Annotated in this window: 51 protein-coding genes, 5 tRNA genes and 1 pseudogene (2 of these 57 cut by a window edge); 17 read left to right on the top strand and 40 right to left on the bottom strand. The window is 68.3% G+C overall.

The genetic code is table 11. The features are described 5' to 3' along the window. The 9 genes from AC1PME_RS10250 to AC1PME_RS10210 form a co-directional block, all read right to left on the bottom strand. A protein-coding gene (locus AC1PME_RS10250; RefSeq protein WP_481098036.1) for a zonular occludens toxin domain-containing protein crosses the window boundary here: on the bottom strand, nt 1–241 show its 5' portion. Its footprint begins 944 nt before the window's first position; the window shows 241 of its 1,185 coding nt (coding positions 1–241); the start codon lies at nt 239–241; the stop codon falls past the left edge of the window. Beyond that, nucleotides 241–567 (bottom strand): DUF2523 family protein, encoded by a 327-nt coding sequence (locus AC1PME_RS10245; protein WP_481098035.1) that lies wholly within the window; start codon nt 565–567, stop codon nt 241–243. The genes AC1PME_RS10250 and AC1PME_RS10245 overlap by 1 nt, the downstream gene beginning before the upstream one ends. Then, nucleotides 567–1,757 (bottom strand): hypothetical protein, encoded by a 1,191-nt coding sequence (locus AC1PME_RS10240; RefSeq protein ID WP_481098034.1) that lies wholly within the window; start codon nt 1,755–1,757, stop codon nt 567–569. Before AC1PME_RS10240 ends, AC1PME_RS10245 begins: the two co-directional genes overlap by 1 nt. A gap of 352 nt (nt 1,758–2,109) precedes the next feature. After that, a complete protein-coding gene (locus AC1PME_RS10235) occupies nt 2,110–2,337 on the bottom strand; it encodes a major capsid protein (RefSeq protein WP_481098033.1) in 228 nt (75 codons plus the stop codon). A 218-nt stretch (nt 2,338–2,555) separates the two neighbouring features. Then, entirely contained in the window at nt 2,556–2,852 is a 297-nt protein-coding gene (locus AC1PME_RS10230) for a hypothetical protein (RefSeq protein ID WP_481098032.1), read from the bottom strand. A gap of 180 nt (nt 2,853–3,032) precedes the next feature. After that, on the bottom strand, nt 3,033–3,653 hold the full coding sequence (locus tag AC1PME_RS10225) for a rolling circle replication-associated protein (RefSeq protein WP_481098031.1): 621 nt from the start codon (nt 3,651–3,653) through the stop codon (nt 3,033–3,035). A 270-nt stretch (nt 3,654–3,923) separates the two neighbouring features. Next, nucleotides 3,924–4,091 (bottom strand): hypothetical protein, encoded by a 168-nt coding sequence (locus AC1PME_RS10220; protein ID WP_481098030.1) that lies wholly within the window; start codon nt 4,089–4,091, stop codon nt 3,924–3,926. Further along, the gene (locus AC1PME_RS10215) at nt 4,091–4,279 is read right to left on the bottom strand and encodes a hypothetical protein (protein WP_481098029.1); all 189 of its coding nucleotides are present in this window, start codon (nt 4,277–4,279) and stop codon (nt 4,091–4,093) included. The genes AC1PME_RS10220 and AC1PME_RS10215 overlap by 1 nt, the downstream gene beginning before the upstream one ends. A 26-nt stretch (nt 4,280–4,305) precedes the next feature. Beyond that, nucleotides 4,306–4,521, bottom strand: coding sequence for a hypothetical protein (locus tag AC1PME_RS10210; RefSeq protein ID WP_481098028.1), 216 nt, complete (start codon nt 4,519–4,521; stop codon nt 4,306–4,308). Nucleotides 4,522–4,652: 131 nt separating this feature from the next. Here AC1PME_RS10210 and AC1PME_RS10205 point away from each other — a divergent pair, with 131 nt between their 5' ends. Further along, the gene (locus AC1PME_RS10205) at nt 4,653–5,012 is read left to right on the top strand and encodes a DUF3693 domain-containing protein (protein ID WP_481098027.1); all 360 of its coding nucleotides are present in this window, start codon (nt 4,653–4,655) and stop codon (nt 5,010–5,012) included. Between the two features lie 41 nt (nt 5,013–5,053). Here the strand turns inward: AC1PME_RS10205 and AC1PME_RS10200 are convergent, their stop codons facing one another. Genes AC1PME_RS10200 through AC1PME_RS10190 form a run of 3 tightly spaced genes read right to left on the bottom strand, consistent with a single transcriptional unit; the run spans nt 5,054 to nt 7,256 of the window. Further along, the gene (locus AC1PME_RS10200; protein WP_481098026.1) at nt 5,054–5,269 is read right to left on the bottom strand and encodes a hypothetical protein; all 216 of its coding nucleotides are present in this window, start codon (nt 5,267–5,269) and stop codon (nt 5,054–5,056) included. Nucleotides 5,270–5,319: 50 nt separating this feature from the next. After that, nucleotides 5,320–6,570 (bottom strand): sensor histidine kinase, encoded by a 1,251-nt coding sequence (locus AC1PME_RS10195; RefSeq protein ID WP_481098025.1) that lies wholly within the window; start codon nt 6,568–6,570, stop codon nt 5,320–5,322. Then, entirely contained in the window at nt 6,567–7,256 is a 690-nt protein-coding gene (locus tag AC1PME_RS10190) for a response regulator (protein WP_481098024.1), read from the bottom strand. Before AC1PME_RS10190 ends, AC1PME_RS10195 begins: the two co-directional genes overlap by 4 nt. A gap of 109 nt (nt 7,257–7,365) precedes the next feature. On the opposite strand from AC1PME_RS10190, the gene AC1PME_RS10185 reads away from it, so the two are divergent. Genes AC1PME_RS10185 through AC1PME_RS10165 form a run of 5 tightly spaced genes read left to right on the top strand, consistent with a single transcriptional unit; the run spans nt 7,366 to nt 15,941 of the window. Then, on the top strand, nt 7,366–8,826 hold the full coding sequence (locus AC1PME_RS10185; protein WP_481098023.1) for an efflux transporter outer membrane subunit: 1,461 nt from the start codon (nt 7,366–7,368) through the stop codon (nt 8,824–8,826). 26 nt (nt 8,827–8,852) lie between these two features. Further along, entirely contained in the window at nt 8,853–9,671 is an 819-nt protein-coding gene (locus tag AC1PME_RS10180) for a MipA/OmpV family protein (protein WP_481098022.1), read from the top strand. Nucleotides 9,672–9,694: 23 nt separating this feature from the next. Next, nucleotides 9,695–10,813 carry an efflux RND transporter periplasmic adaptor subunit gene (locus AC1PME_RS10175; RefSeq protein WP_481098021.1) on the top strand — a complete coding sequence of 373 codons (1,119 nt, stop codon included), beginning with the start codon at nt 9,695–9,697 and terminating at the stop codon, nt 10,811–10,813. Next, entirely contained in the window at nt 10,810–13,881 is a 3,072-nt protein-coding gene (locus AC1PME_RS10170) for an efflux RND transporter permease subunit (protein ID WP_481098020.1), read from the top strand. The genes AC1PME_RS10175 and AC1PME_RS10170 overlap by 4 nt, the downstream gene beginning before the upstream one ends. After that, nucleotides 13,878–15,941 (top strand): esterase/lipase family protein, encoded by a 2,064-nt coding sequence (locus AC1PME_RS10165; protein ID WP_481098019.1) that lies wholly within the window; start codon nt 13,878–13,880, stop codon nt 15,939–15,941. The genes AC1PME_RS10170 and AC1PME_RS10165 overlap by 4 nt, the downstream gene beginning before the upstream one ends. A gap of 181 nt (nt 15,942–16,122) precedes the next feature. Here AC1PME_RS10165 and AC1PME_RS10160 read toward each other — a convergent pair. From AC1PME_RS10160 to AC1PME_RS10145, 4 genes are all read right to left on the bottom strand, one after another. Beyond that, nucleotides 16,123–16,198 (bottom strand) — tRNA-Glu (locus AC1PME_RS10160). 44 nt (nt 16,199–16,242) lie between these two features. After that, nucleotides 16,243–16,318, bottom strand: a tRNA-Ala gene (locus AC1PME_RS10155). 111 nt (nt 16,319–16,429) lie between these two features. Continuing rightward, nucleotides 16,430–16,505, bottom strand: a tRNA-Glu gene (locus AC1PME_RS10150). A 45-nt stretch (nt 16,506–16,550) separates the two neighbouring features. Then, nucleotides 16,551–16,626 (bottom strand) — tRNA-Ala (locus AC1PME_RS10145). Nucleotides 16,627–17,036: 410 nt separating this feature from the next. On the opposite strand from AC1PME_RS10145, the gene AC1PME_RS10140 reads away from it, so the two are divergent. From AC1PME_RS10140 to AC1PME_RS10130, 3 genes are all read left to right on the top strand, one after another. Then, a tRNA-Leu gene (locus AC1PME_RS10140) sits at nt 17,037–17,123 on the top strand. A 165-nt stretch (nt 17,124–17,288) separates the two neighbouring features. Beyond that, a complete protein-coding gene (locus tag AC1PME_RS10135) occupies nt 17,289–17,669 on the top strand; it encodes a response regulator (RefSeq protein WP_481098018.1) in 381 nt (126 codons plus the stop codon). A gap of 157 nt (nt 17,670–17,826) precedes the next feature. Continuing rightward, nucleotides 17,827–21,630: a PAS domain-containing protein gene (locus tag AC1PME_RS10130; RefSeq protein ID WP_481098017.1), complete on the top strand. Its 3,804-nt coding sequence runs from the start codon at nt 17,827–17,829 to the stop codon at nt 21,628–21,630. 81 nt (nt 21,631–21,711) lie between these two features. Here AC1PME_RS10130 and AC1PME_RS10125 read toward each other — a convergent pair whose 3' ends face one another. From AC1PME_RS10125 to AC1PME_RS10115, 3 genes are all read right to left on the bottom strand, one after another. Further along, nucleotides 21,712–24,078 carry a Tex family protein gene (locus tag AC1PME_RS10125; RefSeq protein WP_481098016.1) on the bottom strand — a complete coding sequence of 789 codons (2,367 nt, stop codon included), beginning with the start codon at nt 24,076–24,078 and terminating at the stop codon, nt 21,712–21,714. A 96-nt stretch (nt 24,079–24,174) separates the two neighbouring features. Beyond that, the gene (locus AC1PME_RS10120; protein WP_481098015.1) at nt 24,175–25,809 is read right to left on the bottom strand and encodes a hybrid sensor histidine kinase/response regulator; all 1,635 of its coding nucleotides are present in this window, start codon (nt 25,807–25,809) and stop codon (nt 24,175–24,177) included. Nucleotides 25,810–25,884: 75 nt separating this feature from the next. Then, the gene (locus tag AC1PME_RS10115; RefSeq protein WP_254457928.1) at nt 25,885–26,100 is read right to left on the bottom strand and encodes a hypothetical protein; all 216 of its coding nucleotides are present in this window, start codon (nt 26,098–26,100) and stop codon (nt 25,885–25,887) included. A 179-nt stretch (nt 26,101–26,279) separates the two neighbouring features. Between AC1PME_RS10115 and AC1PME_RS10110 the strand changes: the two genes are divergently transcribed. Then, nucleotides 26,280–27,491: an NAD(P)/FAD-dependent oxidoreductase gene (locus tag AC1PME_RS10110; protein WP_481098014.1), complete on the top strand. Its 1,212-nt coding sequence runs from the start codon at nt 26,280–26,282 to the stop codon at nt 27,489–27,491. 135 nt (nt 27,492–27,626) lie between these two features. Here AC1PME_RS10110 and AC1PME_RS10105 read toward each other — a convergent pair whose 3' ends face one another. The 5 genes from AC1PME_RS10105 to AC1PME_RS10085 form a co-directional block, all read right to left on the bottom strand. Next, entirely contained in the window at nt 27,627–28,082 is a 456-nt protein-coding gene (locus tag AC1PME_RS10105; RefSeq protein ID WP_481098096.1) for a hypothetical protein, read from the bottom strand. Next, nucleotides 28,079–28,279 (bottom strand): PspC domain-containing protein, encoded by a 201-nt coding sequence (locus AC1PME_RS10100; RefSeq protein ID WP_254457927.1) that lies wholly within the window; start codon nt 28,277–28,279, stop codon nt 28,079–28,081. The genes AC1PME_RS10105 and AC1PME_RS10100 overlap by 4 nt, the downstream gene beginning before the upstream one ends. Before the next feature lie 81 nt (nt 28,280–28,360). Then, complete coding sequence (locus AC1PME_RS10095; RefSeq protein WP_481098013.1) at nt 28,361–29,437, bottom strand: class III poly(R)-hydroxyalkanoic acid synthase subunit PhaC; 1,077 nt, start codon at nt 29,435–29,437, stop codon at nt 28,361–28,363. Continuing rightward, nucleotides 29,434–30,561, bottom strand: a complete 1,128-nt coding sequence (gene phaE, locus AC1PME_RS10090) for a class III poly(R)-hydroxyalkanoic acid synthase subunit PhaE (protein WP_481098012.1) — start codon at nt 30,559–30,561, stop codon at nt 29,434–29,436. The genes AC1PME_RS10095 and phaE overlap by 4 nt, the downstream gene beginning before the upstream one ends. A 45-nt stretch (nt 30,562–30,606) precedes the next feature. Next, nucleotides 30,607–31,221 (bottom strand): CDP-alcohol phosphatidyltransferase family protein, encoded by a 615-nt coding sequence (locus AC1PME_RS10085; protein WP_010342962.1) that lies wholly within the window; start codon nt 31,219–31,221, stop codon nt 30,607–30,609. Nucleotides 31,222–31,368: 147 nt separating this feature from the next. Here AC1PME_RS10085 and AC1PME_RS10080 point away from each other — a divergent pair, with 147 nt between their 5' ends. Further along, nucleotides 31,369–32,127 carry a 3-hydroxybutyrate dehydrogenase gene (locus AC1PME_RS10080; protein WP_481098011.1) on the top strand — a complete coding sequence of 253 codons (759 nt, stop codon included), beginning with the start codon at nt 31,369–31,371 and terminating at the stop codon, nt 32,125–32,127. Nucleotides 32,128–32,400: 273 nt separating this feature from the next. On the opposite strand, the gene AC1PME_RS10075 is transcribed toward AC1PME_RS10080, so the two are convergent. The 3 genes from AC1PME_RS10075 to ppsR form a co-directional block, all read right to left on the bottom strand. Then, nucleotides 32,401–32,889, bottom strand: coding sequence for an NUDIX hydrolase (locus AC1PME_RS10075; RefSeq protein ID WP_254457923.1), 489 nt, complete (start codon nt 32,887–32,889; stop codon nt 32,401–32,403). Nucleotides 32,890–32,969: 80 nt separating this feature from the next. Then, entirely contained in the window at nt 32,970–33,476 is a 507-nt protein-coding gene (locus AC1PME_RS10070) for a DUF1249 domain-containing protein (protein ID WP_254457922.1), read from the bottom strand. A gap of 137 nt (nt 33,477–33,613) precedes the next feature. Next, entirely contained in the window at nt 33,614–34,435 is an 822-nt protein-coding gene (ppsR, locus tag AC1PME_RS10065) for a posphoenolpyruvate synthetase regulatory kinase/phosphorylase PpsR (protein WP_160947275.1), read from the bottom strand. Between the two features lie 145 nt (nt 34,436–34,580). On the opposite strand from ppsR, the gene ppsA reads away from it, so the two are divergent. Further along, nucleotides 34,581–36,956: a phosphoenolpyruvate synthase gene (gene ppsA / locus AC1PME_RS10060; protein ID WP_307550334.1), complete on the top strand. Its 2,376-nt coding sequence runs from the start codon at nt 34,581–34,583 to the stop codon at nt 36,954–36,956. Then, complete coding sequence (locus AC1PME_RS10055; protein ID WP_307550332.1) at nt 36,956–37,909, top strand: mechanosensitive ion channel family protein; 954 nt, start codon at nt 36,956–36,958, stop codon at nt 37,907–37,909. The genes ppsA and AC1PME_RS10055 overlap by 1 nt, the downstream gene beginning before the upstream one ends. 91 nt (nt 37,910–38,000) lie before the next feature. Here the strand turns inward: AC1PME_RS10055 and orn are convergent, their stop codons facing one another. From orn to mntR, 3 genes are all read right to left on the bottom strand, one after another. Continuing rightward, entirely contained in the window at nt 38,001–38,573 is a 573-nt protein-coding gene (gene orn, locus AC1PME_RS10050; protein WP_307550330.1) for an oligoribonuclease, read from the bottom strand. A gap of 101 nt (nt 38,574–38,674) precedes the next feature. Then, on the bottom strand, nt 38,675–39,175 hold the full coding sequence (gene tadA / locus AC1PME_RS10045; RefSeq protein WP_481098010.1) for a tRNA adenosine(34) deaminase TadA: 501 nt from the start codon (nt 39,173–39,175) through the stop codon (nt 38,675–38,677). Beyond that, entirely contained in the window at nt 39,172–39,636 is a 465-nt protein-coding gene (mntR, locus tag AC1PME_RS10040) for a manganese-binding transcriptional regulator MntR (RefSeq protein ID WP_254457917.1), read from the bottom strand. Before mntR ends, tadA begins: the two co-directional genes overlap by 4 nt. 149 nt (nt 39,637–39,785) lie before the next feature. Here mntR and AC1PME_RS10035 point away from each other — a divergent pair, with 149 nt between their 5' ends. After that, nucleotides 39,786–41,135, top strand: coding sequence for an Nramp family divalent metal transporter (locus tag AC1PME_RS10035; protein WP_481098009.1), 1,350 nt, complete (start codon nt 39,786–39,788; stop codon nt 41,133–41,135). Between the two features lie 148 nt (nt 41,136–41,283). Here AC1PME_RS10035 and AC1PME_RS10030 read toward each other — a convergent pair whose 3' ends face one another. Together AC1PME_RS10030 and AC1PME_RS10025 are read right to left on the bottom strand one after the other, a co-directional pair. Further along, nucleotides 41,284–41,736 carry a VOC family protein gene (locus AC1PME_RS10030; protein ID WP_481098008.1) on the bottom strand — a complete coding sequence of 151 codons (453 nt, stop codon included), beginning with the start codon at nt 41,734–41,736 and terminating at the stop codon, nt 41,284–41,286. Between the two features lie 81 nt (nt 41,737–41,817). After that, nucleotides 41,818–42,648, bottom strand: a complete 831-nt coding sequence (locus AC1PME_RS10025) for a helix-turn-helix domain-containing protein (RefSeq protein ID WP_481098007.1) — start codon at nt 42,646–42,648, stop codon at nt 41,818–41,820. 561 nt (nt 42,649–43,209) lie between these two features. On the opposite strand from AC1PME_RS10025, the gene AC1PME_RS10020 reads away from it, so the two are divergent. Then, nucleotides 43,210–44,724: an MASE1 domain-containing protein gene (locus tag AC1PME_RS10020; RefSeq protein ID WP_481098006.1), complete on the top strand. Its 1,515-nt coding sequence runs from the start codon at nt 43,210–43,212 to the stop codon at nt 44,722–44,724. On the opposite strand, the gene AC1PME_RS10015 is transcribed toward AC1PME_RS10020, so the two are convergent. The 3 genes and pseudogenes from AC1PME_RS10015 to AC1PME_RS10005 form a co-directional block, all read right to left on the bottom strand. After that, nucleotides 44,708–45,127 (bottom strand): hypothetical protein, encoded by a 420-nt coding sequence (locus tag AC1PME_RS10015; RefSeq protein WP_254457912.1) that lies wholly within the window; start codon nt 45,125–45,127, stop codon nt 44,708–44,710. The genes AC1PME_RS10020 and AC1PME_RS10015 overlap by 17 nt on opposite strands. A 175-nt stretch (nt 45,128–45,302) precedes the next feature. Next, a pseudogene (locus tag AC1PME_RS10010) lies at nt 45,303–46,122 on the bottom strand (alpha/beta hydrolase). A gap of 53 nt (nt 46,123–46,175) precedes the next feature. Further along, nucleotides 46,176–47,093 carry an NAD(P)-dependent oxidoreductase gene (locus AC1PME_RS10005; protein WP_481098005.1) on the bottom strand — a complete coding sequence of 306 codons (918 nt, stop codon included), beginning with the start codon at nt 47,091–47,093 and terminating at the stop codon, nt 46,176–46,178. A 148-nt stretch (nt 47,094–47,241) separates the two neighbouring features. Between AC1PME_RS10005 and AC1PME_RS10000 the strand changes: the two genes are divergently transcribed. Beyond that, entirely contained in the window at nt 47,242–47,697 is a 456-nt protein-coding gene (locus AC1PME_RS10000) for an acetyltransferase (protein ID WP_481098004.1), read from the top strand. Nucleotides 47,698–47,793: 96 nt separating this feature from the next. Here AC1PME_RS10000 and AC1PME_RS09995 read toward each other — a convergent pair whose 3' ends face one another. Continuing rightward, a complete protein-coding gene (locus tag AC1PME_RS09995; RefSeq protein ID WP_307550311.1) occupies nt 47,794–48,342 on the bottom strand; it encodes a GNAT family N-acetyltransferase in 549 nt (182 codons plus the stop codon). 711 nt (nt 48,343–49,053) lie between these two features. Here AC1PME_RS09995 and AC1PME_RS09990 point away from each other — a divergent pair. Further along, nucleotides 49,054–49,905: an AraC family transcriptional regulator gene (locus tag AC1PME_RS09990; RefSeq protein WP_481098003.1), complete on the top strand. Its 852-nt coding sequence runs from the start codon at nt 49,054–49,056 to the stop codon at nt 49,903–49,905. 5 nt (nt 49,906–49,910) lie between these two features. Here the strand turns inward: AC1PME_RS09990 and AC1PME_RS09985 are convergent, their stop codons facing one another. From AC1PME_RS09985 to AC1PME_RS09970, 4 genes are all read right to left on the bottom strand, one after another. Continuing rightward, complete coding sequence (locus AC1PME_RS09985; RefSeq protein WP_481098002.1) at nt 49,911–50,525, bottom strand: Fur family transcriptional regulator; 615 nt, start codon at nt 50,523–50,525, stop codon at nt 49,911–49,913. 115 nt (nt 50,526–50,640) lie between these two features. Next, the gene (locus AC1PME_RS09980) at nt 50,641–52,110 is read right to left on the bottom strand and encodes an efflux transporter outer membrane subunit (RefSeq protein WP_481098001.1); all 1,470 of its coding nucleotides are present in this window, start codon (nt 52,108–52,110) and stop codon (nt 50,641–50,643) included. After that, complete coding sequence (locus AC1PME_RS09975; RefSeq protein ID WP_481098000.1) at nt 52,097–55,189, bottom strand: efflux RND transporter permease subunit; 3,093 nt, start codon at nt 55,187–55,189, stop codon at nt 52,097–52,099. Before AC1PME_RS09975 ends, AC1PME_RS09980 begins: the two co-directional genes overlap by 14 nt. Before the next feature lie 11 nt (nt 55,190–55,200). After that, nucleotides 55,201–55,329 carry the final stretch of an efflux RND transporter periplasmic adaptor subunit gene (locus tag AC1PME_RS09970; protein WP_481097999.1) on the bottom strand. The gene runs 1,008 nt beyond the window's last position, so 129 of the gene's 1,137 nt are visible here — the last part of the coding sequence; its start codon lies beyond the right edge, outside the window — the gene reads right to left on this strand; its stop codon occupies nt 55,201–55,203.

Here is a 55,329-nt window from a genome sequence, read left to right as displayed (position 1 = left end):
ACCATTTCCAAGCCTCATCGACATAGATCAACGAACCATCGGGGACAATATGCTTTCCCTCAGCATCGACCTTGTTCCACTCGCGCGGATCGTCTAGCACAGTAGCCAAGCCAGGCTTAAGGCCATCAATGCCAGCTGCGAACAAAGGCCGCGACCCATCTTGAGCAGCCTTGCTGAGGTGCTCAACCATGAGCAACGTTTTGCCGTTGCCAGGAAGTCCGGTGAACAGTTCGATAGGCATTAGGGCTTAGCTCCGAATCCACGCTTAAAGAGGAACAGCCGGCCCTGCATGATCGCGTGCTTGGCAGCCACAGCCGAAATGATCATCGTCAAAGCTCGGTCGAAATTGAGAACACCCATCCACTGCATGGCAGTGGCACCCAACTGCCCGCCCCCACCAAGGCCCTGCGCGTAGCCCTTAAGCAGATCGATGGCCGGATCAATGACCATCTTGATCGTGCCGAAATTGATGCCGAGCCACGCTAGCGCGGTCATCACCCAAAGGCCGATCCGCGAACGAAACAGCCACGACAGCGCTGCAATGAGCGCGCCAACAAGAGCAGGCATTAAGACTCTCCCCCGGCGCTAATGATGCGCAGCGATGCGAGGGCAGCAAACACCAGCACAAGCTGCCCACCAAGGACAAGAAACGAACAGAAGGCAGACGTGTCAAAGTGGATCGACTGACCGAACACAGAGACATCAGGAATCGTTGGGCAAGACCTCGCATAGCCGAATCCGGACGTATCGAGCTTGCCATCACCGACAGTCGAATTGCTGCCATCAGTGAACGCGCCAGACGGATCACCCGCCCCACCGATATCAGGGCTACCAGCGTCACCCGTCACCGCACCACGTACCGCGGCAAGATTGGCGCTATCGGCCGCACCAAAGCCACCACCCGACTGACCGCCACCCGCAGCGAGCTTTTCAACAGCGCATGCGGTACGCCATTGCGTGAGGAGCGAGGCGTACTCCATCGCGTCGCACTTCTCACCAGTGCAGATGGGCGGCGTGCTGCAGGCGCCGCCTGCGATATTGCGATTGCGGCGCGTGTTGCAGTCGATGCGCCATTGAATGCGAGCCTGACCGCACATCACGGGATCGCCGCTGCAAGACGGCGGAGAGTCGCAGGAATCGCCGCCGGAGAAGGACGATTTGTCATCCTTACCATCGTCGTCGCTGTCTTCGTCGTCAGGCTTGCCGTCACCATCCTTGTCGGGTTTGCACGTCCCATCAACGCCCATGGCCTGCCCCGAAGAACAAGCGTCGGGCTTCTTTACGCAGCTGCCGTCAGGGCCTTTTACCTGGCCCTGAGGGCACTCGCTTTCCTTCGCCTTACAGGTGCCGTCCTGCTGCTGCACCATGCCATCAGGGCAAGGCTCAGGGGCGCACTTGCCGGACGAATTGGGAACCTGACCTTTCGGGCATTCTTCCTTGCTGGGCTCGCAGACGCTAAGGACGCCATTCCAGTAGAAGCCGGGGCCGCACTTGCTGGGGAAATCAGTGGTATTGCAGGTGGTACCGATGTACTGGCCAGTGCTGGTACCGTCAGGATTCTTGAACCACGCCTGCTCGCAACCATCGCTACAGGAAATAGAGCCAGACTTAGGATTGAACGTGGACGTGAGCGACGGAAGTGCACTGCACAGCGTGGCGTAGAACTCGGTGTCACCGAGAACGGTTGTACGACTGCCACCGGCTGGCCTGCCGTCAATGACAGGATCGTATTGACCACCAGCGGCAGAGCCGGACATGCGACAGCCGGCCTCAATGTAGGTCCAATCAGAATGGGTCGCCTTGAAGTCTGCAACCTGCGCGTCGCAGGAGGCGCTGGCGTGGCCCTGATTGCAGTGCGCAGAAACCGGGCAGGAAGCGGTGCCCCAAGCGGCGTAGACAGGGGCAGACCAGAGTGCGCAGGACATAAACACCGCACACGACAGCAGAGTGATTAGCAAACGTATCGGAAAGCATGCATTCGTGCGCATCAGTCGAAATCCACGAACACGATGACGCAAGCGACGCACCACGCGAACAACCAAATCCAGCCTTCCATATGACCCCCTTAGAGACCGGCGGGAGGGAGTCGGCCCTGCCCGCCGGTGGTCGTTACATGGCGCGACGCACCCACTTATAGACCTTGATGCCGACCAGCACGATCAGCACCGCGGCGCCGATCTTGGCGATCGGGTCGGCGGCCGCATTGATGGCCGACGTCACGGCGCTGACATCGACCGCGGAACTGCCGCCGGAGGCGAACGCCGGCGCGGCGATGGTGGACAGGGCGGCCAGGGAAACCAGGCCGGCGAACTTACTGCGATTGAACGATGCGAACATGTGTCCTCCTCAGGACTGTTGGATTTTCTTGCGAACAAGCCGGAACGCGTATGCCACCGCCCACAAAAGCGCGATGGCCTGCCCGATGGACTGGGCGTCCGCAACCGTCAGTTCCGGCAACAGAGACGGCTGCGGTATCCAGATCGGGGCCGAACACGTCCCCGTCTGCGCGTCGAGGTCGCGCTCTAGGCAGGCGGGGACGAATACGGCCATAGCGATCAGACCGCTTTGGAAGGCTGCGGACGGGCTGCGCTAACCGGATCGACCAGCGTCATGCGACGGGCAAGCTCGATGCCGTAACGGCCCGGCACGAGGTCAGTGGTCACGTCCCATTCCTTGACGGCGCCGAGCGGATAACCCTTGTCCAGGCCGTCCACCTCGACCTCGACCTGAATCCGCATGGCTTCGGTTTCGAGGGTGGCGCGCTGGCTGTAGATGGCTTTCTGCATGCCCTTGGAGGTGGTGACGGTGCGGGTCTCGACAGCGCTGTTGATGGTGATCTTCGGAGCGTTCATGGTGATTTTCCCTTTGCGTTCGATTGGTCGATTTATGAGGCGTCTCTGCAAATTTCGGGCAGTACTGTGGGGTCAAGCTAAGTCCCCCCCTACCCCCCCGAAGGCGGGCGTGGCGGAGCGCTTGTTGACCCGTTGCGCGATGCTTGCATCAGTCCGCCCGGTGATCCTCTGTGCTGCTGGCTAGGCCGGGATCAGGCCGTTCTGCTCGGGTCGTGCGGTGTAGTCGATTTGCGGTGGGGTCCATGCCCCAAAGTTCTTGCTAAAATCGACCATGCCGCCCTTTGTTACGTACTTGCTCACGTAGCCGGTGATATCCGCCTGGCTGCGCGGTGCTTCGATACGATTGCGGCCGAATTCGCGGTACCACCATTCATGCCAGGCGTAGCGACTGGCGAGCCGGTTGAGGTCATCGGTAGGTGCAGCTGCGACGGCGTGGAAATGCAGACGGCCGTCGCGGTGCCATTCCTGCCCACGCGCCCACTGGATGCCGCCATGCCACCGCCCTGACCACTTCGGACCGTAGACCTCGCGGTTGAGGCAACTGACGAAGTACCGGAACGCCTTGTCTGCGGCTTCGTCGTGCATGCCACCGTTGCGGCCGGATTTGCTGGGACGAAACGTGAGCGTCCAGAACTGTTGCCAAGGGATGCGCTGTAGCAACTCGGCATAGCCTTGCGCTTGCCGATCAACAGGCCGCACGTCGTGCAACAGGTCAGTTGCGCATCCACTGCATTGAGCGTCTGAAGACTGCCCCCGCAGTGGTAGCACGGACGGTTCGGAAAGTGCGCGCTCATGGGGCATCGTCCTGCCCCGATCCGATGCGCCTGATTCGTTCCTCAATCAGTCGTTCGATTCGGTCACGTTCTTTTATCGTCGTCGCAGCGTTGCGCTTTTCGTACAGTTGCCAAAGCTTCAAATTTTGGTCAGTCATGACGACTCCCCCAAAGACCCACAATCGACCGAACCACAGACGAAAGCAGACCAGCAGCCGCCAGAGGAATCACACAGATCATTGCGAGCATCACGCAAGCAATGAGGTGATCGAAAACAGTGAACTTAGACCAGTCGAGGTTAGCCACGGCGCACCTCACGCTTGGCCTCTTCGACCATCACATAGGCGCGGTACTCGGCTGCAAGCTGCGCGGAATAGCGTCGATCCTGCCAGGCGAGGATGCGCAGCAAACCAGCAGAAACGGAGAAGACAGACATGGCCCCAAACAGGGCGAGCAATGCGGGCATCATTGAGACACCATGGCGACGCGACGAACGCGAAAGTCACGAATCACCAACGCAAAAAGGCGCCCGTGTTCGACCTCGCGAGCAACATGTTCCAGCTTCTGTTCCTGCGCATCGTGCCAATCTGTGCACACGTCAACGACCACCCAGCGGCGACCGTCGCGTTGCTGAATTTCGTATTCGTGCAGCATGCGATACCCCCGAAGAAAAGGGCGCGTTATGCGCCCTTCCCCTTCTTCGGCGAGGAAGCCGGGCCAGCGTCGGCAGACGCATCAGCCGGAGCAGGCTTGGTCGGCTTGATCTTCTGAGCGGTGAACACCGCCGCGAGGATGTGACGCGAGACCTTCGTTTGGCCGAGTTCCGCGAACTCCAGCGCAGCACGCTGCAAGTCCACAATCCGCGGCTGAAGGCGGGTGTACTGATCGATGTCCATGTGTTGCCCCTTACCCCTACCCTGTGACCCAGACACCCCGGGGGGTGCCGGGGGCTGGGGTGCAGCCCATTTGGGATGCACTTGCAGTGTAGCCTAAACGGTACGCACTGCATACCTTTTGGAGCGCATCAATGCACATCAACAGCCTCGTAGAACTAGCTATTCAGCGTTCGTTAAGAGGAAGCCTGCGGGGTCTTGCCGACCAAATGGGAATCTCGAGTGGCGTGCTAAGCCAGTGGAAGCTAGGCAACAAGCCGATACCCGATGAGCGCATTCAGCAACTGGCACGCATTGCTGGCCAAGACGCTGGGCCTTGGCTGCTACTGATCCATTCAGAGCAGGATCAGGGAGAACTTGGCAGGGAGTGGGCGAAGCTCTACAAGAGGCTGAGCGCAACAGCCGTCGTATTTTTATGCGTAATTGGCATGGCTGGAAACGCCCTATCTGCGAAGGCTTACGAAAGCAACGCGCCTCGTATGTATCTTATGTAAAATTCAGATGCCGCAGGGCTACTCACGTCCGCGTCACCCATTCAACGCTTCTCCAGCCGCCGTCGTATCTGCGACATCTGCTTGGCGCTGAAGTTGCTGCCGTGGCGATCCAGCAACGCGACCACGGTCGCGTGCGCCTCGTCTGCCCGGCGTTGCAACTCCTGGATGGCCGCGTGCTCGATGGCTTGCCACTCCTCGGCGGTCTTGCCCGTTGGGACGACCTGGCGCTGGCGATTGGTATCCAATGCGGTACTCACGTGGAAGCCTAGGACTGAACGTCTCCGTTGCGGACTTTACCGCACCGATCTCACGCTTGCCGTTTGCGCGGATGTGGCGCAGGCGCACTGCCGCGACCCGCGCCAGCATCACCTGCCAACCCGGACGGCAACCGCACCTGGGCGCATAGTCCGCCGCCGTCGCGATTGGCGAACTCCAGCGCGCCGCCATGCGCCTGGCAGATGGCCGCGGCGATCGACAGGCCCAGGCCGCTGCCGCCGGAATGGCGCGCGCGCGAGTCGTCGGCGCGCCAGAATCGGTCGCCCATCCGCGCCAGCGCCTCCTCGTCGACGCCGGGGCCGCGATCGGCGACGCGGATCAGCACGCCATCGGCATCGGCCTGCGCCTCCAGCGCCAGTTCGCCGCCGGCCGCGGCATAGCGCAACGCATTGTCGATCAGCACCGACAGCACCTGGCCCAGGCGGTCTCGGTCGGCACTGATGTGCAGTTGTTCGGGAATGCGCACCTGCACCTGCATGCCGGCCTCCTGCAGCGGCTGCGCGGCCCAGGTCAGGCGTTCGCGGACCAGCGCGCCGAGCGCGAACCGCTGCGGTTCCAGCATCAGCTGGTTGGCGCGGGCCATCGACAGCAGGTGCAGGTCGCCGACCAGGCGATTGATCTGCTCAAGCTGGCGCTGGACCATGCGCAACTGCTCCTCGCTGCTCGGGAACACCTGGTCGAGCATCCCCTGCACCCGCCCCATCGCCGCGTTGAGCGGCGTGCGCAGTTCGTGCGCCAGCATCGCGCTGGACTCGCGCACCTCGCGCTCGTATTGCTGCAGCTGCGCGCTCATGCCGTTGAAGTCGATCGCTAGCCCGGCCAGTTCGTCCGGTGCACCGGGCACCACGCGGGCGCGCGCGGCGAAATCGCCGTCGCTGATGCGCCTGGCTGCCTCGGCGACGTTGGAGAACTGCCGCGACAGCGGCCGCGAGGCGAGCAGCCCGCAGACCACGATCACCGGGATCGACGCCAGCACCATGCCCGCCAGCAGCCACCAGTCGCGGCTGGCCAGCCCGGGCAGGAAGTCGGCCACGTCGTAGTAGGTCTCGAACAGTTCCCACAGACGCCGCGCATTGCTGTGCGGATCCTCGCGCAGCTGCAGCATCTCCTGCCGCGCCTGCGGCGGCAGGCGGCTCAGGGTGGACACGTCCCAGATCGCGAAGCGCAACACCATGCCCAGCGCGATCGCGATGATGGTCAGCACCGCCAGCGCGCTCATGCGCAGGCCCACCCACTGCCACAGCGGCGCATGGCCCTTGCGGCGGAACCAGGACCAGTTCATCGGAAGCGGTAGCCGATCGCACGCACCGTCACCAGCAGGCCGGTGACTTGCTCGTGTTCGAGCTTCTTGCGCAGGTTGTGCACGTGCGCATCCACCACCCGTTCCAGCGCATCGCTGTCGGGCAGGCAGATCTCCAGCAGTTCGCTGCGGGTGAAGGCCTTGAACGGCGTCTTCATCAGTGTCGCCAGGATGTTGAACTCGGTCGGGGTCAGCTCCAGCGCTACCTCGTGGCCGTCGGCATCGCGCACCGTGGCGCGCACCGCGGCGGTATCCACGGTGAGCCGTTCGTGGCGCAGCGGCTCCTCGCTGGTGCGCGCCGGCGCGGCGCGGCGCAGCACCGCAAACACCCGCGCCACCACTTCCTTGGGGCTGTACGGTTTGACCACGTAGTCGTCGGCGCCGTAGCGCAATGCACCGAGCTTTTCCGGTTCGTCGCCCATCGCGGTGACCATGATCACCGGGGTATCGCTGCTGCGGCGGATCGTGGACAGCACCTCGGTGCCGCTGAGCCGCGGCAGCATCACGTCCAGCAGCACCAGGTCCGGCTTCCACTGCGCATGCACCGCTACCGCCTTCTGCCCATCCTCGGCGATCGCGACCTCGAAGCCGTCGCGGCGCAGGTAGGCCTCGAGGATGCTGGCGCTGTCGGCATCGTCTTCGACCAGCAGGATCTTCTTCGCGTGCATTGCCTGGTGCCCGTGGTTGACGTCTTGATGGAATCTTGAAGATTCCTAGAAGGCGGCTTGAACATGTCCGCCGATATTGGCAGTCGAGTTCGATCACCCGACCGCCACCATGATTCTACCGTCCCCATTGCTTCGCCCGCGTCGCCTCCGCGCCCTGCTCGGCCTGCTCGCGCTCGCCCTGGGCGGCTGCTCGCTGGCGCCGGTCTACCAGCGCCCGCAACCGGCGTTGCCGCCCACGCTGGGCGCGACCGCTGCGACTGCGGCAGCCGCCCCGAACCGCAACGAGAATGCGCTCACCGACCAGGAACGGCAATTCGTGCGGGCCTTCTCGCCGCAGCACGATCTGACCCCGCTACTGACCCAGGCGCTGGTTCACGACCCGGACTTCCGCAACGCCGTGCTGACCGTGCAGCAGGCACGCGCGCAGTACCGCATCGAACGCGCGCAGCAGCTGCCGCAGCTCGGCCTCGATGCCCAGGGCACGCGCCGCAGCTACGACGACGCGGCCATGCAGGCGCGCTATGGCCAGAAGCTCAGCACCGTCGCAGTCGGTGTGGACGGCTTCGAGCTGGACCTGTTCGGCAAGCTGGCGTCGCTGTCGGCGGCGGCGCAGCAGCGCTACCTGGCCTCCGAGGACGGCCGCCAGGCGGCGCGCGGTGCGCTGATCGCCGAAGTCCTGCGTGCCTACACGCTGGAGCGCGCCGCGCTGCAAAACCGGCAACAGGCGCAGACCATCGCCGAGCGCAGCGCCGCGCTGCTGGCGATCGCTGCGCGCCAGCAGGCGGTCGGGCTGATCTCCCGCGATGCACTGGACCGCCAGCGCCACGACGACGACCAGGCGCAGGCGCGCGCGCAGCAGGCCGCCAGCGACCACGGTGCCGCCCGCCGCGCCCTGCAACTGCTCGCCGGCTATACCACGCCCGACGGCATTGGCACGCTGCAAGACCTGCTGCCGGATGCCGAGCAGGACGACGGCCACGCCTGGCGCGACCTCGATTCGCAGGTGCTGCTGCAGCGCCCGGATGTCCGCCAGGCCGAGGCCGAACTGCGTGCGCGCAACGCCGATATCGGTGCCGCGCGCGCCGCGTTCTTCCCGTCGATCCGCCTGAGCACGTCACTGGGCACCGCCAGCGAGGCACTGAACGGCCTGTTCATGCCCGGCAGCCGCACCTGGAGCTTCATGCCGCAACTGCTGCTGCCGCTGTTCGACGGCGGCCGCAACCGCGCCAACCTGGATATCGCACAGCTGCGCAAGGACGCCGCGGTGGCCGACTACGAGAAGACCGTGGAAGCGGCGTTCCGCGAGGTCGCCGATGCGCTCGATGCCCTGCCGGCACTGCAGCAGCGCGAGCGCGGCGAACGGATCAACCTGGAACGCGAGCGCCAGCGCGTGGCGCGCCTGCAGCAGCGCGTCGCGCAAGGCCTGCAGGACCGCCCCGAACTGCTGGCCGGCGACATCCAGGCCGCGCAAGCCGAGCTGGCGCACCTGCAGGCGCGGCAGGAGCTGCTGCTCGATCGCATCGCGCTGTTCCGCGCGTTCTACGGCGTGCCGCTGCCGCACGCGCCCTGACTTTTCCCCCGCACGAGGTTGCCCCGATGAAACATGTCCTGTCCGTTCTCTCGCCGACGCTGACCGTGGCCGTACTGGCGCTGCCGCCGGCAGCGCACGCCGCCGACACCAATGCCGCGTCCAGCGCCGGCCTGTTCGGCGACCGCACCCAACTGAGCGTGGGCGCCGGCGCCATGCTGACGCCGCGCTATCCCGGTTCCGCCGACGATCGCGTACAGGCGGTACCGGTGTTCTCGGTGCAGCGCGGCATCCTGTTCGCGGACACGGTGCGCGGCACCGGCGTGCAGTTCCAGACTGCGCACGGCTTCTCCGCCAGCCAGTCGTTCGGCTACGACCTGGGCCGCCTGCAGCGCAACAGCAGCTGGCGCCCCGGCTCCAAGAGCCTGGCCGGCATGGGCGACGTGCCCGGCGCGATCACCGCGCGCAGCCTGGTCATGCAGCAGCTCACCTCTTACCTGGCGCTGGATGCCGAGGCCGAGTTCGCGCTGAAGGACGGCGCACGCCGCAACCGCTACCGTGCCGGGGCGCGCTTCACCCTGCTGCAGGCCGCGGCCGACACCGTGACCCTGGACCTGGACGCGCATTTCGGCGACCGCCGTTTCAACCAGGCGTACTTCGGCGTCACCGATGCGCAGAGCCTGGCCAGCGGCTTCCAGCCGCACCGGGCCGATGCCGGCGTGTACGCCTACTCGGTCGGCGCCGAATGGGACCACACCCTGTCGCCGCACTGGACCGCCTCGCTGCTGCTCGACGCCACCCGCTACGTCGGCCCCGCCGACGGCAGCCCGGTGGTGCGTCGCCGCGCCGGTGCCGGCGGCGGCGCCACCGTCACCTACACCTTCTGATCGCTCTCGGGACACCGCCGACCATGACCCTGCGCCCTACCCTGCTTCTCACGCTGTGCCTGCCGCTGGCCGCGCTGGCGCTGTCCGGCTGCGGCCGCGAGGCGGCACCGCCCGCCGATGCGCCACGCGCGGTCAAGCTGGAAACCGTCGCCGGCGACGCCGCGCACGACAGCACCCGCTACCTCGCCCAGGTGCGCCAGCAACAACGCGCCGACCTCGGCTTCGAAGGCGGCGGCCGCATCGCCGCCATCGCCGTGGACGTGGGCGACCGCGTCCACGCCGGCCAGGTGCTCGCACGCCTGGATCCGGAACCGAACGCCCTGCGCCTGCAGCAGGCCGAGGCCGGCGTCGGCATCGCCGCGGCCGAGCTGCAGCAGCAACAGACCCAGCTCGCCCAACAGCAGGCCATGTTCGACGACGGCGCCGCCTCCGCGGCGACCCTGACCGCGGCCAAAAGCGCCTTCGCCGCGGCCCAGGCGCGGGTCCGCAGCACGCAATCGGACCTGGCGCTGGCGCGCCGCGCGGTGCGCCAGTCGGAACTGCGTGCGCCGTTCGACGGCAGCGTGGTGGCGCGACTGCAACAGCCCGACAGCCTGGTCAGCGGCGGCCAGCCCGTGCTGCAACTGGACGGTGCCGATCGCGCGCAGGTGCTGGCGACGCTGCCGGCCGATCGCGCGGCGGCGCTGCAACCCGGCCAGATCGTTCTGGCCTACCGCAGCAACACGCCACAGCAGGCCTTGCCGCTACGCCTGCATAGCGTCTCCGCACGCGTGGATGGCGGCGCCACCGTGCAGGCGCTGTTCGACAGCGCCGGCGCCGATGCCGCGCAACCGCGCAGTGGCGAATCGCTGCTGCTGGCGCTGCCCGACAGCGCCGCCAACCAGCCGCCGAGCGTGCCGCTGAGCGCGCTGCTCCCGAGCATGGCCGATGGCCAGAGCATGGTGTTCGTGTACCGCCCAGACAGCGGCCGCGTGCGCCGCCGCCAGGTCGTCACCGGGCGCAGCGATGGCGGCCGCGTGCAGATCCTGCGCGGCCTGGCCGCGGGCGAGCGCATCGTCGCCGCCGGCGCCGCCTTCCTCCACGACGGCCAGCACGTCGTGCCGTTCCGCCCCACCACCCGCCTCGGCACCGTCTCGCCATGAACCTGACCCGCGCCACCCTGCAGTCCAGCCGCCTGGCCCTGTTCAGCGCCGCCCTGCTCCTGATCGGCGGCATCGTCACCTTCCTCGGCTTTCCCTCGCAGGAGGAACCCAGCGTGACCGTGCGCGATGCGATCGTGCAGGTCGGTTTCCCCGGCATGCCCAGCGAACGCGTGGAGAACCTGCTCGCGCGCCCGCTGGAAGAACGGCTGCGCGAGGTCAGCGGGCTGAAGAAGATCGTCACCACCATCCATCCCGGCAGCGCCATCGTGCAGGTCACCGCGCAGGACAGCGTCAAGGACCTGCCGGCGCTATGGCAGCGCGTACGCAGCAAGGCGGCCGAGGCCGGCGCCGAACTGCCCGCGGGCACCCAGGGGCCTCTGGTGGACGACGACTTCGGCCGCGTCGCCATCGCCTCGATCGCGGTCACCGCGCCGGGCTTCAACACCGCCGAGATGCTCGGCCCGCTGCGGCAGATGCGCGCGCAGCTGTACGCCGTGCCCGGCGTCGAGCGGGTCACCTTCCACGGCCTGCGGGACGAGCGCGTCTACGTCGCCTTCGACCGGACCAGGCTGGGCGAAGCCGGCCTCACTCCCGCCGCGGTCGCGCAGCAACTGCGCGCGCAGAACGTGGTCGCCGGCGGCGGCCTGGTCGCCGCGTCGGGCATGGCGATGACCGTGACCACCTCCGGCGAAGTGCGCGACCTAGACGCGCTGCGCAATACCCCGATCGCCACGCAGGGCGCCGACGGCCCGCGGCAGATCCCGCTGGCGCAACTGGCACGCATCGAACTGATGCCGGTGGACCCGCCGGAGGCCGCTGCGATCTACCAGGGCCAGCCGGCGGTGGTGGTGGCGGTGTCGATGGCGCCGGGCAACAACGTCGCCGAGGTCGGCAAGGCGCTGCGGCGCACCCTGGGCGAAACCGCCAAGGCGCTGCCGGTGGGTTTCCAGCAGCACGTGGTCACCTTCCAGGCCGACGTGGTCGAGCGCGAGATGGGCAAGATGCACCACGTCATGGGCGAGACCATCGTCATCGTGATGGCGGTGGTGATGCTGTTCCTGGGCTGGCGCACCGGCCTGATCGTCGGCGCGATCGTGCCGCTGACCATCCTCGGCGCGCTAATCGCGATGCGGGCGCTGAACGTGGAACTGCAGACCGTCTCCATCGCCGCGATCATCCTGGCGCTGGGCCTGCTGGTGGACAACGGCATCGTCATCGCCGAGGACATCGAGCGGCGCCTGGCCGCCGGCGAAGAACGCCGCGCCGCCTGCGAGGCCGCCGGGCGCAGCCTGGCGATCCCGCTGCTGACCTCCTCGCTGGTGATCGTGCTGGCGTTCTCGCCGTTCTTCTTCGGCCAGACCAGTACCAACGAGTACATGCGCTCGCTGGCGATCGTGCTGGCGGTGACCCTGCTCGGCTCCTGGCTGCTCAGCATCACCATCACCCCGCTGCTGTGCATGTACTTCGCGCGGGCGCACGCCGCGCCGGCCGACGGCCACGGCGAGACCTACACGTCCAGGCCATACCGCCTGTACCGGCGCGCGATCGAGGCGCTGCTGGCGCACAAGGCGCTGTTCCTCGGCAGCATGCTGGCCCTGCTGGCACTGGCGGTGACCGTACTGGTCTCGGTGCCGTACAGCTTCCTGCCGAAGTCCGACCGCCTGCAGTTCCAGATGCCGGTGACCCTGCAACCGGGCAGCGATGCGCGCGAGACCCTGCGCACCGTGCAGTCGATCAGCCAGTGGCTGGCCGACCGCCGGCAGAACCCGCAGATCGTCGACAGCATCGGCTACGTCGCCGACGGTGGCCCGCGCATCGTGCTCGGCCTGAACCCGCCGCTGCCGGCGGCCAACATCGCCTACTTCACCGTCAGCGTGCGGCCGGGCAGCGACATCGATGCGCTGATCGCCAAGGTGCGCACCCACCTGCGTCAGGCCTACCCGGCAGTGCGCGCCGAGCCCAAGCGCTTTTCGCTGGGGTCGACCGAATCCGGCGTGGCGATCTACCGGGTGATCGGCCCGGACGAAGCGCAACTGCGCCGCCTCGCCGCCGGCATCGCCGACGCCTTGCGCGCCCTGCCCGGCACGCTGGACGTCAGCGACGACTGGGATAGCCGCATTCCGCGCTACGTGGTGCAGGTGGACCAGGCCAAGGCGCGCCGCGCCGGCGTCGCCAGCGAGGACATCGCCCAGGCGCTGCAACTGCGCTACGGCGGCGTGGACGCCTCGGTGATCCGCGACGACGGCAGCAACGTGCCGATCGTGCTGCGCGGCGACAGCGACCCGCGTGCGCGCGGCGGCCATCCCGGCGACACGCCGATCTACCCCTCCTCCGGCGCTGCGCCGCTGCCGCTGGCGGCGGTCGCCGACATCCAGTTGAGTTCGGAACCCTCGACGATCCAGCGCCGCAACCTGAGCCGCGCCATCACCATCACCGGCCGCAACCCCGACCTGACCACCGACCAGGTGGTGGACGCACTGGCCGACAAGGTGGCGGCGCTGCGCCTGCCGCCGGGCTACCGCATCGAAATGGGCGGCGAACTGGAGGACGCCGCCGAAGCCAACCAGGCGCTGCTGCAATACATGCCGCATGCGCTGGGCGCGATCCTGCTGCTGTTCGTGTGGCAGTTCAATTCGTTCCGCAAGCTGTTCATCGTGGTCGCCAGCATTCCGTTCGTGCTGATCGGCGCCACCCTGGCCCTGCTGGTCACCGGCTATCCGTTCGGCTTCATGGCCACCTTCGGCCTGCTCGCGCTGGCCGGCATCATCGTCAACAACGCGGTGCTGCTGCTGGAGCGGATCGAGGCCGAACTGGCCGACGGACTGAGCCGGCACGAGGCGGTGATCGCCGCAGCGGTCAAGCGCCTGCGCCCGATCGTGATGACCAAGCTGACCTGCATCGTCGGCCTGATCCCGCTGATGCTGTTCGCCGGTCCGCTGTGGACCGGCATGGCCATCACCATGATCGGCGGCCTGGCGCTGGGCACGCTGGTGACCCTGGGCGTGATCCCGGTGCTGTACGACCTGCTGTTCGCGCGCCGCGCTGACGCGGCGAAGGCCACGGCATGAAGTGGCGACGCTGGCGTCGCGTGGGCCTGGCCTGCGTGGTGCTGGGACTGGCGCTGTGCGCCGGCGGCTGCGCCAGCGTCACCCTGCAACGCGTGGATGCGGCGCACTACATCCAGGCCAAGCGTGGCGATGCGCTGAGCGCCGCGCGCCCCAGCGACGCGGCCCTGCAGACGCTGAACGTCGCCGGCCTCGACGCGACAGGCTGCACGGCAAAAGTGCAGCCGTGCATCGACCAGTTGCTCGGCAGCGCCGACGTGGACCAGGAACGCGCCCTGGCCACGTCGGCGGAGCTGTCGCTCCTCGCCGCGCAACGGGCCGCCAGGCAACAACCGGACAGCGATGCCACCCTGACCGCCTGGCTGCAAACCGCGCGCTACGCCTACGCCTATCTGTTTTTCAGTGGGCGCACGCCCAGCGACCGCGCCTTCGAGGAACGCCAGACCCAGGTACGCGACTATTACAACTATGCCGTGCAGCAGGCAGTGACCGCGTTGTTCGCGCGCTACCAGCGGCATCCGCCCGCCACCCACGACGCCGATGCGCCGATCGCCGCCCTGCCCGACTGGACAGTGACGCTGGATGCCAGCGGCGTCGGCAGCCCGCAGGACATGCCGATGCCCGAGGCGATGCTGGCGGCCAGCGGCCTGCGCTTCGACGGCTTGCGCAGCGTGTATCGGCGCGACGGGTTCGGCGCGGAAATGGTCGCGGTCCTGACGCCGCCAGCGGCGGATGCCATCGACGGCGCCGACACAACTCCCGCCTACAGCGACATGCCCACGCCCAACCTCACGGTGGTGCTGCGCTTCGACGGCCACTCCCTCCAGGAAGTGTTGGCCACGCGTGTCGCGCGCGTGGACGTCCACGACCCTTCGCTCCACGAGCGGGTGGCGGTGGGCGGTGTCGACGTGCCACTGGCCGCCAACTTCAGCGCGGGCTACGGCGTCTGGATGGCGCACGCCGGTTTCGCCGCGCAATCGCTGCGCACGCTGCTCGGCCTGGGCCACGGCATCGACCGGCCGCATGTGTTCCTGACCCAGCCCTACGATCCGAACCGGCGCGTGCTGGTGCTGCTGCATGGGCTGGCCAGCAGCCCGGAGGCCTGGGTGAACCTGGCCAACGACCTGCTCGGCGATCCGCGCGTGCGCGAGCGCTACCAGATCTGGCTGGTGTACTACCCGACCAACCTGCCGATTCCCTACACCCACCTGCAGGTTCGCACTGCGCTGGAGCAGACCCTGGACCGACTCGATCCGCAGCGCCGCAGCGTCTCCGCACACGACATGGTGCTGATCGGGCACAGTATGGGCGGCGTGCTGGCGCGCTTGATGGTGTCCTCCAGCGACGGCGATCGCCTGTGGCGCACCCTGTTCGACGAGGCGACGCTGCAGCCGAAGGCACGCCAGGCGCTGCAGGCCAGGCTCGGCCCCATGCTGCATTTCGCGCCGATGCCGGAAGTGTCCGAGGCGATCTTCCTGGCCACCCCGCATCGTGGCACACCGGAGGCCGGCGGCACGCTCGGCGAACTGGCGCGCGCCCTGGTCGGCCTGCCCCGGCGCGTCCTCGATCAGTTCCGGGACATCGCCGGCAAGGACATGCTCGGCACGCTGCCCAACAGCATCGACAGCCTCAGCGACCACGATCCCTTCCTCCGCGCCGCGGCGCAGCTGCCGATCTCAGCGCAGGTGACCTACCACTCGATCATCGGGCGTGAGGATCCGCGCGTGCCGCTGGCGCAGTCCAGCGACGGCATCGTGCCGTATTGGAGCGCCCACCTATCCGGCGCCGCCTCGGAGACAGTGATTGTTTCGGGGCACAGCGTGCAGCGGACACCCGAGGCGATCCGGCAGATCCGCCGGTTACTACGCTGTAGCCCCTCTCCCATCGGGAGAGGGGTTGGACTGAGGGGGCGCGCGCAGCCAAGTGCCATCAGGGTGCACGGCGCATGTCCGCACGCTCGGAATGATGATGAGCGGCCGGACCCTCATCCGCCCCTTGGGGGCAGCTTCTCCCGGAGGGAGAAGGGACAAGCCAAACTCCCTCTTCCTCCGGTAGAGGGGTAAGGGTACGGGCGCAGCCTCGCAGACCATGGAGGCAAGCAGGAAAGGAGAAGCAGGCCCATCGCTCGAACCATCAGGCGATCCAGCCGCCACCAATACACACTCTGCAGCCCTCTTCCGTTCATCGCCCACGGCTACAGCACGCACAAAAAAACACCCGGCAATGCCGGGTGTCTTCGAAAAGTGGCGTCCCCACGGGGATTCGAACCCCGGTCGCCACCGTGAAAGGGTGATGTCCTAGGCCTCTAGACGATGGGGACGCAGATAACGATGTTGCTTTGCGGACGGCCTATGTCCGAAAAGTTGGTGGAGCCAGCCGGGATCGAACCGGCGACCTCTTGCATGCCATGCAAGCGCTCTCCCAGCTGAGCTATGGCCCCACGTGTACTGGCAGAAGCGGAATCATACCCGACTTTCTTCCGATGTACAAACCCCGCACTCATTGGTTTGGCAGAGCCGAACCCGGATGCGCGCGAGGAATTCCTGCAAATTGGCGTCCCCACGGGGATTCGAACCCCGGTCGCCACCGTGAAAGGGTGATGTCCTAGGCCTCTAGACGATGGGGACGCTGTTAACGATGTCGCTTTGCGGACAGGCCTACGTCCGAAAAGTTGGTGGAGCCAGCCGGGATCGAACCGGCGACCTCTTGCATGCCATGCAAGCGCTCTCCCAGCTGAGCTATGGCCCCACGTGCTGCGAGGAGCGGAATATTAACGATCGTGATCGGCACACGCAAGCGTTTTTTTGCGCAACGTTGGCGACGCCGCAAATGCCCTCGCCGCATGTGGCGGAATGCGCCCACGCGCCTGCATTGCGCAGTCCATGTGCCTCATGCCCAGCGATGGACGCGGCCGGCGGACATCGCCACACGCAGCGTCCGCACGCCGGCGCAGCCCGCCGCCGCCCATCGCCGGCGATTGCCGATATCGGCACAACGCGGCGGCGCGCATGCAAGCATCTCGCGACGTGGCGCTACATCTATATAAGTACCCAGGCACGCCACCCCACTGCCAACTCCCTCATCCGCCCTGCCCTGACGACAGCGAGCACGGAGGCGCTGGCGGCGTGGCCGCACAGTCGGCTATACTCCGCGGCCGCGCCGAAGTGGCGGAATCGGTAGACGCAGCGGACTCAAAATCCGCCGCCCTTAAAAGCGTGTGGGTTCGAGTCCCACCTTCGGCACCAGGACTGACGGCAGCTTCGGCTGCCGTTTGTTTTTTGCGCGGCCGCCGCGCGCGCCGGTTGGCGCCGATCACAGGTAAACGCTTCATCTTCCTGGGGCCATTTGTCTAGGCGGGGGCGGCGGGGGTCCCGCTATACTTTCCGTTCCCAAACCTTAACGAGCAAGCGATGTCGGCATTGCGGGGCCTGCGTATCCTGGTGGTCGAGAACGACGAGATGAACGCCACGCTGCTGGAGTTGCAGCTTGCCCAGGCCGGTGCCGAGGTGGTCGGCATCGCCGCCACCGTGCAGCACGCCCTTGCACTGATCGACAGCGAACGCCCCGACCGGGCCGTGCTCGACTTCCGGCTCTCCGCTGGCGAGACCAGCGAGCCGGTGGCCAGGGCGTTGAGCGAACGCGGCACTCCCTTCGTGCTCGCCACCGGCGTGGCCGCCGACGCTCTGCCCCTCGGCTTTGCCGCCGGCGTGGTGCTGACCAAGCCGTATCTGTCCGAGCAGTTGATCCGGGCGTTGCAGGACGCTCACGCCAAGATGACCGCACGCCCCTGAGAATCCTCGGCTGTAGCCCGCCGCCTGGCGGAATGATTCGAGGGATTCAGCCATCAACGCCAAGGACTGTTCGCCGCCTCCTGTCCGGTTTCCGGCCGGCAGCGCCACGGGAGCCTTGCTGCGCGCCATTGATTGGCACAAGCACGAACTGGGCCCGATGGAGCATTGGCCGCGGAGCCTGCTGACCGCGCTGTCGATCTGCCTGAACTCGCGATTCCCGATGGCGGTGCGCTGGGGCGAGCGCATGTTCAACCTCTACAACGACGCCTACGTGCCGATCCTCGGACTGCGGCACCCGCAGGGTTTCGCGCGGCCGATGGAAGAGGTGTGGCCGGACGTCTGGCCCGAGGTCCGCGCGCAGGCCGACCAGGTGCTGGCCAGCGGCGAATCGACCTGGAACGAACATATCCCGTTGACGATGATGCGCAACGGCTACAGCGAGCAGGTGTATTTCACCTTCTCCTACAGCCCGCTGTTCGACGACGAGGGCCGCATCGCCGGCGTGCTGTGCGTCTGTACCGAGGACACTGCGCGGATCACCCTGGCCCGCGAGCGCGACGCGCTGCTGAAGGCACTGGAGGCGCAACGCGCGCAGATGGCCGATGCCTTCGAGCAGTCGCCGGCGGCGCTGGCGATCCTGCGCGGCCCGGACTACGTGATCGAGACGGTCAACCGTCGCTACCAGCAGTTGATCGGACCGCGCGAGGTGGTCGGCCGGCCGCTGACCGAGGCCATCCCGGAAATCCAGCAGCAAGAAGGCTTCATTCGCCTGCTCGACAACGTGCGCGCCAGCGGGCTGCCGTTCATTGGCGAGTCGATGACCTTCAACCTGCGTCGCACGCCGCACGAAGCCGCCTCGGAAACGACGCTGGAGTGCGTCTACCAGCCGATGCGCGACGCCGGGGGGAAGGTCAGCGGCATCCTGGTGCACGGCATCGACCGCACCGAGCAGGCGCGCGCGCAGGCGCACGACAGCTTCCTGTTGATGCTCGAGGACACGCTGCAGAACCTGCACAGCACCGAGGCGATCTGCGAGACCGGCGCGGCCCTGCTCGGCCAGCACCTGCGCGCCAACCGCTGCGCCTACGCGATCGTCGAAGCCGACGAAGACACGTTCGACGTGCGCGCCGACTACGTCGACGGCGCCGAGCACCTGACCGGGTGCTCGCGCTTCAGCGACTTCGGCGGCGACCTGCTGGAGTGCATGCGCGAGAACCGGCCGTGGGTGGTGCAGGACACCGACACCCACCAGCCGCCGATGCGCACGGACGACCCCAACTACCGTCGCCTGGGCATGCGCGCGGTGCTCACCGCGCCGCTGCACAAGGCCGGCCGCCTGGTCGCGGCGATCGGAGTGCACCAGGCCCAGCCACGGGTGTGGACCTCGGCCGAGATCGAACTGGTGCGCCTGGTCGCGGCGCGCTGCTGGGAATCGATGGAGCGCGCGGGCGCGCAGGGCGAGCTGGCCAGCAGCGCCGCACGCCTGCGCGAACTGGCCGATGCGATGCCGCAGATCGTGTTCACCGCCACGCCCGACGGCCACGTCGACTACTTCAACCGCCGCTGGTACGAATACACCGGGCTGCCGGTCGGCGAGGCCGGCTACGACAGCTGGCGCAAGGTGCATACCGAGGAAGGCCTGGCGCGGGTGATGGAGGTGTGGCCGGAGGCGCTGCGCAGCGGCAAGCCGTACGAAATCGAGTATCCGCTGCGCCGTCACGACGGCGAGTACCGCTGGCACCTCGGCCGTGCCCTGCCGATCCGCGACGACAGCGGCCGCGTCGTCCGCTGGATCGGCACCAATACCGACATCCACGACCGCCGCCTGGTCGAGCAGCGCCTGCAGGAAAGCGAACTGCGCTTCCGCCAGCTGTGCGACAACGCGCCGGTCATGATCTGGATGTCCAACGCCGACGGCGACTGCGAGTACATCAGCCGCCAGTGGTACCTGTTCACCGGGCAGAGCGAGCAGGAAGCGCTGGGCAGCGGCTGGCAGGAAATGATCCATGCCGACGACCTGGCCACGGTCGGCCGCACCCTGGCGCGCGCCTGCGCCGATCGTCGCGCCTACACCCTGGAGTACCGCCTGCGCCGCCACGACGGCGAATACCGCTGGTGCCTGGATACCGCCACGCCGCGCTTCAGTTCGTCGGGCCAGTTCCTTGGCTTCATCGGCTCGCTGCTGGACATTTCCGAACGCAAGCGCATCGAGAACGCCACCGCGGCCGAGCGCGCGGCGCTGGAGATGATCACCACCGGCAAGCCGTTGAACGCGGTGCTGGATGCGATCGCCCGCGGCATCGAGTCGCAGAGCGATGTCGGCCTGCGCTGCACCATCATGCTGGTCGACGAGCACCGCCAGTGCCTGCTGGAAGGCGCCGCGCCGAGCATGCCGCAAGGCTTCCGCAAGGCGGTGCAACGCCTGCCGATCGACCCCGACACCGGCTGCTGCGGGCGCGCCGCCTACCTGCGCCGGCAGGTGCTGTGCAGCGATGTGCGGGTGAACCCGCATTGGCAGGCGTATCTGGCCACCGCCCTGGAGGCGGACATCATCGCCTGCTGCTCCACGCCGATCCTGGCCAGCGACGGCGAGGTGCTGGGGGTGGTCGCGATGTACTACCCGTTCGTGCACTACCCCAACCCGCACGAACAGGACCTGGCGCGCTCGGCCTCGCACCTGGCCGGCATCATCATCGAGCGCCGCGGCACCGACCTGCGCCTGCAGCAGTTGCTCGCCGCCGAGCAGAGCGCGCGCAGCGAGGCCGAACGCGCCAGCCGCATGAAGGACGAATTCCTGGCCACGCTCAGCCACGAACTGCGCACGCCGCTCAACGCGATCCTGGGCTGGTCGCGGCTGATGCAGGACGCGGCGGTGCGCGAGAAGGAGCTGGCCAAGGGCCTGGAGGTGATCGAGCGCAGCGCCCACTCGCAGGCGCAGATCATCGACGACCTGCTGGACATGAGCGCCATCCTTTCCGGCAAGGTGCGCCTGGAGGCCGACGACCTGGACCTGCGTGCGCTGCTGAGCGAGACCATCGATGCGGCCCGCCCCGGCGCGCAGAACAAGGGCATCGATATCGTGCTGGTCGCCAACGACGCGACCGCCCTGCCCTATCTCGGCGATGCGATCCGGTTGCAGCAGGTGCTGACCAACCTGATCGGCAACGCGATCAAGTTCACCCCCAGCGCCGGCACGGTCACGGTCACCCTGGACAGCACCAGCACCCACGTGCGCATCGCCGTCGGCGATACCGGCGTCGGCATCGACCCGGCGTTCCTGCCGCACGTCTTCGACCGCTTCCGCCAGGCCGATGCGAGCAGCACGCGCAGCGCCGGCGGCCTGGGCCTGGGGCTGGCCATCGCCAAGCAGCTGGCCGAGCTGCACCAGGGACAGTTGTCGGTCAGCAGCGACGGCGTCGGCCTCGGCGCCACCTTCACTCTGCTGCTGCCGCGCAACGATCAGCAGAGCCTGGCCCCGATCCGCCGCGACGACGTGGCGCTGTCCGGCGGCATGCTGCGGCGTGGCGGCGTGCGCCTGGACGGGGTGCGCGTGCTGGTGGTGGACGACGATATGGATTCGCGCGGCGTCACCCAGCGCTTCCTGCAGGAAGCCGGTGCCGTGGTCGAAGCCGCGGTGTCCGCCGACGATGCCGAAGCGCTGCTGCGCGAACGGCCGTATGCGTTGCTGGTCAGCGACGTCGGCATGCCGCGCCGCGACGGCCACAGCCTGATCCGCAGCATCCGCGCCCGCGGCGCTGGCGCGGCCAGCCGTATTCCCGCCATCGCCCTGACCGCCTACGTGCGCGGCGAGGATCGTGCGCTGGCCCTGGAGGCCGGCTTCGATGCGCACCTGGGCAAGCCGGTGGATCCGGCCAAGCTGCTCGGGCTGGCCGCATCGCTGGTGGCGCCGCCAGCGGCCGCGCTCACCACCGACCAGAGCCCGCGCGCCGAACCGGCCTGACCCCGGCGCGCTTTCCGGCGACGCCGGGCCCGGCTCGACCGGATCGCCCAGCGCCTGCGTGCAGGCGCTGGGCATTCCACCTCAGCCGCGCTTGGCGCGGGCGAAGGCGTCGGCCAGCGCACTGTTGACCGGCGCGGCGGCCGCAGGCCGCGGCTTGGCGCTTGCGCCGCCCTGGTTCCCGCCGCGCGCGTCGCGCTCGCGCCGCAGCGGGCCGCCAGCGCCGCGTGCGCCACTGTCGCGATCGGCGGGACGCGCCGGCGCCGGCGTGTCGTCCAGGCGCCGGGTCAGCGCGATGCGCTTGCGCGCCACGTCCACCTCCAGCACCTTGACCTTGACGATGTCGCCGGCCTTGACCACGTCGCGCGGATCCTTGACGTAGCTGTCCGACAGCGCGGAGATGTGCACCAGGCCGTCCTGGTGCACGCCGATGTCGACGAACGCGCCGAAGGCGGCGACGTTGCTGACCACGCCCTCCAGCACCATGCCCGGCTTGAGATCCTTGATGTCCTCCACGCCGTCGGCGAAACGCGCCGCCTTGAACTCCGGGCGCGGGTCGCGGCCCGGCTTCTCCAGTTCCTTGAGGATGTCGCGCACGGTCGGCAGGCCGAACTTCTCGTCGGTGAACTGGTCCGGCTTGAGGCCGCGCAGAAAGCCGCCGTCACCGATCAGCGCCTTGATCGGCTTGCCGGTGGCGCCGACGATGCGCTCCACCACCGGATAGGCTTCCGGGTGCACCGCCGAGGCGTCCAGCGGTTCCTCGCCATCGGCGATGCGCAGGAAGCCGGCGCACTGCTCGAAGGTCTTCTCGCCCAGCCGTGGCACCTTGAGCAGATCCTTGCGGCGCTTGAACGGACCGTTGTCGTCGCGGTGGCGCACGATGTTCTCGGCCACGCTCGACGACAGCCCGGACACCCGCGACAGCAGCGCCGCCGAAGCGGTGTTGACGTACACCCCGACCGCGTTCACGCAGTCCTCGACCCGCGCGTCCAGCGCCCGCGCCAGGCGATACTGGTCGACGTCGTGCTGGTACTGGCCCACGCCGATCGCCTTGGGCTCGATCTTGACCAGCTCCGCCAGCGGATCCTGCAGGCGCCGCGCGATCGACACCGCGCCGCGCAGCGACACGTCGAGCTGCGGGAATTCCTTGGCGGCGAATTCGGAGGCCGAGTACACCGAGGCGCCGGCCTCGCTGACCACGATCTTCTCCAGCTTCAGCTGCGGGTTCTGCTTGATCAGGTCCGCGGCCAGCTTGTCGGTCTCGCGGCTGGCGGTACCGTTGCCGATCGCGATCAGCTCCACGCCGTGCTGCGTGCACAGCTGGCGCAGCGTGTGCAGCGACTGGTCCCACTGCCGGCGCGGCTCGTGCGGGTAGATGGTGTCGGTGGCCAGCAGCTTGCCGGTGGCGTCGACCACCGCGATCTTGCAGCCGGTGCGGATGCCCGGGTCCAGGCCCAGGGTCACGCGCGGCCCGGCCGGCGCCGCCAGCATCAAGTCCTGCAGGTTGTCGCCGAACACCGCGATCGCCTCGGCCTCGGCCTTTTCGCGGGCCTGGTTGAACAGGTCCAGCAGCAGGTGCATGTGCAGCTTGGCGCGCCAGGTGAGACGGCACGCATCCAGCAACCAGCGGTCGCCGGGACGGCCCTGGTTGGCGATGCCGGCGCGCAGCGCGACGCGGCCTTCGGCGTACTGATGGCCGGCTTCGGCGTCGCTGCCGGGATCCAGCTCCAGGTACACGATCTCCTCGCGGCGCGCGCGGAACAGCGCCAGCAGCCGGTGCGAGGGAATCTTGGCCAGCGCTTCGGCGTGGTCGAAGTAGTCGCGGTACTTGGCGCCTTCCTGCTCCTTGCCCTCGGCCACGCGGGCGCGGATCACCCCGACCTCGCCCAGCCAGCTGCGCAGTTCGCCGACCAGCGCGGCATCCTCGCCCCAGCGCTCCATCAGGATCGCGCGCGCGCCTTCCAGTGCGGCCTTGACGTCGGCCACGCCCTTGTCGGCATCGACGAAGCCGGCGGCGAAGGTCTCCGGCACCAGCGCCGGATCGGCCAGCAGGCCGTCGGCCAGCGGCTCCAGCCCCGCTTCACGGGCGATCTGCGCGCGCGTGCGGCGCTTGGGCTTGTACGGCAGGTACAGATCTTCCAGCCGCGACTTGGTGTCGGCGGCGACGATCTCCGCGCGCAGTGCGTCGCTGAGCTTGCCCTGCTCGGCGATGCTGGCCAGCACCGCGGCGCGACGCTCTTCCAGTTCGCGCAGATAGGTCAGGCGCACTTCCAGGTTGCGCAACTGGGTGTCGTCCAGCCCGCCGGTGACTTCCTTGCGGTAGCGCGCGATGAACGGGACGCTGGCACCCTCGTCGAGCAGGGCGATGGCGGCGCGCGCCTGCGCCGGCTGCGCGCCGATCTCGGCGGCGATGGTGGTGGCGATCTGCTGGGCGAGCTGAGTGTCGTGCATTGCGTCCGGCCGAAGCCGCCTTGCGGAAAACCCGCATTTTCGCAGTGCGCGCGCCGCCGGGGAACCCGTTGACAGGGGCGCGCCGACCTGGCCGCCTCAGGTGACCCCGGTCGGGCCGTCGAGCACCATGCGCACCTTGCGGGTGAGTTCCTGGCGGTTGTAGGGCTTGGCCAGCACGTCGAACTCGGTGCCGCCGGCGTCGGTACGCTCGATCGAGGACTCGGCATAGCCGGTAGTCAGCAGCACCTTGATCTTTGGCCGGCGCCGCCGTGCCTCGCGCGCGAGCATCACCCCGTTGAGGCCCCCTGGCATGATCAGGTCCGAATACAGCAAGTCCACGTGCACGCCGGTGTCGAGCAGCTCCAGCGCCTCGCGGGCATTGTAGACCACGTGCGTGGCATAGCCCTGGTCCTCCAGGAACAGCCGCGCCAGCTCGGCGATGTCCGGCCGGTCCTCGACGATCAGGATGGTCTCGTCGCCCTGGCGGTCGAACGGACGGCGCGTGCGCGAATCGCGCGGCGCCATGTTCTCGACGTTGTCGTCGATCGGGAAGTACAGGCGCACGGTGGTACCGTGGCCCTCCTCCGAATACAGGCGCACCGCGCCGCCGGACTGCTTGGCGAAGCCGTACACCATCGACAGGCCCAGGCCGGTGCCCTTGCCCTCTTCCTTGGTGGTGAAGAACGGATCCAGCACCCGCGTCAGCACCTCCGGCGGCATGCCGCTGCCGTTGTCGGTGATCGACACGCACACGTAGTGGCCGGGCAGCAGGTTGTCGTAGGTGGTGGGCTCGTCGGCGCGCACCGAGACGTTGCGGGTCTCGATCACCAGGCGCGGCGCCGCCTGTTCGGCCATGGCGTCGCGGGCGTTGATCAGGATGTTCAGCACCGCCACTTCGGCCTGGGTGGGGTCGATCCGGCAATTGCGCAGGTCCGGGGCCAGTTCCAGCGAAAACGCGATGCCGTCGCCCAGCGTGCGCTCGGCCACATCGCTCATCCCGGCGACCAGGGCATTGAGGTTGAGCACCCGGCCTTCCAGCTTCTGCTTGCGCGCGAACGCCAGCAGCTGCTGGGTCAGGCGCGCGGCCTGGCCGGCGGCGTCGCGCGCGCGATCCACGCTCTTGCGCAGCAGCGATGGGTTCAGCGGATCGCTCTCGACCGCGTGCTCGATCAGTTCCAGGTATCCGGACATGACCTGCAGCAGGTTGTTGAAGTCGTGGGCGATGCCGCCGGTGAGCTGGCCCAGCGCCTCCATCTTCTGCGCCTGGCGCAGCGCGTCCTCGGCGTCGCGGCGGCGGCTGACGTCCAACTGCGAGCCGAAGAAGTACACCAGCTCGCCGCGGTCGTCGTAGACCGGGGAGATGTACAGCGCGTTCCAGAAGCTGGACCCGTCCTTGCGGTAATTGAGGATCTCCACCGCGATCTCGTCGTGCGAGGTGATGGCATCGCGGATGCTGCTGACCGTCTCGCGGTCGGTGTCCGGCCCCTGCAGGAAGCGGCAATTATTGCCGATCAATTCATCGCGGCCGTAGCCGGTCATCTCCAGGAACGCGCGGTTGACGAAGATGATCGGATTGTCCGGCTGCCGCGGATCGGTCACGATCATCGGCATGCGCGTGGTTTGCACCGCAGCGAAGAAAATATCGCTGCGTTGATTGGACATGTCGGTGGGTGCGTCAGGGTCGACGGTCGTCGGCGGCGCCGGGTTGTTGCTGATTTCTGGTGCGGGCATGGTCGATGGCAGGTCGATGCGAACCGTCGCTGGCCCGCCTAGGCGGGCGGCCACACCGGGGTTCGCACGCCGGCGTCAACGCGAATAATACCTGTGCAGCCGTTCCACGACGATCTCGTCCTGCAGCGACTCCAGCGCCATGATCCGTACCTGCCGGTCGCTCACCGCGAGCACGCGCTCGACGTAGATCTCCGGGCCTGCCTCGGTTTCCTTCATGGACTTGCGGAAACCGTAGGGCATCACCCCCTTCTCTCCGTCCTTGCTGCCACCGATATACAGAACGACCGACATGACGCTTCCTCTACAGGGAATTCGTGGAACTGGCGCGCACCATACACAGCACCATGTGAGGGACTTCTGCACCGAGGTTAATCCTGGCTGTTTGCCCGAACAGGACCTCCGCCCCGCCTCACGCGGACTTAACCGGGCCTGCGCGTAAGTCGCACCTTCTTTACGCGTCGGGGGGCGCCATGGATCTCAAGAGCGGTTATCCCTTCTGGTCCGTCCGCAACGGCCTCATGCAGAGTTTTCCGCAGCTGCGCGACGACGTGCGCTGCGATGTCGCCGTCGTCGGCGGCGGTATTACCGGCGCGCTGATCGCCGAGGAACTGAGCACCCACGGGCACGCCGTGACGGTCCTGGAGCAGCGCGACATCGGCTGGGGCAGCACCGCCGCCAGCACCGCTTTGCTGCAGTACGAGATCGACACCCACCTGATCGACCTGGCCAAGCGCTATGGGGAACCCGCCGCCGCCCTCGCCTACGGCGCCTGCGCGCAGGCGCTGGAGCAGCTGCGCGAGCTGGTGCGGCCGCTGCGCGACGTCGACTTCGCGCGCAACGACAGCCTGTACTACGCCAGCAAACGCCGGCATGTGCGGGTGCTGCAGGAAGAACTGGAAGTGCGTGCGCGGCACGGCCTGGACGTGGAATGGCTGGATGCGCGAACGCTGGACGCGGACTACGGCATCCAGGCGCACGGCGCGATCCTCAGCCACCAGGCGGCGCGGGTGGACCCGTACCGCCTCACCTACCGCCTGCTCGGCCGCGCGTTCCGCCGCGGCGTCGGCGTCTACGACCGCACCCGCATCGCGCGGATCGTGGTCAACGGCCGCGGCGTGACCCTGCACACCGACCAGGGCGTGCAGGTGCGCGCCGGCCATGTGGTGATGGCCGCCGGCTACGCCAACCAGCATTGGCTGGACCAGCGCGTGGCGCGCAACCGCAGCAGCTACGCCTTCGTTAGCGACCCGCTGGACCCGTCCGCGCTCGGCCCACTGCACGACACCATGGTCTGGGAAAGCGCGCGGCCGTATCTGTACCTGCGCAGCACCGGCAATGGCCGCATCGTCGCCGGTGGCGAGGACGACAGCGTCGACGTGCCGGCGCGCCGCGACGCGCGTGTCGACAGCAAGGCGCGCACGCTGTCGCGCAAGATCGCCAAGGTGATGCCCGGGCTGGAGCTGCAACCGACCTTCGCCTGGGCCGGCACCTTCGCCGAGACCGAGGACGGCCTACCCTTCTTCGGCCCGCACCCGCAGCACGGCCCGCGCGTGCAGTTCGCGATGGCCTACGGCGGCAACGGCATCACCTACAGCATGATCGGCGCCGGCCTGCTGCGCGCGCAGATCGAGCGGCATGCGCATCCGCTCAAGCGCCTGTTCGGTTTCGCCCGGCTCGACTGACGGCACGACCATGGATACACCCGCAGGAGCGGCTTCAGCCGCGACCGGCATTCCGGTAAAGCCTGGTCGCGGCTGAAGCCGCTCCTACGCGGCAACCTGGGGCATGGCGAAAGTCAGGTGGCAGGCGCGATGCACTCAGCCACCGCCCGGCCACCAGCCGCGGCCATGCAGCGCATAACGATCGGCGGCGCGTTCCAGCGGATTGCGCACGCTGACTCCGCCGCAGGCCAGGTATACCGGCAGGAACAGCGGCCCCAACAGCATGTACTGCAGCACGTGCGCCCGTTCGTGGTCGCCGAGGCGCACCGCGGGATGCCGGCAGCGACCGGCGGCGTGCTCGTAGGTGGCGCAGGCCACGTCCAGATCGTCGGCGCTGAGCAGGATCACGTTGCCCAGGGTCATCGCCCCGCGTGGCCGCAACGGCACCCGTTCGAACACCAGCGCCAGCTCGCGGCGACTGAAGCGCGGGCGCGCGCCGAAAGCCAGCGCGAGCGTGCCGGCGAACACACCCAGCAAGGTGTTGGGCAAGGTCCACAGGACCCCGGCGGCGATGCCGGCACGGCGCCAGGCCAGCGGCAGCGGCCGCGTCAGTCGGCCTCGTTGGGAATCAGCAGCCACAGGATCAGGTAGACCAGGATGCCGGGGAACGCGGCTGAGACGATCGACCCGACCACGTACAGTACCCGCAGCACGGTCGGATTCCAGCCGAAACGGTGGGCGATGCCGCCCATCACGCCCGCGATCATGCGGTCGTTCAACGAGCGCGACAGCGAGCGGGGTTGCGACATGGCGAAGGCTCCAGCAACGGCGGCGATCCACTCTACCCGCAGCGGTGCGGGCGCCGCGTGAGGGCGTGAGGCGCTCTGCGCTCAGTGCCCGCCATCGCGCTCGGCCAGCCACCGGTGCAGCGCCGCCGGCACTTCGCGCTGGGCGCGGCCGGAGACATAGATGCCGATGTGGCCACCGCGGAAACTCAGTTCGGCGTAGTCGCGGCTGCCGACCACGCCGCGCAGCGCCCGCGAGGCGTCCGGCGGCACCAGATGGTCGTGCTCGGCGTAGACGTTGAGCACCGGCATGGTGACCCGGCCCAGGTCCACCGCGTGTGCGCCGATGCGCGCGCGGCCATGCATCAGCGCGTTGTCCTGGTAGAACTGCTTGACGAACTCGCGGAAGGTCTCGCCGGCCAGGTCCGGCGAATCGAAGATCCATTTCTCCATGCGCAGGAAGTCCTCCAGCGCCCGCGGATCGTCGAGGATGTCGAGCAGGCCGACGTATTTCTGCAGGTTCAGGCGGAACGGCTTGAGCATCAGGTAGCTGATGTTCATGAGGTCCGCCGGCACGTTGCCCAGCGTGTCCACGAACAGGTCGACGTCGACCTGGCGCGCCCAGTTGGACAGCATGTTGTCCGGCGTTTGGAAATCCACCGGCGTGACCATGGTGATCAGGTTGCGCACCTTCTCCGGCTGCAGCGCCGCGTAGCACAGCGAGAAGGTGCCGCCCTGGCAGATGCCCAGCAGGTTGATCGGCGCACCGTCGCCGGCGGCGCGTAGGTGGTCCACCGCGCCGTCGATGTAGCGCAGCAGATAGTCTTCCAGGGTCAGGTAGCGCTCGGAGCGGTCCGGGTAGCCCCAGTCCAGCACGTAGACGTCCTCGCCCAGCGCCAGCAGGCCCTGCACCAGCGAGCGGTCGGCCTGCAGGTCGACCATGTACGGGCGGTTGACCAGCGCATAGACGATCAGCAGCGGCACCTTGGCGCTGGGCGGGCGTTCGCCGACGAAGCGGTACAGCACCACCTTGCCGTCGCGCCACACTTCCTGGCGCGCGGTGGCGCCGTAGTCCACCGCGTCCAGGCCCGGCAGCACGCGCAGGCCTTCGAGCAGCTTGCGCTGCAGCTCCAGGGTTTCCTGGACCAGATCGTCGCTGCTGAAACTCAACGGCCCTTTCATGCGCGGCTCCGGCGCGCGGCGGGCGTGGTCGCGGCCCGCCGCGGCTTGGTGGCGGAGGCAGCCTTCGCTGGCTTGGCGGCGTTCGATCTGGATTTGGAGTTGGATTCGGGCACGACGGTTGCCGCCCTCGACGCAGCGGGCTTGGCCGCGGTCTTCCTGGCGCCTTTCTGCGGCACGGCCGGGGCCGCGGCAGCAGGCGAAGGCGCATCCGCGGTAGGCGCGCCCTGCCCTTCGGCGCGCTCCAGCCGGCGCAGCCGCCGTTCCAGGTCGGCGATACGCCGATGCGCGGCATCCAGTTCGGTGCGCGTGGGCAGGCCCACCTGCTCGCAGACTTGCTCGGTCTCGCGCTGCAGCAAGGCGCGCAGGCGCATCTGCGCGTTGGCGACGTCGGCGTAGACCTGGCGGAACTCCGGCGACAGCGCGGCCGCCGCATAGGCCTCCTCGGCCGCGTCGATCCACAGATCGAACATCGCCCGCGCATTGGTCAGCTGCCGGCCCGGTTCCTCATGTTCGCGCAGCTTTTCCTCGAACAGGCCGAAGGCCCGGTCGATGGCGCCCTGCAACAGCGCCATATAAGCCTGCAACTGCGCCTGGTAGTCCTGCTGCGCCTTGGCCAGCGCCTGCCAGCGCGCCTGGTGGTTGCGTGCCGGGCCGAACCCGGGCATCTGCAGCCATGGCCCGCTGTCGCGCTGCAGGCCCTGCAGCCACTGCGCGGCCTGCTGCAACCACGGGTCGATCCCGCCCTGGCCGGTGCCGCGCACCGCGCCCAGCAGCCACTGCAGCAGCTGCTCGCGCTGGCCCTGTACCTGCTGTTTCCAGGCCTCGGCGACATCGGCGCTGCTGGCGTCGCGGCCGGCGAACTGCGCCGCCACCTGCTGCATCGCGCCAAGCCAGTCGCCGGCCTGCTGCTGGAACCGCGCCACCGCGTCCTCGGCCTGCGGCGCGCTGCCGCGCGGCAGCCACTGGCTCCAGGCCGCGATCGCCTCGCGCCAGGAGCCGGCGCCATCGCTCGCCGAGGCCGCCGGTGCCGGTGCGCCCTGGCGCAGCGCGGCGTTCCAGGCCTCCCAGTACTGCCGCGTCATCGCCTCGAAATCGCCGGCGCCACCGCCGCCGCTAGCCTTCATCGCCACTCTCCCGAACTGGCCTGCGATGATAGCAACCCACCGCGATCAGGGCTTGGGAATGCGCAGCGTCTTGCTGATCATCAACGAGCCGGACAGCGCGAACAGCAGCGCCAGCGGGTGCAGCAGCCACGGCCCCAGCCGCCACTCGCCCCACCACAACGCATCGCCGATATGGCCCAGGTGCGCAGCAATCGCCAGCACGATGACCAGGCCCAGGCTGCTCGGGATCGGCGTGCCCTCGAAGTACGGCACCTTGTCGCCGTCGCCGGCCAGTTGCTCGGCGGTGACGTTGTAGCGCGCCAGGCGGCTGACCCCGCAGCAGACGAAGAAGCTCAGCACCAGCCAGTCCCAGCCGCCCTGCATGCCGCAGGCATAGGCCAGCGCGGCCGGGGCGACACCGAAGGAGATCACGTCGGCCAGCGAATCCAGTTCGCGGCCCAGGGTCGAGGACGACTTGCGCCAGCGCGCCACCCGCCCGTCCAGCGCGTCGAACACGAACGCCAGCGGGATCAGCGCCATGCCGAACAGCAGGTCGCTGCGACGGCCGTCCTGCAGGAAGCGCATCGCCGCGAACACCGCGCCGGTGCCGCAGAAGGCATTGGCCAGGGTGAACCAGTCGGCCAGCTGGAACTCGCGCAGCATGGAAAAGTGGCGTTTCATCGGCATAACCTGGCGGATCCGGCGTGAGCGGCGAGCGACGGCACAGGGTAGCGTGGCGCCGCCGCACTGGCGAGCGGCGCCGCTGGCTGCTGGGCGTCGCGGCCCGCTGCTACGCTGGCGCTCCCCACTTCCGCGCAGGTATTGCCCATGCAGACCGTCCTGATCACCGGTGCCGCCAGCGGCATCGGCGCCGGCATCGCCCACGAACTGGCCGCCGGCGGCCGCCACATCGTCGTCAGCGACCTCGACCTGGACGCCGCCGAGGCGGTCGCCGCGCAGCTGCGCCAGGCCGGCGGCGCGGCCGAGGCGGTGGCACTGAACGTGGCCAGCGCCGACAGCATCCAGGCCGCGCTGACGGCGCTGAGCCGGCCGGTGGACGTGCTGGTCAACAACGCCGGGCTGCAGCACGTGGCGCCGCTGCAGGAGTTCCCGATGGAGCGGTGGAGCCTGCTGGTGGAGGTGATGCTGACCGGCGTGGCGCGGCTGACCCAGGCGGTGCTGCCGGGCATGCGCGCACGCGGCTTCGGCCGCATCGTCAACATCGGCAGCATCCACTCACTGGTCGCCAGCCCGTACAAGAGCGCCTACGTCGCCGCCAAGCACGGCCTGGTCGGCTTCTCCAAGGTGATCGCGCTGGAGACCGCCGACACCGACATCACCATCAACACGCTCTGCCCCAGCTACGTGAAGACGCCGCTGGTGGACAAGCAGATCGCCGACCAGGCGCGCACCCGCGGCATTTCCGAGGCCGACGTGATCGCCCAGGTGATGCTCAAGCCGATGCCCAAGGGCGTGTTCATCGCCTACGACGAGCTGGCCGGCTGCGTGGCGTTCCTGGCTTCGCCGGCGGCGCGCAACATCACCGCGCAGACCATCGCCATCGACGGCGGCTGGACCGCCCAGTAGCGCTGCGGCAACCGTGCGCCTGCCGGCGTTGGCGATTTTTTCGCCAGTGCCGGCGCAGCCCTTGCGCCGCAACGCGGCGGCGCGCTTATCCACAAGGTTTGGGAAATTCCATCCACATCGGCTGTGGAGAACTGCGCGAGCGGCTGGCGAATTTTTCGCCAGCGCGAACATCCGCCCAGCGATTTCAGCGACTTGGCGCAGTTGCCCACATGCTTGTGCAGAATCCATCCACAGCCGGTGTGGACAAGCGCCGCGCGTGGCAGCGACGCCGGCCTAGACCCGAGAATAGCGCCAGGACAGCATGCGTCCGTCGCGGTACGGCATGACCCCATGAAACGGGCGCGGGTCGCCGTCGAACACCAGCGGCAGGAAGTGGCGATCGCCCTCCCACAGCGGCAGCGTGTCCATCTGCGCGATCGGCACCCAGGCCAGCGTGCCCTCGGCGTTCTCGGCGAAGGGCTCGCCGTCGTAGGCCTCGATCAGGAACACGAAGCCCAGCCAGTCCTCGCCGTGCTTGCCGAACCCCGGCCAGCTGATGGTGCCGCGCAACTGCAGCGCCTCGCAGGTGATGCCCGCCTCTTCCAGGATCTCGCGGCGCATGCCGGCCAGCACGTCCTCGTCCGCCTCGACCTTGCCACCCAGGCCGTTGTACTTGCCCAGGTGATGGTCGCCGGGACGCGCATTGCGGTGGACCAGCAGGACCTGGGTGCGGTCGGGCGAGAGCACGTAGCCCAAGGTGGCGACGATGGGGGTGTAAGGCATGCGGCGGCGGCGGATGGCGAGGGGCGCGCAGTATGCCGCATCCGCGCTGCGGCCCGGTCACGCCGGAGCGGGACAGCCGCCTAGACCGCCGGCGTCGCGGCGTCGTGCGGCACGCGCGGCAGCGGCGGTGCCGGCCGCAGCGTGGCCACGCCGTGACCGCGCTCGGCCAGGTATTCCAGCCACTTGCCGAGGAAGGTGTTCATGCGCATGCGGTGGCTGATCAGTTCCGCCGGCGGCGGGTACAGCCCCATCACGTCCTGCCAGCGGCGGCCGACATAGCAGTGCGTGGTCTCGGCCTGGCGCGCGTCCAGGTACAGGCGCACGTAGGCCGACGGATCCGGCTCGCCGGTCAGCGGGTCGCACAGGTCGTAGGTCAGGCGCAGTTCGACGGTGTAGCGGTGGCGCTCGATCACGTCCAGGCGCAGGTCCAGGCCATCGCCGATGCTGGACACGTAGCTGCCGGCCGCCAGGTCGGCCGGCACGAACAGGCGGTTCAGGTGCAGGTAGTTCTCGGCGTACAGCCCCATCAACCAGCCGAAACGGCTGAGTCGGGGGATGCGTTCGCTGCGGGTCAGGGCGTGCTGCATGGACCGATCCTACACGCTGGATCGCGCCGGCGGCAGCATTGACGGATCGGCGCCGTGGGCCTACCGTGGAGATCCATGCGACGACGTGCGGAAATGCCGTTTTCGCCAGGAACGGCCCCGCCCGTCGCGCTGCCCGCTCAGAACATTTCGCGCTGCAGTCCCAGCGTCGCCAGCACCTTGCTGGAAATCTCCTCGATCGAGGTGTGCGTGGTGCTCAAGGTCGGAATCCGCTCCATGCGGAACATGGTTTCGGCCGCCGCCACTTCGCGCCGGCAGGTCTCCGCATTGGAATAACGCGAATTCGGCCGCCGCTCCTGGCGGATCTGCTGCAGCCGCTCCGGATCGATGGTCAGCCCGAACAGCTTGTTGCGGTAGGGGCGCAGCCGCGGCGGCAGCCGATCGCTCTCCAGGTCCTCGTCGGTCAACGGATAGTTGGCCGCACGCACGCCGTAATGCAGCGCCAGGTAGATGCAGGTCGGGGTCTTGCCCGCGCGCGAGACCGCCACCAGGATCACGTCGGCCTCGTCGTAGGTGAGCGCGATGCCGTCGTCGTGCGCCAACGCGAAGTTCATCGCGTTGATGCGACGGTGATAGGTCTCGAAATCCACCAGACCGTGCGCCTGTCCCACCCGCGAGTGCCGCGGCGCGTTCAGTTCGCGCTCCAGCGGCTCGATGAAGGGCGCGAACACGTCGAGCATCAGCGCCCCGCTTTCGGCGAGCAGCATGCTCAGCTGCGGATCGACGCAGGAGTTGACCACGATCGGCCGGACCTGATAGCGCTCGCCCGCGGCATGGATGCGCTGCGCGGCGTCGCGGGCTTTTTCCGGATCGTCGACGAAGGACATGCGGTCGGTGACGAAGCTGAAACCGCTGAACTGGGTGAGCAGGCTATGCCCAATGGTTTCAGCGGTGATACCGGTTCCATCGGACACGTAGAACACCGGTCTGATCGTCGACATTGCCTGCATTCTCCTGGCTGAAACCCAACGGATGCGCCCGCTTCGCTTGTGCCCGCTCGGGTGCGCACTGCATCATATCGGCTTCTTCCCTCACGGACGCGGCCATTCAGCCCGCCTCGGGCGATGGCCTAACGGAGCATCGCGCTTGAACGAGAACATCCTGTGGTTGCATGAGCTGCGCCTGGCCGACCTGGCCCGCGTCGGTGGCAAGAATTCCTCCCTCGGCGAAATGATCGGCAACCTGGCGGGCCTCGGCGTCTCCGTGCCGGGCGGCTTCGCCACCACCGCCGAGGCGTTCAAGGCCTTCGTCGCCCACAACGATCTGTACCAGCGCATCTTCGACAAGCTGGCCACGCTGGACGTGGAAGACGTGGGCGCGCTCACCGCCGCCGGCAAGGAGATCCGCGGCTGGGTGATCGACGCGCCGCTGCAGCCGGAGCTGGACCAGGCGATCCGCCAGGCCTATGCGCAACTGTGCGACGAGAACGGCGGCGGCCACGTGGCCGTGGCGGTGCGCTCCTCGGCCACCGCCGAAGACCTGCCCGACGCCAGCTTCGCCGGCCAGCAGGAGACCTTCCTCAACGTGACCGGCGCCGACGACGTGGTGCACAAGGTCAAGGAAGTCTTCGCCAGCCTCTACAACGACCGCGCCATCGCCTACCGCGTGCACCACGGCTTCAAGCACGAGGACGTGTTCCTCTCGGCCGGCGTGCAGTTGATGGTGCGCTCCGGCGTCGGCGCCTCCGGCGTGCTGTTCACCCTGGATACCGAGTCCGGCTTCCGCGACGTGGTGTTCGTTACCTCGAGCTTCGGCCTCGGCGAAATGGTCGTGCAGGGCGCGGTCAATCCCGACGAGTTCTACGTCTACAAGCCGACCCTGAAGGCCGGCAAGCCGGCGATCCTGCGCCGTTCGCTGGGCAGCAAGCTGATCCGCATGGTGTATTCGGACGTGCCCGGCGAGCGCGTGCGCATCGAGGACACCCCGGCCGAGCTGCGCAACACCTTCTCGATCAACGACGAGGACGTGCAGGAACTGGCCAAGCAGGCGCTGGTGATCGAGCAGCACTATCAGCGGCCGATGGACATCGAGTGGGCGAAGGACGGCGTCAGCGGCAAGCTGTTCATCGTGCAGGCACGCCCGGAGACGGTGAAGTCGCGCGGCCATGCCACCCAGATCGAACGCTTCGCGCTGCAGCAGCGCGGCGAGGTGATCGCCGAAGGCCGTGCCATCGGCCAGAAGATCGGTGCCGGTGTCGCCCGCGTGGTGCGCAGCCTGGAGGACATGAACCGGGTGCAGCCCGGCGACGTGCTGGTCGCGGACATGACCGATCCCGATTGGGAGCCGGTGATGAAGCGCGCCTCGGCGATCGTCACTAACCGCGGCGGCCGCACCTGCCACGCGGCGATCATCGCCCGCGAACTGGGCGTGCCGGCGGTGGTCGGCACCGGCAACGCGATGGAACTGGTCGAGGACGGCAAGGAAGTGACGGTCAGCTGCGCCGAAGGCGACACCGGCTACATCTATGGCGAGCGCCTGCCGTTCGAGCGCACCACCACGGATCTGGGCAACATGCCGCCGGCGCCGCTGAAGATCATGATGAACGTGGCCAACCCGGAGCGCGCATTCGACTTCGGCCAGCTGCCCAACGCCGGCATCGGCCTGGCGCGCCTGGAAATGATCATCGCCGCGCACATCGGCATCCATCCCAACGCACTGTTGGAGTACGCCAAGCAGGACGCGGCGACCAAGAAGAAGATCGACGAGAAGATCGCCGGTTACGCCGATCCGGTGAGCTTCTACGTCAACCGCCTGGCCGAAGGCATCGCCACGCTGACCGCGTCGGTGGCGCCGCACCCGGTGATCGTGCGCCTGTCGGACTTCAAGTCCAACGAGTACGCCAACCTGATCGGCGGCAGCAACTACGAGCCGCACGAAGAGAACCCGATGATCGGCTTCCGCGGCGCCAGCCGCTACGTCGATCCGAGCTTCGCCGCCGCGTTCGCGCTGGAATGCAAGGCCGTGCTCAAGGTCCGCAACGAGATGGGCCTGGACAACATGTGGGTGATGATCCCGTTCGTGCGCACCCTCGAGGAGGGTCGCAAGGTCGTCGAGGTGCTGGCCAGCAACGGCCTGCGCCAGGGCGAGAACGGCCTGAAGATCATCATGATGTGCGAGGTGCCGTCGAACGCGCTGCTGGCCGAGGAATTCCTGGACATCTTCGACGGCTTCTCGATCGGCTCCAACGACCTGACCCAGCTGACCCTGGGCCTGGATCGCGACTCCTCGATCGTGGCGCACCTGTTCGACGAGCGCAATCCGGCGGTCAAGAAGATGCTGTCGATGGCGATCAAGGCCGCGCGCGCCAAGGGCAAGTACGTGGGCATCTGCGGCCAGGGTCCGTCGGATCACCCGGACCTGGCCGAGTGGCTGATGCAGGAAGGCATCGAGTCGGTGTCGCTGAACCCCGACACCGTGGTCGACACCTGGCTGCGCCTGGCCAAGCTGAAGAGCAAGGGCTGATGGCGATGGCGCAGTCGTGGCTGACGGCCCTGACCGCGGCCGCCGCTCCGGCGGCGCCGGCCACGCGCCCGCTCGACTGGCGGGCGCTGGACTGGTCGCAGTACGCGCTCAACTGGAGCGTGGCGATCCTGATCCTGGTGGTCGGGATGTGGATCGCCAAGCGCCTGAGCCTGTGGCTGCAGCGCGCCCTGCTGCGCGCGCGGGTGGAAACCACGCTCAGCAACTTCCTGCGCAATGTCGCCTACGCGCTGATGCTGGTGCTGGTGCTGGTCACCGCGCTGCAGAAGATCGGCGTGCCGCCGACCTCGCTGTTCGCCGTGCTCGGCGCCGCCGGCCTGGCGGTGGGCCTGGCGCTGAAGGACTCGCTGTCCAACATCGCCTCCGGGGTGATGCTGATCGTGCTGCGGCCGATGCGCGACGGCGACCACGTGGTGGTGGCCGGCCAGGAAGGCGTGGTGGACGAGATCCGGATCTTCCAGACCCGCATCCGCACCTTCGACGAGCGCATGGTGACCCTGCCCAACAGCACCATCACCACCGCGCCGATCGTCAACTACAGCACCCTGCCCAACCGGCGCCTGGAGATCACCGTCGGCGTCGGCTACGGCGACGACCTGAAGAAGGCGCAGGAACTGTTGCTGCAGATCGCCAAGGACAATCCGAACATCCTGAAGACGCCCGCCCCGTTCGTGCAGGTCACCAACCTGGGCGAGAGCACGGTGGACCTGATGCTGTTCGGCTACGCCAAGAACGGCGATTTCGGCGCGGCCAAGAGCACCACGCTGGAACAGATCCGCAACCAGTTGCTGGAGAACGGGCTGAGCATTCCGTATCCGCAGCGCGACCTGCACGTGTACCACCACGATGCCGACGGCCGCCCGATCGCCGAGCTTCTGACGAAGGGCGTCACCGACGACGGCGAGACCAAGCCGGGCCCGCCGCTGGCGCGCTGAGCGGCGGCATCCCCCTTTCTGTGTTCCCTGCATCCGCCCGACGCGCGTCGGGCGGCGTGTCGCATGCGCCCGCAGGCGTCCGGACCGCGGATCAGCCCTCGCCCTGCCCGCCCAGCCTGCCCATGAACGGACGGTAGTAGCGCAGTTCGGCGATGGAGTCGTGCACGTCGCTGAGCGCGGTGTGCGAGGAGGCCTTGGTCAGGCCGGCCGACACCGTCGGCGCCCAGCGCCGCGCCAGTTCCTTCAGCGTCGACACGTCCAGGTTGCGGTAGTGGAAGAAGCGCTCCAGCCGCGGCATCTGCCGATGCAGGAAGCGCCGGTCCTGGCAGATCGAGTTGCCGCACATCGGCGAGGTGCCGGGCTTGCACCACTGGGTCAGGAACGCCATGGTCTCGGCCTCGGCCTGGGCCAGGGTGACCTTGCTGTCGAGCACGCGCTGCCACAGGCCGGAATGGCGGTGCTGGTTGCGGTTCCACTCGTCCATCGCCTCCAGCGTCTGCAGCGGATGGGCGATGGCGAACTCCGGGCCTTCGGCCAGCACGTTGAGCTGGGCGTCGGTCACCACCGTGGCGATTTCGATGATCGAATCGCGATCGGTATCCAAGCCGGTCATTTCCAGATCGATCCAGATCAGCCGATCGTTCGCCACGTGCGCTTGCGCCATATCACCGTCCTGTCGTTCGCGGCGGCGAGGCCGGCGCGGAAGTGTCGTATCAGCCTTCAATGATACCGTGCGGCCTGTGCGATCGGCAGGGGCCCGATGCCTCAACCGCCGAGCAGCGGCTTGCCGCGCTTGGCGCGGAAGTAGTTGGTCAGGCGCAAGCTGGCCTCCGTCGCCAGCACGCCGCCGCGGACCTGCACGCGATGGTTGTGGCGCGGGTCGGCGAGCAGGTCGAACACGCTGCCGCAGGCGCCGGTCTTGGGATCGGTGGCGGCGTAGACCAGCTCCGCCACCCGCGCGTGCACCACCGCCATCGCGCACATCGCGCATGGCTCCAGGGTCACGTACAGGCGGCTGCCGACCAGGCGGTGGTTGCCGAGCCGGCGGCCGGCCTGGCGCAGCGCGACGATCTCGGCGTGCGCGCTGGGATCGTGCTCGGCGATGTTGAGGTTCCATCCCTCGCCCAGTACCTCATCGTCGGCCGAGACCAGCACCGCGCCGACCGGGATCTCGTCGAACTCGCGCTCGGCGCGCTCGGCCAGGGCCAGCGCGTGGCGCATCCAGTGCTCGTCGCGCGCCCGTTGCGCATCGTCGCCGACGCTCATCGCGCCGCGCCGTGCTTGCGCACGAACTCGGCGAACACCGTCAGCGTCGCTTCGCTGACGTGGTGTTCGATGCCCTCGGCATCGCGGCGCGCGGTATCCGCGTCGATGCCCAGGGCCAGCAGGAACTGCTCCACCGTCTGGTGGCGCTGCCGGCTGGCCGCGGCCAGCGCCTCGCCCTCGGCGGTCAGGAACACCCCGCGATACGGACGCTGCACCACCCAGCCGCCCTTGACCAGGCGCTTGAGCATCTTGGCCACGGTCGGCTGGGCCACGCCCAGGCGCGCGGCGATATCCACCTGCCGCGCTTCGCCGCCGTCGGCGAGCAGGTCGGAAATCAGCTCCACGTAATCCTCGATCAGCTCCAGGCGGTGCGCCTCGCGCACCTGGCGGAAGCTTTCGACCTGCACCTCGGCGTCGAGCAGCACCGCCTGCGGCGCCATCGACTTCCCGCTTTTCTGCATCGCAACGCCCTTGTCCGGTGCCGGCGCCCCGCCGGCCACCTGCCTATTCTGGCCGAAATCCTGGCTATCGCAGCGATTTGAATTGCCAATGCTAATCCATATAGCACCTGCTATATACTCGTTCGCACCCCGCCCACCCCGTCGCCGCCATGGCCGTTCCCCTGCCCCTTCCCCAATCCGCCGACGCCCAGGCCAGTCGTGGCGAGGCCCGGCCCAGCCTGGGCGCCATGCACGCCAGCGTCGCCGTGCCGCGCGGCGGACTGGGCTGGCGCCGCTTCCTGGCCTTCCTCGGGCCGGGCTACATGGTCTCGGTCGGCTACATGGACCCCGGCAACTGGGCGACCGACATCGCCGGCGGCTCGCACTTCGGCTACCTGCTGCTGTCGGTGATCCTGCTCTCCAACCTGATGGCGATCGTGCTGCAGGGCCTGGCCGCGCGCCTGGGCATCGCCACCGGCCTCGACCTGGCCCAGGCCTGCCGCGCGCACTACTCCAAGCCGGTGAACCTGCTGCTGTGGCTGGCCTGCGAGGCGGCGATCGTCGCCTGCGACCTGGCCGAGGTGATCGGCACCGCGATCGCGCTGAAGCTGCTGTTCGGCATCCCGCTGACCGCCGGCGCGATCATCACCTCGATCGACGCGCTGCTGGTGCTGTACCTGATGCGCCGCGGCTTCCGTGCGCTGGAGGCGTTCGTGATCGCCCTGCTGACGGTGATCTTCGTCTGCTTTCTGGTGCAGATCGTGCTGGCCGCGCCGCCGCTGCGCGAGGTGCTGGCCGGCTTCATCCCGCGCACGCAGGTGGTGACCGACCCGGCCGCGCTGTACCTGGCGATCGGCATCATCGGCGCGACGGTGATGCCGCACAACCTGTACCTGCACTCTTCGATCGTGCAGACCCGCGCCTACGAACGCACCGACCAGGGCCGTCGTTCGGCGCTGCGTTGGGCGCTGGCCGACAGCACCATCGCGCTGAGCCTGGCGCTGTTCGTCAACGCCGCGATCCTGATCCTCGCCGCCGCGGTGTTCCATGCCCACGGCCGTACCGACGTGCAGGAGATCGAGCAGGCCCACGAACTGCTGGCGCCGATGCTCGGCGTCGGCCTGGCCTCCACCCTGTTCGCGGTGGCGCTGCTGGCCTCCGGCATCAACTCCACCGTCACCGCCACCCTGGCCGGGCAGATCGTGATGGAAGGCTTCCTGCACCTGCGCCTGCCGTCGTGGGCGCGGCGCCTGCTGACCCGCGGCCTGGCGATCATCCCCGTGGTCGCGGTGACCTCGCTGTACGGCGAACAGGGCACCGCCAAGCTGCTGGTGTTGAGCCAGGTGGTGCTGTCGATGCAGTTGCCGTTCGCGGTGATCCCGCTGGTGCGCTTCGTCACCGACAAGCGCCGCATGGGCCCGTTGGTGGTGCGTCGCGGGCTGGCCTGGCTGGCCTGGGCGATCGCCGCGCTGATCGTGGTGCTGAACCTGAAGCTGCTGGCGGATATCTTGCTGCACTGAGCGCGGGGCAGCCGCAGCGCGCCGGGTGCGCGCGCCTGCCGAGCCTGGCCCGCGTTCCCGCATCAGTGCATTCAAGGCACATCGGGCGGGTTGCTGGGTAAAGCTGCGCACATGGCCGTGCTGCCCGGCCATGTGCGCCGCCTCCCGCTCATGTCTTGGCCGACGTATCGAACAAGGCCGTGTAGCGCCGCTGCATCTCCTGCGGCGTCACCGACTCGATCGCGTGGCCGATCAGCCAGCGGTGACCGAAGGGATCGCGCACCGTGCCGGAGCGTTCGCCGTAGAAGTGGTCCTGCATCCCGCGCTCGAGCGTGCCGCCGGCGGCGACCGCGCGGGCGACCAGCGCGTCGGCATCGTCCACATGCAGGTGCAGCGTCACCGGCGTGGCGCCGAGATGTTCGGGGCTGCGCACGCCCATGTCCGGATATTCTTCCGACAGCATCAACGTGTGGCCGTCGAGATCCACCTCGGCATGGCCGACGCGCCCGTCCGGCTCGGTCAGGCGGAACAGTTCGCGCGCGCCGAATGCACGCGCGTAGAAGTCCATCGCCGCGGCGGCATCGCGCACGCACAGGTAGGCATAGAGTTCGTGGATCGCCATGACAGGTCCTTGTGTGGAGTGCAGGCCCATTGTGGAACCCTGCGCATGCGGCGTCTTGCAGGAAATTGACCTGCGCCGCGCTCAGCGCGGCACGTGCCGTGGCGCGGCCGGGTCCGCCATGCGACGCCAGGCGGACGGCGCGACACCGGCCACGCTGCGGAAGGTATTGGTCAGATGCGCCTGATCGGCGAAGCCGCTGGCGGCCGCGATCTCGGCCCAGCCCAGCGATCGGTCGCAGGCCAGTTCCAGCGCATGCGAGAAGCGCTGCAGCCGCAGCCATGCGTTCGGTGCCAGGCCGGTCGCCTGCCGGAACAGGGCGATGCAGTGCCGATGGCTGAGCCCGCTGGCGCGCACCATGGTCTCCACGCGCAGCCCCGGCTGCCAGGCGCGCAGAAGCATTGGCGCCAGCGCTGGATGCAGCAGCGGCGGCCGGCCACCGGCACGCGCGATCAACCACTGCTCGAATGCCGCCAGTCGCGCCGGCGCGTCGGCGCCTGCATGCAGCCGCTCCAGCAGCGCGTCGACCTCGCCGGCGGACAGCAGCAGTTCCAGCGGCGTGTGGTGCCCGGCCAGCGCCGATTCCGGCACGCCGAGCAGCACGCCCGTGGCGCCGGGACGCAGCATCGCACCGACCGAGACCGCGGGCTGTGCGACATCGCGCACGTGGTACGCCATGCGGACGCCCCCCACCACCGCATGGCCCAGGCAATGGCCGCGCAGGTCGGCCGCGTGGTCGAACACCCGCAGCGGCGCGCCGCCGATGCGCACGGCCAGATGCGTGGCGCCGGTCGGCAGCACATGCTCGCGCGCGTGCGGCCGCACCGCCGCCGACACTGGCGCGGGATCGTGTGCCCACACCGACGTCACCAGGCCGCGCAATGCGGGAACGGGAGGTCGATGCACGGAAGCCATGGCCCGATGCTACGCCTCCCCCTGCCCTGTCGATAGACGCCTCGGCGCCGTCTTCAACCCGGTGACCGGAGGACTGCCGTGCGCGCTCGGCCACGCCCTCGCCGGCATCGATCCGGTGCGATGATGACGGAACATCGAGGACGCTCTTCGGCATGACATGCACGGCGTGCCCGGGACGGCCTGGTCGAATCCGTTGTGGCAGGACGCCAGCATTGCTGAAGCCCCTCGGCGCTTGGCGGTCGCTGTCCTGCGTCGAGTATCGCCTGGCCGTGCAGCGCCGGCGCGGCCGCGCTCGCATGGCGCGGCATCGAAGCAGGCAAGCACGTGTCGCTGCATGCGCGAGCGCGAGCGGTAAGCAGGACGCCGTCGGTGCAGCGTCGAAATGCTGGAAGTGGCAATGCCGCCGCAGCTGCCGAATCCGGCGCGAGACGAACGATCGCGCTAGGGTGCATCCACCCACCGCTTGCGACACACCGCACACGGCTGTCTACAACAGCAACTGTCTACCCTCGACACCGATCCGGCTTATACAGTAGCCGCGACACACCACGGATGGCGGGGATGGCCGCGGGAAGAGACATCGCCAGAGGCGTTCTACTCAGCGTTGCCTACTGCGCCACCTTCCTGCTGGCCTGGCGCTGCTCCGTGGACCAGTGGTATCTGCCGGCGGGCGTGCGCGTCGCCAGCCTGCTGTTTTCCCCCGTCCGGCGCTGGCCGTGGTTGATGGCGGGCGATGCCGCCGCGCTGCTGACGCTGCGGATCCCCATGAGCGGCACCTGGGGCGCGAGTGCGGCCTGGGCGTACCTGAGTCCGTTCCTGCTGATGCCGGCCGTGGCGCTGCTGCCGGTCCTGGCGCATCAGCGCATCCCGGATCTGGCGCGCAACGATCACTGGCTGCTGCCGCTGATCCTGGCGACCGCGCTGTGGAGCACGCTCTGCAACATCGCGATCAACACCGCGCTGGGCGGCCCGGCCGGGCCGGCGCCGCTGGACGTGCTGCTGCGCTACTGGCTCGGCGATTACCTGGGCAGCTTGATGTTCGTGCTGCCGGCGCTGCTGTGGTTGCGCCGCGACGAGCCGATCAGCATGCGCGCCTCGCTGCTGCACGAGGGTCTGGCCTGCATCGCCGCGGTGGTGGCGCTGTCGGCGGCGATCGCCGTCGTCGGCGACGCCGTGCTGCGGCAGGTGCTGATGGTGCTGCTGGTGGTCCCGGCGATCGTGCTGACGCTGCGCCATGGCTGGCGCGGTGCGGCACTCGGCGTGGTCCTGGCGAACGTCGCCGTGGCCTTGTCCATGCCCAAGGTCGTCGCACCGGGCATGCACGATGCCGATGCGTTCGTGGTGCAGATCCTGCTCGCCGCCACGGCCACGGTGATGTTCGCGTTCGGCGCGCGGATCTCCGCCGCCTACCGGCACATGCGCGAGGACGGGCGCCTGCGCGAGCAGGCGCTGGCCTTCGCCCAGGCCGGCTACCTGTCCGCCGAACGTACGTTGCGCCGGCGGGTGGTCGACTACACCGACCTCAGCACGCAGATCAACAAGCTGCGCCGCGACGTGGTGGAGGATCTGCGCGCGCGCGGCCACTACGCCGCCGCCATGCAGATGACCCGCACCGGCATGATCCAGGCGAAGCTGCTGGACGATTACGTCACCGCGCTCTACCCGCTCGGCATCGAAACGCATGGCCTGTACCACACCCTGCGTTCGTCGAGCTTCGGCAATCTCTGCGCCACCGAGTTCCGCTGCAGCCTGCAGGGCGATCCGCGGCGCCTGTCGCTGGGCCTGCAACTGGTGGCGTATCGCTGCATTCTCGACGCCATCGAGACGCTGCCGGTGGCGCACACCCATCTGTTGCGCGCGCGGGTATGGAGCGCCCGGGGACGGCACGGCATCGCCATCCGCATTACCGCCGATGCCGCCATGCTGAGCGCGTTGCGGCGCCGCTCGGCGGAGCCCGAGCGGGAACTGGCGGTGCGGCTGCAGGCGCATGGCGGCACCTGCCGGCGCCGCCATGCGCTGAGCTTCAGCTTCCTGGTGTCGGAAAGCCGCGCCGCTCGCCTCACTCCACCGCGGTGACCTCCCACGCGTCGCCGCGCGCCTGCGTGCGCACGCGCACCACCACATCCGCGCTCCGATAGACCACGCGGGCCGGCGTCGCAGGCGAGGCCGTCAGCGACACGCGCGCCACGTCGCTGCCCATCGGCAGTACCCATAGCGTCTTGCCGATGCGGCCGACCGCGGCGCGGACCACGCCGTTGGCGTCGTTGATCTGCACGTAGTTCACGCCATCGCGCGAGAACTCGTAGATGCGCCAGGACGCATCGGTGGCCAGATTCAGCGCCCTGGGCACGCTCTCCCCCAGGCCCTTGCCGACGACCCCATGCCCGCCGGAGGGGCAGCACGACTGCGCCTGCGCCTGAAAGGACAGCGCCAGTCCCGCCGCGACCACGATTGCCAAGCCCTTCGCCTTCGTCTTCATTCCATCGTTCCTTTCCCACCCGGGGAGTTCCGCCTGCGTCTCAGGCTGGATCAAGGTACGTGGTCCGGGACGGGAAGCGGTTGACAAACACCATCACGAAGACAACGTGCGGCCGATCGCGGCGATACGGCCGCGCGCCCCGCGATCCGACCGTCGCCGCGGCCCATCCGCTGGCCTATCCGGCGCCAGGCCGCTCGACATCGGCGAGCGCATCGCGCAAGAACGCCACGGAACGGTCGGCCACCAAGCCCGCCAGCGGCGTTCGGTGCGGCGAACCGATGGCATGCGCCCCGTGGCGAACGCCTGCACGCGTTTGCGCCCCGGCGGCGTCCCCAGCGACGCGAACATGGCCAGCATCGCCGGCACGGACACAGTCCGGTCTTCTGCGCCCTCCAGGCCGCGGCAGTAACCCAGGAACACCGGACAGCCGACGCGCGGCCAGGGCGGTTCGGCGGCGTACTTGCGGAACGTCTCGCGCAGCGTACGGAAGCCCTCGGGATGAATCGCACTGGACCAATACGCCTGGACGGCCGGCGTACGTTGCCGGCCGTCGACCCAGGGCGCGTGCGCGGCGCAATGTCGATCCAGCAGCGCCGGGTCGGCAGCCTGGATGCCCGGCGACCACGCCACGACGACGGCAACCTCGGCGGGCCGCACCGCCGCCAGCCAGAGCGCCAAGGTGGCACCGAGCGAGCTTCCGACGATGCCCACCCGATCCCCCATCGTGCGGACCTGGTCGAGCGCCGCGCATGCGGAGGCCTCCAGGCGCGCGCTGCTCAGCCCGCGTATCGCATCGGGTGCGGCCTCGCCATGGCCTGGCCAGCGAAGCACGTACAGATTGGCCGCCAGCGCGTCGGCCATGCGCTCAGGCAGCCGCCGGCTTCGCCGGGACTTGCCGAAACCCCATGCAGGTAGAGCAGCGCGACGGGAGTACGCGCGCCCTGCCCCAGGCGCCAGTGCGCTCTCGCCTGCGTCCCGGGCTTCGGAGGCGGCACGCCGCCGCCATCGCGCAGTTGGGCTTCCACGCCAGTCCCGCCGCCTTCTCGCGTCACTGCCCGGCGCCGACGCGCTCGACGCTCGACAGTGCGGCGGTCCGCGCCTCGATTGCGCGAACGACCGCGATCATGTCGTCGTCGCCAAGCCCCAAGGCCTGCGTCTCCGCATAGAGGGCGAGGCAAGCATCCATCTGCGGCGACGCGATGGCCGCCTCGCGGGCCGCGTCGACGATCAGGCGGCTGTTCTTCAGCACGTCCGAGATGCCCGCCTGCCGCGCGAAGTCCCGATCCCTGGCTTTGGCGGCCTTGATCCGCGATACCTCGCTCGCCATCGGGCCGGCATCGAGGATCGCCGCAAACCGGTCCAGATCGAGGCCGTGGCGCGCGGCAAAATGCGTCGCCTCGGCGAGGCCGGTCACCATGGTGATCAGAAACACATTGATCGCCAGCTTCATCCGCAATGCGTTCGGAGCCGGACCGCAATCGAACATCGTCCGGCACATGGGCGCGAGCAGCGGCCTGACTGCGGCAACGTCGTCCGGTGCGCCCGCCAGCATCCCGACAAGCGCGCCGTCCTCCGCAGGCCGGCGCGAGCCCGAGACCGGCGCCTCCACATAACGCCCGCCTGCGTCCTGGATCGCCTGCGCCAGCGCCAGCGAGTAGGCCGGGCGCATCGTGCCCATCGCCACGATCCTGCGGCCGGCGACACGCGGCGCAAAATCCGGCGATGCGCGCGCGAGAACCGCGTCCGTCGCGGCCTCGTCCGCGAGCATCAGGACGACGGTTTCGGCATGCGCGAAGACATCGGCGGCGCCAGGCATGGCCGTCGCACCGAGCGCCAGCAACGGCGTGCAACGTGCTGCGGAGCGGTTCCAGACGATCAGCGGCATCCCCGCACGCGCCAGCGTGGTGGCCATCGGCAGCCCCATCGTGCCGAGTCCGATGAAGCCGAGCGGCGTCGATCCAGTCATCGCGTTCTCCTGTTTCCCGAAAGGCTAGCCCATCCCGGACGACTTTAGAATTTGCGCTGTCCGCCGTGTCGATTTCACGATCCGCATGGATGGCAACTGCGCTGCGAGAGCGCAGCGCTGCACCCCTTCGAGAGGTTCTACCGACATGATGAAATGCAAGACCACCACGCTCGGGATAAGACGCTCCCGCCCCGATGAGGGAGATCGCGCACTGCAGATCTGGCGCGACGCGGTCGCGGCGACCCACGACTTCCTGTCGCCGCCGGATCGCCTGGCGATCGAGGCACTGGTGCGCGGGTTTCTTCCGCAGGCCCCGCTCTGGTTCGCCGTGGATGCGCGCGACCATCCGCTGGCGTTCATGCTGATCGACGATGGGCATCTGCAGGCGCTGTTCGTCGACCCCGCGTATCGCGGGACCGGCGTGGGGGCGGCGCTCGTGCGCCACGGGCTGGCGCTGCATCCGCGCATGACGACCGACGTCAACGAACAGAACCACCAGGCCGTCGGCTTCTACGAAAGGATGGGCTTCAGGCGCACAGGCCGTTCCCCGTTCGACGACCAGGGCAAGCCGTATCCGCTGATCCACCTGGAATATGCGCGATGAGCGGCCTGCGGTACGGGTGAGTGCCGACCGTGGATGGTTGGTCGAGGAACAGCGCTTGGCTTCGGCGTCCTCGTGTGGGCGCACGCCATGCCCCGGCTACCCAGCCGTTCCAGCGCTCCACTCCTCGGCCAGCAGCCCATAGATGAGCGCATCGCGGAGACCGATGTGGGTACGCCATTCGGCCCGCAAGCGGCCCTCCAGGCGGAAGCCGAGCGCCGTGAGCAATGCGATGGAGGGCCGGTTGTCCGGATCGGTATCGGCGAAGAGGCGCCGCTGTCCCTCGGCGAACAACTGCTCGATCAACAAGGCGACCGCTTCGCGCGCATACCCGCGCCCCTGCGCCTCGCGTGCGAGCAGGTAGCCGATTTCGGCCACGCCTTCGCGCCTCTGCCCGGCCGCCACGAACCCGATCGCGCGGGCCTGGCCCGCCGGCACGATCGCCCAAGCACGCCAGTTCGCATGCCCATCGGCGGCGAAGGCATCGCGCAGCTCTTCGACACGCGCGAACGGAGCGCGCGACCACCAGCGCATGCTGGCCGGATCGGACATCGTCGGGAACAACGCGTCGGCGTCGGACGCCTGGCGCGGACGCAGCGACAGGCGCTTCTGCGCGGCAGGATTCCAAGAAGCATGCTTGTCGATCACTGTCTTCGCACCTGTGCCTGTCGATCCATGTTGCATCCGGGACGACCTCATCCAGAAAACCAACTGCCGCAGCCCCGAGGCAGATCGGTCGCGTTCACCGTCGTGGTCACGATCAGCCCTCGGATACTGCGCGAAACGTCTCCATCTTTTCAATGCGCGACACCGCATCACCGCGCATTTCGGTCTTCGGGCCGGTGGTCCGCGTCGTCCCAAGGTTAGGCCTTGGATTCGCGACCAGCGACCAGCGGCCTCCAACGGGTCCAGTCGATCGCGCGAGACGAGGTCCTCCAGCCGCGAAACCGCTTCGTTGCCAAGCGAGGTGTTACGCAAAACGGCCACTGCGTCTTCTGGCAACCGGCGCATCAGGGCCTGGCGCATCCGCCTCAGCCCATCGGATGCCGTGTTCACGGATCCCCACATCCCAACGGGCATCGCCATTGGATGCCTGCGATCCGATGCAGCGCACAGCCCGCGCAAGAACCGCCGCGCGCCCCTGCCCGTTTCCACCGCGCAGCCGACACGAAAACAGGCGGCGCCCCCGCCATCGAGGCAGGGCGTCTATGCGATCCGCGCGACATCCCCCGCAAGCCGTGATCCTGCAGCGCCATGACGTCAACAAACCGCACAACGGTCGGATGCAATCAGAAAAATTTTCTAATAGTATTATTCAAAACAGACAGCCCCCCACGGCGGCACCAGTCCCAGCGCACCATGTCGAGCGTTGCCATCACCGAAATCATTGAGCCCCTGGACGTCGACAACGTTCCGCGCCCCGTCGTCGCCCTGAGTGCCACCTCGGTGACAAAGGACTGGGAAAATGCCCGGCATCGGCACCACAAGGCGCAGCTGATCTACTCCGTTCGCGGTGTCCTGAATTGCGAAATCGAAGACGGCGTCTGGATCGTGCCGCCGCAGTGCGCCATCTGGATTCCCGGCGACCTGCCCCACGCGGCACGCGGGTCGGGCGAAACCGAGTGCCATTGCCTGTTCGTCGATCCCGCCGCCGCCGCCGATCTTCCGACAGCCTGCTGCACCATTGCGGTATCGCCCCTGCTGCGCGAGCTGCTGCTGAAGGTGGCCGGCTTTCCTGCCTTGTACCCGCTGGGAGGGCGGGAAGATCGGCTGATTGCCGCCTTGCTCGACGAGCTGGTGGAAGCGCCGGTCGAGGACCTGCATCTGCCCATGCCGCGCGACGCCCGATTGCGCCGCCTCGCGGAACTGCTGCTGGCCGACCCAACGGACAAGACCTCGAAGGCCGTTTGGGCGACCCGCATCGGCATGAGCGAGCGCAGCATGAGCCGCCTGCTGCTGCACGAAATCGGCATGAGCTTCGGGCGCTGGCGCCGGCAACTGCACGTCATCCTGGCGCTTCAGCGCTTGACCAAGGGGGACAGCGTGCAGACGGTGGCGTTGGAACTGGGATACGAAAACGCCAGCGGGTTCGTCACCATGTTCCGCAAGGCCGTCGGCAAGCCGCCGGCACGCTATCTTTCCGACCGCAGGAACGGCGCCGAGCTTGCTCCCGTGCCCGGCATCGTGCTGCCCAACGACATCTCGCATTGATCGGATCAGGCCCGCCTGGTTGGTGACCTTCGATCGTCCTCTGCCACCCCATGCGCCGCAGTGCGGAGTTGCCCGCACCGCGCACACGTGGTGGTGATGGTGAAGACCGTCTCGGCGTCGAGCACGAAGCCCTCCTTCCCGGCAAGCGACCGCAGGTGCGCACGCAACACGGGGTCTTCGATGAACACCAGTCGCGCGCCACAACGACAGCGCAGCGTGTCGTGGCGCGCGGTCAGCAGGTCGGGCTTGATCGCGTAGAACGCACGCCCGCGCGTGCCTTCCGTGCGAACCAGCAAGCCGGCGCCCCACAGATCGTGCAGCGCGCGATACACCGATCCCGGCGTAAGGCGATCGCGCCCACCGCTCAGGAGGCGGTACACCCGGCTGGCATCGAGACAACTCGGCGCCGCCTGCTCCAAGGCGCGCAAGACATCGGCACGCGCGGGCGTCGGTCGCAGCTTGTGCGCGATCAGGCGCCGTTCCTGCGCCGCCACCGGCGATCCGGCGTCGGCATCGGCCGCCGCCGTAGGCTTCGCCTTGTGGTTGCCCGACTGCGGCGTCTTGCGTCCGAAGGATGCAATCAGATCCACGATCCGGGGCGTTTCATCGCAGGGCTCCATTCCATCTTCCTTTGCTGTGCCAGATCTCCGACATTCGAAAACGCGGAGCGGCGTGGCGTGGGTAACTCGGGAGAAGCGCGATGACGGGAGGCCAGCGCGCCGGTACGCACAGGTGCTACCGTGTCGCAGGCTGCTCCCATCCTCCACCCAGCGCCTTGAACACGCTGACGCGTGCGGAACCCACGCGCTGGTCGGCAGTGGTCACTTGCAACCTCGCGTCGATCAGGCTGCTCTGCGCTACGAGCACGTCGAGATAGCTGATCGAGCCGGCGCGATAGCGCTGATCCGCCAACCGGAAGGCGTTCTCGGCCCGGTCACGCGCTTCGATCAGCGCCTCGCGCTGCTGCATCGCGGCACCGTAGGCGCTCAACGATTGCTCGGACTCCTTCAGCGCGTTCAACACTGTCCCGTCGAAGCCGGCCAACGCGCCGTCGGCTTGCGCCTTGGCCTGCGCGATGCGGCTGCGTGCGACCATCGTGTTGGGAAAGCTCCAGGAGATCAGCGGTCCCAACGAGAACGACCAGGTACGATTGCTCCTCAGAAAATCGTTGCGCAGGTAGCTACCCGACGCCCCCAGCGTGACGCGCGGATAGAGGTCGGCCACCGCCACGCCAATCCGTGCCGTATCGGCGGCCAGTTGCCGCTCGGCCTGGCGCACGTCCGGGCGGCGACGCAAAAGCGCGGCGCCATCGCCGATCGGCAGTGCCTGCGCCATCTCCGGCGCCCTGTTGCAGGTACGCGCGGCGTCGGGCACGTGCGAGGGCGTGCGGCCCAGCAGCGCGGCCAGCTCGAACAATGCCGCCTCCCGCTGCCCCTGCAACGGCGGCAAGATCGCCCGGGCCTGCGCCAACGTGACGCCGGCACGCTCCACGTCCAGATGCGACGCCGCGCCGGCGTGTTCCTGACGGCTGACCAGTTCCAGGCTGTGCTGGGCCAGCGCAATGGACGAGCGCGCGACGTCGATGGACTCGCCATAGGTGCAGGCGTCCACATAGGCTCTCGTCGTCTCGGCGACGACAACGACCTTGGCGGCATCATGCGCGGCCGCGACCGCATCGGTGTCGTCGCGTGCGGCCTCGATGTCGCGTCTGACCCGGCCGAACAGGTCGACTTCGTAGGCGACGTCGAGTCCGCCGCTCTCGCTCCATTGCGTGGGTGCCCGGCCGGCTCCCGTCCATGTGGTCTGGTCGCGGCCGTAGCGTGCGCCAGCCGACACCTCGGTCGAGGGGAACAGGCCGCCACGGGCTTCCCTGTAGACGGCCCTTGCACGGTCGAGGTTGGCGAGGCTGACCCGCAGATCGGAATTGGCCGACAGGGCTTCCTGCACCAACGTATCGAGCGCGGGATCCTTGTACAGCCGCCACCAGTCCGGCGGTGGCGACGCGGCGGCGTCCATATCGGCCGGCTGGCTGACGAAGGCGCCTGCAGCGGTGTGCGGCGTGACCGGCGGACGGTAATCAGGACCACTGGCGCAGCCAGCGGTGACACCGGCAGCGACGACCGCCATCAACATCGCGCGGCCAGGAAGTCGCGTGGTTGCACGCGAGGCAGTCGGCATGCGAAAGATCCGTTCAGAGCGCGACATCGGGAGCCTCCGCGGTCGCGAGTTCGCGGGCGCGCGGACTTTCCGCCGCTGCGCGGTGATCCTTGGCGATGAAGCTGTAGATGGTGGGCAGCACGAACAGCGTGAAGAAGGTGCCGACCAGCATGCCCATCACCACCACGATGCCGATGGAGAAGCGGCTGGCCGAGCCCGCGCCGTCCGCGAACAGCAAGGGCACCAGCCCCGCGACCATCGCCGCCGTGGTCATCAACACCGGGCGCATGCGTACCGCCGCCGCTTTCTCGATCGCCTCGATGCGGCTCAGGTTGTCGTGGTGCTGGATATGGTTGGCGAACGTGACCATCAGGATGCCATGCTTGGAGATCAGCCCGATCAAGGTGACCAGTCCGATCTGGGTGTAGATGTTGAGCGTCGCGTAGCCGAGCCACAGCGGCACCAGCGCGCCGCAGACCGCCAGCGGCACCGTCACCAGGATCACCAGCGGATCACGCAGGCTCTCGAACTGCGCCGCCAGCACCAGGAAGATGACCACCAGGGCGAAGCAGAACGACACCAGCAGGCGATTGCCTTCCTGTACGAACTGGCGGCTGTCGCTGAGCCAGTCCACGCTGGTGCCGGGGGGCAGCGGCTGCGACTGCAGGAAGGCGACCGCCTCGCCCATGCTCACGCCGGGGGCCGGCAGCATTTCCAGCGTGGCCGAATTCATCTGGCCGAACTGGGTGAGCTGGTTGGCCTGCGGACGCATCTCGACGCGGGTGACGGTCGACAGCGGCACCAGCGCGCCGGAGGTCGTCTTGACGTAGAAACGCCCGAGATCCTCCGGGGTCATGCGTTCGCTGCCGCGCACCTGCGGGATCACGTCGTAGGAGCGGTCGTGGAAGTTGAAGCGGTTGACGTAGTTTTCGCCGACCAGCACGGCCAAGGTGTCGGCGATCGACTGCATGCTCACGCCCATTTCGCTGGCCTTCGCATTGTCGATCGTGACGTGCGCCTGCGGGCTGTCGAAGGACAGGTCGTTCTGCACATAGAGGAACAGGCCACTGGCATACGCCGCGGTCTTGATCTTCTCGCCGGTCTCGTACAGCGCCTTGAAGTCATCGGGCGAGCGCAGCACCATCTGCACCGGCAGCCCGCCGCTGGAGCCGGGCAACGGCGGTAGCTGCACGGCGGTCAGCGTCTCGCCGTCGATGGCGCCGCCGGCGGCCTGGATCTGGCCTTGGATGTCGGCGGCCGATCGCGTGCGTTGCGACCAGTCCTTGAGGATCGCGCCGCCGACCATCATGTTCTGGCCGCCGGCATAGTCGCCGATGTTCATGAAGCTGCTGTCGAACTCGTGAATCGACTCGAACAGCGTCTCGATCTGCTGGGCGTAGCGCGCGGTGTAACCGACGCCTGCATACTGCGGCGCCTTGGTGACGACAATGACCACGCCCTGGTCTTCGGTCGGCGCCAGCTCGTGGCGGGTACCGGCGAACAACACCACGATCGCCGCCAGCACGACCGCGCCGACCAGCAGGACCGCGCCGCGCGCGGCCAGCGTGTGGGCCAGCAGGCGTCCATAGAACGCGGTCAAGCCCTCCATGGCGTGTTCGATCCGCTTCGCCAGCCGCCCTTCGCCCTGCTTGGAACTGAGCAGCATCGAACTCATCACCGGCGAGAGCGTCAAGGCGACGATCCCAGAGACGATGACCGAACCGGCCAGGGTGAAGGCGAATTCCTTGAACAGCGCGCCGGTCAGCCCCCCCATCATGCCGATGGGCGCATACACCGCCGCGAGCGTGATGGTCATGGCGATCACCGGCCCGACGATCTCGCGGGCGCCGAGCAATGCCGCGCGCACCGGCGTCAACCCCTCCTCGATGTGGCGATGGATGTTCTCCACCACGACGATGGCATCGTCCACCACCAGGCCGATCGCCAGCACCATCGCCAACAGGGTCAGCAGATTGATCGAGAAGCCGCAGGCCAGCATCAGCGCCGCCGTGCCGATCAGCGACAGCGGAATGGTGACCACCGGAATGATCACCGCGCGGAAGGTGCCGAGGAACAGGAAGATCACCACGATGACGATCACGATCGCTTCGATCAGCGTGTGCTTCACCTCCTCGATGGAGGCATTGACGAAGCGCGCCACGTCGTAATTCGGCGCGACGGTCAACCCCGGCGGCGCCATCGCGCGAATCTTGGGCAGCAATGCGTTGGCCTGCTTGACGATCTCCAGGGGGTTGCCATCGGGCGTGGGTTGGATGGCGACGAAGATCGCAGGCACGCCGGTCGCGAACGACAGGTTGTTGTAGTTCTGGCCTCCGACCTCGACGGTGGCGACATCCGACAGCCGCACCACGCCGCCGCCGGGACTGGACTTGACGACCATCTGGCGGAAGTCCTCCACGCCGCGCAGGTCGGTAGCCGCGCTGATGTTGGTGATGGTCAGCGAACTCTTCAGTTGGCCCGGCGCGGCCTGCACATTGTTGGCGCGCAGCGCGGCCGAAATCTCGCCGGCCGACAGCCCATGCGCGGCCAAGCGGACCGGATCGATCCAGATGCGCATGGCCAGCGACTGCCCGCCGAAGACGTCGGCCGAGGCCACCCCGGGAATGCTGGTGAACAGCGGCTGCGCCACCCGGGACGCGAAATCCGTCACCTGCGGGACCGAGAGCGTCTTGCTGTAGAAGGCGATGTACTGCACCGCCGTTCCGCCCTCGGTGGACTTGCTGATGACCGGATCGGTGACGCCCGCCGGCAACTGGTACTTGACCTGCTGCACCTTGGCGAGCACTTCGGTCATCGTGCGATCGGCGTTGGCGTTGAGCACCAGACGCGCCTTGATCTCGCTCTTGCCCTGCTTGGTGGTCGAACTGAGGTATTCGATGCCGCTGGCCGTGGCGATGGATTGCGCGATCGGCGTGGTGACGAATCCCTGCATCACGTCCTGGGTCGCGCCCGGAAGCGACGTGCTGACCGTGATGGTGGCGTTCTCCAGGTAGGGGTACTGCCGGACCGGCAGGAGGAAGACGGCGGTGGCGCCCATCAGCAGGATCAGCAGACTGACGACCAGTGCGAGGATCGGGCGGCGGATGAAGATGTCGGTGAACTGCATGGCGCCGTCCTCTACCGTGCGCCAGCGGCGGAGGCGACCGCCTTGCCCGCAGGCGGCATCGCGGGCGCTGGCGCATTGATCTTCACCATCGCCCCCGGCGGCAGCCGGTTCTGCCCGGCCATCACCACGATGTCGCCGGC

The sequence above is a fragment of the Xanthomonas sp. NCPPB 901 genome (assembly GCF_056725085.1).
Note: the sequence above shows the minus strand (reverse complement) of the source record. Positions and strands in the feature narration are given on the sequence as shown.

Excerpts from the sequence above, each read along its gene's own strand:
- AC1PME_RS10245 (WP_481098035.1), bottom strand. The coding sequence starts at position 567 with ATGCCTGCTCTTGTTGGCGCGCTCATTGCAGCGCTGTCGTGGCTGTTT.
- AC1PME_RS10240 (WP_481098034.1), bottom strand. The coding sequence starts at position 1,757 with ATGTCCGGCTCTGCCGCTGGTGGTCAATACGATCCTGTCATTGACGGC.
- AC1PME_RS10235 (WP_481098033.1), bottom strand. The coding sequence starts at position 2,337 with ATGTTCGCATCGTTCAATCGCAGTAAGTTCGCCGGCCTGGTTTCCCTG.
- AC1PME_RS10230 (WP_481098032.1), bottom strand. The coding sequence starts at position 2,852 with ATGAACGCTCCGAAGATCACCATCAACAGCGCTGTCGAGACCCGCACC.
- AC1PME_RS10225 (WP_481098031.1), bottom strand. The coding sequence starts at position 3,653 with ATGCCCCATGAGCGCGCACTTTCCGAACCGTCCGTGCTACCACTGCGG.
- AC1PME_RS10220 (WP_481098030.1), bottom strand. The coding sequence starts at position 4,091 with ATGCCCGCATTGCTCGCCCTGTTTGGGGCCATGTCTGTCTTCTCCGTT.
- AC1PME_RS10215 (WP_481098029.1), bottom strand. The coding sequence starts at position 4,279 with ATGCTGCACGAATACGAAATTCAGCAACGCGACGGTCGCCGCTGGGTG.
- AC1PME_RS10210 (WP_481098028.1), bottom strand. The coding sequence starts at position 4,521 with ATGGACATCGATCAGTACACCCGCCTTCAGCCGCGGATTGTGGACTTG.
- AC1PME_RS10205 (WP_481098027.1), top strand. The coding sequence starts at position 4,653 with ATGCACATCAACAGCCTCGTAGAACTAGCTATTCAGCGTTCGTTAAGA.
- AC1PME_RS10195 (WP_481098025.1), bottom strand. The coding sequence starts at position 6,570 with ATGAACTGGTCCTGGTTCCGCCGCAAGGGCCATGCGCCGCTGTGGCAG.
- AC1PME_RS10190 (WP_481098024.1), bottom strand. The coding sequence starts at position 7,256 with ATGCACGCGAAGAAGATCCTGCTGGTCGAAGACGATGCCGACAGCGCC.
- AC1PME_RS10185 (WP_481098023.1), top strand. The coding sequence starts at position 7,366 with ATGATTCTACCGTCCCCATTGCTTCGCCCGCGTCGCCTCCGCGCCCTG.
- AC1PME_RS10180 (WP_481098022.1), top strand. The coding sequence starts at position 8,853 with ATGAAACATGTCCTGTCCGTTCTCTCGCCGACGCTGACCGTGGCCGTA.
- AC1PME_RS10175 (WP_481098021.1), top strand. The coding sequence starts at position 9,695 with ATGACCCTGCGCCCTACCCTGCTTCTCACGCTGTGCCTGCCGCTGGCC.
- AC1PME_RS10170 (WP_481098020.1), top strand. The coding sequence starts at position 10,810 with ATGAACCTGACCCGCGCCACCCTGCAGTCCAGCCGCCTGGCCCTGTTC.
- AC1PME_RS10165 (WP_481098019.1), top strand. The coding sequence starts at position 13,878 with ATGAAGTGGCGACGCTGGCGTCGCGTGGGCCTGGCCTGCGTGGTGCTG.
- AC1PME_RS10135 (WP_481098018.1), top strand. The coding sequence starts at position 17,289 with ATGTCGGCATTGCGGGGCCTGCGTATCCTGGTGGTCGAGAACGACGAG.
- AC1PME_RS10130 (WP_481098017.1), top strand. The coding sequence starts at position 17,827 with ATGGAGCATTGGCCGCGGAGCCTGCTGACCGCGCTGTCGATCTGCCTG.
- AC1PME_RS10125 (WP_481098016.1), bottom strand. The coding sequence starts at position 24,078 with ATGCACGACACTCAGCTCGCCCAGCAGATCGCCACCACCATCGCCGCC.
- AC1PME_RS10120 (WP_481098015.1), bottom strand. The coding sequence starts at position 25,809 with ATGCCCGCACCAGAAATCAGCAACAACCCGGCGCCGCCGACGACCGTC.
- AC1PME_RS10115 (WP_254457928.1), bottom strand. The coding sequence starts at position 26,100 with ATGTCGGTCGTTCTGTATATCGGTGGCAGCAAGGACGGAGAGAAGGGG.
- AC1PME_RS10110 (WP_481098014.1), top strand. The coding sequence starts at position 26,280 with ATGGATCTCAAGAGCGGTTATCCCTTCTGGTCCGTCCGCAACGGCCTC.
- AC1PME_RS10100 (WP_254457927.1), bottom strand. The coding sequence starts at position 28,279 with ATGTCGCAACCCCGCTCGCTGTCGCGCTCGTTGAACGACCGCATGATC.
- AC1PME_RS10095 (WP_481098013.1), bottom strand. The coding sequence starts at position 29,437 with ATGAAAGGGCCGTTGAGTTTCAGCAGCGACGATCTGGTCCAGGAAACC.
- phaE (WP_481098012.1), bottom strand. The coding sequence starts at position 30,561 with ATGAAGGCTAGCGGCGGCGGTGGCGCCGGCGATTTCGAGGCGATGACG.
- AC1PME_RS10085 (WP_010342962.1), bottom strand. The coding sequence starts at position 31,221 with ATGAAACGCCACTTTTCCATGCTGCGCGAGTTCCAGCTGGCCGACTGG.
- AC1PME_RS10080 (WP_481098011.1), top strand. The coding sequence starts at position 31,369 with ATGCAGACCGTCCTGATCACCGGTGCCGCCAGCGGCATCGGCGCCGGC.
- AC1PME_RS10075 (WP_254457923.1), bottom strand. The coding sequence starts at position 32,889 with ATGCCTTACACCCCCATCGTCGCCACCTTGGGCTACGTGCTCTCGCCC.
- AC1PME_RS10070 (WP_254457922.1), bottom strand. The coding sequence starts at position 33,476 with ATGCAGCACGCCCTGACCCGCAGCGAACGCATCCCCCGACTCAGCCGT.
- ppsR (WP_160947275.1), bottom strand. The coding sequence starts at position 34,435 with ATGTCGACGATCAGACCGGTGTTCTACGTGTCCGATGGAACCGGTATC.
- AC1PME_RS10055 (WP_307550332.1), top strand. The coding sequence starts at position 36,956 with ATGGCGATGGCGCAGTCGTGGCTGACGGCCCTGACCGCGGCCGCCGCT.
- orn (WP_307550330.1), bottom strand. The coding sequence starts at position 38,573 with ATGGCGCAAGCGCACGTGGCGAACGATCGGCTGATCTGGATCGATCTG.
- tadA (WP_481098010.1), bottom strand. The coding sequence starts at position 39,175 with ATGAGCGTCGGCGACGATGCGCAACGGGCGCGCGACGAGCACTGGATG.
- mntR (WP_254457917.1), bottom strand. The coding sequence starts at position 39,636 with ATGCAGAAAAGCGGGAAGTCGATGGCGCCGCAGGCGGTGCTGCTCGAC.
- AC1PME_RS10035 (WP_481098009.1), top strand. The coding sequence starts at position 39,786 with ATGGCCGTTCCCCTGCCCCTTCCCCAATCCGCCGACGCCCAGGCCAGT.
- AC1PME_RS10030 (WP_481098008.1), bottom strand. The coding sequence starts at position 41,736 with ATGGCGATCCACGAACTCTATGCCTACCTGTGCGTGCGCGATGCCGCC.
- AC1PME_RS10025 (WP_481098007.1), bottom strand. The coding sequence starts at position 42,648 with ATGGCTTCCGTGCATCGACCTCCCGTTCCCGCATTGCGCGGCCTGGTG.
- AC1PME_RS10020 (WP_481098006.1), top strand. The coding sequence starts at position 43,210 with ATGGCCGCGGGAAGAGACATCGCCAGAGGCGTTCTACTCAGCGTTGCC.
- AC1PME_RS10015 (WP_254457912.1), bottom strand. The coding sequence starts at position 45,127 with ATGAAGACGAAGGCGAAGGGCTTGGCAATCGTGGTCGCGGCGGGACTG.
- AC1PME_RS10005 (WP_481098005.1), bottom strand. The coding sequence starts at position 47,093 with ATGACTGGATCGACGCCGCTCGGCTTCATCGGACTCGGCACGATGGGG.
- AC1PME_RS10000 (WP_481098004.1), top strand. The coding sequence starts at position 47,242 with ATGAAATGCAAGACCACCACGCTCGGGATAAGACGCTCCCGCCCCGAT.
- AC1PME_RS09990 (WP_481098003.1), top strand. The coding sequence starts at position 49,054 with ATGTCGAGCGTTGCCATCACCGAAATCATTGAGCCCCTGGACGTCGAC.
- AC1PME_RS09985 (WP_481098002.1), bottom strand. The coding sequence starts at position 50,525 with ATGGAGCCCTGCGATGAAACGCCCCGGATCGTGGATCTGATTGCATCC.
- AC1PME_RS09980 (WP_481098001.1), bottom strand. The coding sequence starts at position 52,110 with ATGTCGCGCTCTGAACGGATCTTTCGCATGCCGACTGCCTCGCGTGCA.
- AC1PME_RS09975 (WP_481098000.1), bottom strand. The coding sequence starts at position 55,189 with ATGCAGTTCACCGACATCTTCATCCGCCGCCCGATCCTCGCACTGGTC.